This window comes from Chthonobacter albigriseus, assembly GCF_013839445.1.
Lineage (GTDB): Bacteria > Pseudomonadota > Alphaproteobacteria > Rhizobiales > Pleomorphomonadaceae > Chthonobacter > Chthonobacter albigriseus.
Genome location: NZ_JACDIT010000013.1, coordinates 56,550 through 98,974 on the forward strand (window position 1 = coordinate 56,550; position 42,425 = coordinate 98,974).

General features: G+C 65.9%; 41 protein-coding genes and 1 tRNA gene (1 of these 42 only partly in view). 33 read left to right on the plus strand and 9 right to left on the minus strand.

Going from position 1 to position 42,425, the window contains the following annotated elements:
* The 3 genes in view from HZ321_RS21130 to HZ321_RS21140 are tightly spaced (at most 1 nt apart) and all read left to right on the plus strand, a layout consistent with a single transcriptional unit that may run on beyond the window.
* A protein-coding gene (locus HZ321_RS21130) for a tetratricopeptide repeat protein (RefSeq protein WP_181704399.1) crosses the window boundary here: on the plus strand, positions 1 to 227 show its end. 937 nt of this gene lie to the left of the window's left edge; 227 of the gene's 1,164 nt are visible here — the last part of the coding sequence; the start codon falls outside the window, past its left edge; it ends in the stop codon at positions 225 to 227.
* Between the two features lies 1 nt (position 228).
* Positions 229 to 996 (plus strand): tetratricopeptide repeat protein, encoded by a 768-nt coding sequence (locus tag HZ321_RS21135; protein WP_181704400.1) that lies wholly within the window; start codon positions 229 to 231, stop codon positions 994 to 996.
* Entirely contained in the window at positions 986 to 1,312 is a 327-nt protein-coding gene (locus HZ321_RS21140; protein WP_181704401.1) for a hypothetical protein, read from the plus strand. The genes HZ321_RS21135 and HZ321_RS21140 overlap by 11 nt, the downstream gene beginning before the upstream one ends.
* 28 nt (positions 1,313 to 1,340) lie before the next feature.
* Here the strand turns inward: HZ321_RS21140 and HZ321_RS21145 are convergent.
* Positions 1,341 to 1,416, minus strand: a tRNA-Ile gene (locus tag HZ321_RS21145).
* Between the two features lie 188 nt (positions 1,417 to 1,604).
* Here HZ321_RS21145 and HZ321_RS21150 point away from each other — a divergent pair.
* The 9 genes from HZ321_RS21150 to carA all read left to right on the plus strand — a co-directional run bounded on the left by HZ321_RS21150 (position 1,605) and on the right by carA (position 11,200).
* On the plus strand, positions 1,605 to 2,339 hold the full coding sequence (locus HZ321_RS21150) for an SIMPL domain-containing protein (RefSeq protein WP_181704402.1): 735 nt from the start codon (positions 1,605 to 1,607) through the stop codon (positions 2,337 to 2,339).
* Positions 2,340 to 2,404: 65 nt separating this feature from the next.
* Complete coding sequence (gene dnaG / locus HZ321_RS21155) at positions 2,405 to 4,354, plus strand: DNA primase (protein WP_181704403.1); 1,950 nt, start codon at positions 2,405 to 2,407, stop codon at positions 4,352 to 4,354.
* Between the two features lie 446 nt (positions 4,355 to 4,800).
* Entirely contained in the window at positions 4,801 to 6,807 is a 2,007-nt protein-coding gene (gene rpoD / locus HZ321_RS21160) for an RNA polymerase sigma factor RpoD (RefSeq protein ID WP_181704404.1), read from the plus strand.
* A gap of 10 nt (positions 6,808 to 6,817) precedes the next feature.
* Positions 6,818 to 7,105 (plus strand): HlyU family transcriptional regulator, encoded by a 288-nt coding sequence (locus HZ321_RS21165; protein WP_181704405.1) that lies wholly within the window; start codon positions 6,818 to 6,820, stop codon positions 7,103 to 7,105.
* 130 nt (positions 7,106 to 7,235) lie between these two features.
* Positions 7,236 to 7,655, plus strand: a complete 420-nt coding sequence (yciA, locus tag HZ321_RS21170; protein ID WP_181704406.1) for an acyl-CoA thioester hydrolase YciA — start codon at positions 7,236 to 7,238, stop codon at positions 7,653 to 7,655.
* A 135-nt stretch (positions 7,656 to 7,790) separates the two neighbouring features.
* Positions 7,791 to 8,120: a hypothetical protein gene (locus HZ321_RS21175; RefSeq protein WP_181704407.1), complete on the plus strand. Its 330-nt coding sequence runs from the start codon at positions 7,791 to 7,793 to the stop codon at positions 8,118 to 8,120.
* Positions 8,121 to 8,250: 130 nt separating this feature from the next.
* Entirely contained in the window at positions 8,251 to 8,661 is a 411-nt protein-coding gene (locus HZ321_RS21180; protein ID WP_181704408.1) for a ketosteroid isomerase-related protein, read from the plus strand.
* A 96-nt stretch (positions 8,662 to 8,757) separates the two neighbouring features.
* Positions 8,758 to 9,666 (plus strand): carbon-nitrogen hydrolase family protein, encoded by a 909-nt coding sequence (locus HZ321_RS21185; protein WP_244636091.1) that lies wholly within the window; start codon positions 8,758 to 8,760, stop codon positions 9,664 to 9,666.
* 328 nt (positions 9,667 to 9,994) lie between these two features.
* The gene (carA, locus tag HZ321_RS21190; protein ID WP_181704409.1) at positions 9,995 to 11,200 is read left to right on the plus strand and encodes a glutamine-hydrolyzing carbamoyl-phosphate synthase small subunit; all 1,206 of its coding nucleotides are present in this window, start codon (positions 9,995 to 9,997) and stop codon (positions 11,198 to 11,200) included.
* A 53-nt stretch (positions 11,201 to 11,253) separates the two neighbouring features.
* Here the strand turns inward: carA and HZ321_RS21195 are convergent, their stop codons facing one another.
* The 3 genes from HZ321_RS21195 to ypfJ form a co-directional block, all read right to left on the minus strand.
* On the minus strand, positions 11,254 to 12,051 hold the full coding sequence (locus HZ321_RS21195) for a potassium channel family protein (RefSeq protein ID WP_181704410.1): 798 nt from the start codon (positions 12,049 to 12,051) through the stop codon (positions 11,254 to 11,256).
* A complete protein-coding gene (locus HZ321_RS21200; RefSeq protein ID WP_181704411.1) occupies positions 12,048 to 13,274 on the minus strand; it encodes a TCR/Tet family MFS transporter in 1,227 nt (408 codons plus the stop codon). The genes HZ321_RS21195 and HZ321_RS21200 overlap by 4 nt, the downstream gene beginning before the upstream one ends.
* A gap of 91 nt (positions 13,275 to 13,365) precedes the next feature.
* Positions 13,366 to 14,310 carry a KPN_02809 family neutral zinc metallopeptidase gene (gene ypfJ / locus HZ321_RS21205; RefSeq protein WP_181704412.1) on the minus strand — a complete coding sequence of 315 codons (945 nt, stop codon included), beginning with the start codon at positions 14,308 to 14,310 and terminating at the stop codon, positions 13,366 to 13,368.
* 364 nt (positions 14,311 to 14,674) lie between these two features.
* Here ypfJ and carB point away from each other — a divergent pair, with 364 nt between their 5' ends.
* From carB to HZ321_RS21270, 13 genes are all read left to right on the plus strand, one after another.
* The gene (gene carB, locus HZ321_RS21210; RefSeq protein WP_181704413.1) at positions 14,675 to 18,172 is read left to right on the plus strand and encodes a carbamoyl-phosphate synthase large subunit; all 3,498 of its coding nucleotides are present in this window, start codon (positions 14,675 to 14,677) and stop codon (positions 18,170 to 18,172) included.
* Between the two features lie 215 nt (positions 18,173 to 18,387).
* Positions 18,388 to 18,861, plus strand: a complete 474-nt coding sequence (gene greA / locus HZ321_RS21215; protein WP_181704414.1) for a transcription elongation factor GreA — start codon at positions 18,388 to 18,390, stop codon at positions 18,859 to 18,861.
* A gap of 114 nt (positions 18,862 to 18,975) precedes the next feature.
* Positions 18,976 to 20,421, plus strand: coding sequence for a bifunctional D-glycero-beta-D-manno-heptose-7-phosphate kinase/D-glycero-beta-D-manno-heptose 1-phosphate adenylyltransferase HldE (gene hldE, locus HZ321_RS21220; protein ID WP_206682821.1), 1,446 nt, complete (start codon positions 18,976 to 18,978; stop codon positions 20,419 to 20,421).
* Positions 20,418 to 21,368 carry an ADP-glyceromanno-heptose 6-epimerase gene (gene rfaD, locus HZ321_RS21225; RefSeq protein ID WP_181704415.1) on the plus strand — a complete coding sequence of 317 codons (951 nt, stop codon included), beginning with the start codon at positions 20,418 to 20,420 and terminating at the stop codon, positions 21,366 to 21,368. Before hldE ends, rfaD begins: the two co-directional genes overlap by 4 nt.
* A complete protein-coding gene (gene waaF, locus HZ321_RS21230; protein ID WP_181704416.1) occupies positions 21,341 to 22,348 on the plus strand; it encodes a lipopolysaccharide heptosyltransferase II in 1,008 nt (335 codons plus the stop codon). Before rfaD ends, waaF begins: the two co-directional genes overlap by 28 nt.
* Positions 22,345 to 23,349 (plus strand): lipopolysaccharide heptosyltransferase I, encoded by a 1,005-nt coding sequence (gene waaC, locus HZ321_RS21235; RefSeq protein WP_181704417.1) that lies wholly within the window; start codon positions 22,345 to 22,347, stop codon positions 23,347 to 23,349. Before waaF ends, waaC begins: the two co-directional genes overlap by 4 nt.
* Positions 23,346 to 24,095, plus strand: coding sequence for a glycosyltransferase family 2 protein (locus HZ321_RS21240; RefSeq protein ID WP_206682822.1), 750 nt, complete (start codon positions 23,346 to 23,348; stop codon positions 24,093 to 24,095). Before waaC ends, HZ321_RS21240 begins: the two co-directional genes overlap by 4 nt.
* Positions 24,096 to 24,098: 3 nt before the next feature.
* Entirely contained in the window at positions 24,099 to 25,208 is a 1,110-nt protein-coding gene (locus HZ321_RS21245) for a glycosyltransferase family 4 protein (RefSeq protein WP_181704418.1), read from the plus strand.
* Positions 25,205 to 26,284 carry a glycosyltransferase family 4 protein gene (locus HZ321_RS21250; protein WP_181704419.1) on the plus strand — a complete coding sequence of 360 codons (1,080 nt, stop codon included), beginning with the start codon at positions 25,205 to 25,207 and terminating at the stop codon, positions 26,282 to 26,284. The genes HZ321_RS21245 and HZ321_RS21250 overlap by 4 nt, the downstream gene beginning before the upstream one ends.
* 159 nt (positions 26,285 to 26,443) lie before the next feature.
* Entirely contained in the window at positions 26,444 to 27,193 is a 750-nt protein-coding gene (locus tag HZ321_RS21255) for a sulfotransferase domain-containing protein (protein WP_181704420.1), read from the plus strand.
* Between the two features lie 113 nt (positions 27,194 to 27,306).
* On the plus strand, positions 27,307 to 28,230 hold the full coding sequence (locus HZ321_RS21260; RefSeq protein WP_181704421.1) for a hypothetical protein: 924 nt from the start codon (positions 27,307 to 27,309) through the stop codon (positions 28,228 to 28,230).
* A 5-nt stretch (positions 28,231 to 28,235) separates the two neighbouring features.
* The gene (locus HZ321_RS21265) at positions 28,236 to 29,321 is read left to right on the plus strand and encodes a glycosyltransferase (protein ID WP_280514519.1); all 1,086 of its coding nucleotides are present in this window, start codon (positions 28,236 to 28,238) and stop codon (positions 29,319 to 29,321) included.
* Positions 29,318 to 30,376, plus strand: a complete 1,059-nt coding sequence (locus tag HZ321_RS21270; protein WP_181704423.1) for a glycosyltransferase family 4 protein — start codon at positions 29,318 to 29,320, stop codon at positions 30,374 to 30,376. The genes HZ321_RS21265 and HZ321_RS21270 overlap by 4 nt, the downstream gene beginning before the upstream one ends.
* On the opposite strand, the gene HZ321_RS21275 is transcribed toward HZ321_RS21270, so the two are convergent.
* Both HZ321_RS21275 and HZ321_RS21280 read right to left on the minus strand, forming a co-directional pair.
* On the minus strand, positions 30,357 to 31,016 hold the full coding sequence (locus tag HZ321_RS21275) for an FkbM family methyltransferase (protein ID WP_181704424.1): 660 nt from the start codon (positions 31,014 to 31,016) through the stop codon (positions 30,357 to 30,359). The genes HZ321_RS21270 and HZ321_RS21275 overlap by 20 nt on opposite strands.
* 40 nt (positions 31,017 to 31,056) lie before the next feature.
* Entirely contained in the window at positions 31,057 to 31,524 is a 468-nt protein-coding gene (locus HZ321_RS21280) for a winged helix-turn-helix transcriptional regulator (RefSeq protein WP_181704425.1), read from the minus strand.
* Between the two features lie 89 nt (positions 31,525 to 31,613).
* Here HZ321_RS21280 and HZ321_RS21285 point away from each other — a divergent pair, with 89 nt between their 5' ends.
* The 3 genes from HZ321_RS21285 (at position 31,614) to HZ321_RS21295 (ending at position 34,958) form a co-directional block, all read left to right on the plus strand.
* On the plus strand, positions 31,614 to 32,816 hold the full coding sequence (locus HZ321_RS21285; protein WP_181704426.1) for a glycosyltransferase family 9 protein: 1,203 nt from the start codon (positions 31,614 to 31,616) through the stop codon (positions 32,814 to 32,816).
* 156 nt (positions 32,817 to 32,972) lie between these two features.
* Positions 32,973 to 33,935 carry a thioredoxin-disulfide reductase gene (trxB, locus tag HZ321_RS21290; protein WP_181704427.1) on the plus strand — a complete coding sequence of 321 codons (963 nt, stop codon included), beginning with the start codon at positions 32,973 to 32,975 and terminating at the stop codon, positions 33,933 to 33,935.
* Positions 33,936 to 34,067: 132 nt separating this feature from the next.
* Entirely contained in the window at positions 34,068 to 34,958 is an 891-nt protein-coding gene (locus HZ321_RS21295) for a LysR family transcriptional regulator (protein ID WP_181704428.1), read from the plus strand.
* Positions 34,959 to 35,388: 430 nt separating this feature from the next.
* On the opposite strand, the gene msrP is transcribed toward HZ321_RS21295, so the two are convergent.
* A complete protein-coding gene (gene msrP / locus HZ321_RS21300) occupies positions 35,389 to 36,351 on the minus strand; it encodes a protein-methionine-sulfoxide reductase catalytic subunit MsrP (protein WP_181704429.1) in 963 nt (320 codons plus the stop codon).
* Between the two features lie 152 nt (positions 36,352 to 36,503).
* On the opposite strand from msrP, the gene HZ321_RS21305 reads away from it, so the two are divergent.
* The 5 genes from HZ321_RS21305 to HZ321_RS21325 all read left to right on the plus strand — a co-directional run bounded on the left by HZ321_RS21305 (position 36,504) and on the right by HZ321_RS21325 (position 41,507).
* Positions 36,504 to 37,298 carry a DeoR/GlpR family DNA-binding transcription regulator gene (locus HZ321_RS21305; RefSeq protein ID WP_181704430.1) on the plus strand — a complete coding sequence of 265 codons (795 nt, stop codon included), beginning with the start codon at positions 36,504 to 36,506 and terminating at the stop codon, positions 37,296 to 37,298.
* Positions 37,299 to 37,322: 24 nt separating this feature from the next.
* Positions 37,323 to 38,489: an MFS transporter gene (locus tag HZ321_RS21310; protein WP_181704431.1), complete on the plus strand. Its 1,167-nt coding sequence runs from the start codon at positions 37,323 to 37,325 to the stop codon at positions 38,487 to 38,489.
* Positions 38,490 to 38,603: 114 nt separating this feature from the next.
* Complete coding sequence (locus tag HZ321_RS21315) at positions 38,604 to 39,806, plus strand: pyridoxal phosphate-dependent aminotransferase (protein ID WP_181704432.1); 1,203 nt, start codon at positions 38,604 to 38,606, stop codon at positions 39,804 to 39,806.
* A gap of 536 nt (positions 39,807 to 40,342) precedes the next feature.
* Entirely contained in the window at positions 40,343 to 40,789 is a 447-nt protein-coding gene (locus HZ321_RS21320; protein ID WP_181704433.1) for a hypothetical protein, read from the plus strand.
* A gap of 205 nt (positions 40,790 to 40,994) precedes the next feature.
* The gene (locus HZ321_RS21325) at positions 40,995 to 41,507 is read left to right on the plus strand and encodes a DUF1499 domain-containing protein (protein ID WP_181704434.1); all 513 of its coding nucleotides are present in this window, start codon (positions 40,995 to 40,997) and stop codon (positions 41,505 to 41,507) included.
* Positions 41,508 to 41,564: 57 nt separating this feature from the next.
* On the opposite strand, the gene HZ321_RS21330 is transcribed toward HZ321_RS21325, so the two are convergent.
* Both HZ321_RS21330 and HZ321_RS21335 read right to left on the minus strand, forming a co-directional pair.
* Positions 41,565 to 41,792: a cold-shock protein gene (locus HZ321_RS21330; protein ID WP_181704435.1), complete on the minus strand. Its 228-nt coding sequence runs from the start codon at positions 41,790 to 41,792 to the stop codon at positions 41,565 to 41,567.
* An 86-nt stretch (positions 41,793 to 41,878) separates the two neighbouring features.
* On the minus strand, positions 41,879 to 42,244 hold the full coding sequence (locus HZ321_RS21335; protein WP_181704436.1) for a hypothetical protein: 366 nt from the start codon (positions 42,242 to 42,244) through the stop codon (positions 41,879 to 41,881).
* Positions 42,245 to 42,425: the final 181 nt, after the last annotated feature.

Genomic DNA, 42,425 nt, shown 5'->3' on the forward strand with positions numbered 1-42,425 from the left:
TACCGTTCGACTTCCATTGGAAGCGTGCGAAGACGCGAGCGCTGACCGGCGATCAGGTCGGAGCACTCGCCGACCTGGAAGCCGGCTTCGCGATGTCGCCGACGGAGATGAACCGGGCGATCTACTACATGACCGAGACCGGCTACCTCATGGAAATGCCGGGGGTTCCCTCGGAAACACTTTGGGCGAATGCCGTGTCGGCCTGCCTCCTCGATCGGGATTGCTGAAATGACCACGATCAAGATTCTGCGGGCGCTCGTCTTCACCGCCACCCTGTGCGCCATCCCCGCCAACGCTGCGCAAAAGCCCGCGCTTTGCGAAGCCCCGGAAGGTGCGACCGTGGAGGTTGTCGACCTGGTTGCCGCCCGATGTGCCGAGGCGCTTGACAAGGCGCCGAAGGGCGTCGAGCGGGCCGGCATCGCCATCGCGCTCTCGCGCCTCTACTTCCGCAACGGCCACGTCGACAAGACGGCGAGCGTGCTGCGCAACGCCGTCGTGAACGCACCCGACGACCCGGAGCTCCTGCGCGAGGCCGCCCTGTTCGAGAGTGGCAACGGCGACAAGAGAAAGGCCCGGCTCTGGTTCTCGCGCCTCATCGAGCTCCACCCGGACGACGCTGGGCTACTCGCCATGGCCGGCGACAACGAGTGGCGCCTCAACGCCTTGACGCAAGCCATGGGCTACTACGACAAGGCGCTCCGCATCGACCCCACCCACATGCCCGGCCTGCGGTCCCGCCAGCAGCTTGCCACCAAGCTCGGCCGCTATGACGCGGCGCTCGCCGATCTCGACACGCTGATCGCTCTCGACCCCGACAACGCCCTCCACCTCGTCGATCGCGCCGGCGTTCTTCTGGCCAAGGGCGATCCGGATGGTGCATTGGCTCAGATCGAGACCGCCCGCCAGCGCTTCCCGCAGGTCGAACCCTGGACCCTGCCGGTCCTCATCCGCATCCAGCTCGCGCGGGGCGACAGCGCCGCCGCCGTTGGCGGATGAATTCGCATCGCTGCTGGAGGGGGGCAACGGCGACAGAGCACCGGCGGCTGGGCGCTTCTTCGACGAAGTCTTCCGGATTGCCCGCAACATCCGCACTCGTAACGACATCCTCCGCCTGCAGGTTTTCCTGCGGAATCGCGGCTTCGAGTCTGTCGTGATCACCGGCCGCCTGGACGGTCCCACCCGGACCGCGACCGAGCGGTGCTCCACCGACGACCCCTGCGCGGCCGAGTTCATCACCTTCGTTCCCTGCCCTACCCAGTGCGAGACCCCGGTCGAGCGCAAACCTGTCGAATCGGTCGCGAGACGAAGCTGAACCGGGCGAGGATGTCACGGAAAGAAACTGGTGGGCCCACCAGGACTCGAACCTGGAACCAGACCGTTATGAGCGGTCGGCTCTAACCATTGAGCTATAGGCCCACGCGCCGTTCGAACCGGCGGACGAAGAGGTATATCCGACCGGTGTTCGGACGCAAGGTGGCGGAGCGGTGATCCCACACCTCTGCGGGCAAGCGTGCAACCGGTGCAGGCATCGCGTCATCGCGAAACGGCCCCAATCCGATGCGACCGAAGATGCGGGAAACCACCTCTCGCACGAGAACGCGCTCATGATCCGTCTGTCCACCATTGCCCTTGCCGCCGCGCTCATGGCAGCGCCGCTTCCCGCGCTCGCGAGCGAGGTCGCGGCACCGCCCTCCCTTTCGCTATCAGCGGACGGGATCGTCAGCGCTACGCCGGACACCGCCATCGTCACCACCGGCGTGGTCACGGAAGCGGAAACCGCCGGCGCGGCGCTCACAGGAAACAACGCTGCGATGCGCCAGTTGATCGACGCGGTGACGGGTGCCGGCGTGGAGAAGAAGGACGTCGCCACATCCGGCTTCTCGATCGAGCCCGTGATGGTCTACCCGCAGCCGAAGGCCGACGGCACCCAGGACCCGCCGCGCATCACCGGCTACCGGGTGGCCAACCAGGTCACCGTGAAGATCCGCAAGATCGAAGCTGCTGGCGACCTGCTCGACAAGGTGGTCCGGGCTGGTGCCAACCAGGTGCAGGGCGTTTCCTTCACCGTGGAGGACAGCGCCGCCCTGCTCGACCGGGCGCGCGCCGAGGCGATGCGGAAAGCGCGCGCCAAGGCCGAGGTCTACGCCGCCGCGGGCGGCTTCAAGCTGGGTCGCATCCTCTCGATCTCGGAAGCAACCGGCTTCATGCCGCCGCCCGCGCCCTACGCCCGGATGGCGATGGCGGAAGTAGCGCCGGCCGACAAGGTGCCGGTTGCGCTCGGCGAGCAGCAACTGCAGGTCACGGTCTCCGCCACCTGGGAAATCCAGGAGGCCCGCTGAACCGTCCCCGCTATCCTTTCCGGCTGCCGCTATCGCCGCGGCGGCCGGTCCGGTAACCTTGTACGATGCGTTTCCCCCCGTCCCTGCTCGACGACATCCGCAACCGCCTTCCGATCTCGCAGGTGGTGGCCCGTCGCGTGACCTGGGACCGCCGCAAGAGCCAACCCGCGCGGGGGGATTTCTGGGCCTGCTGCCCCTTCCATAAGGAGAAGTCGCCGTCCTTCCACTGCGACGACCGGCGCGGCATCTACCACTGCTTCGGCTGCGGCGCGTCCGGCGACCATTTCAAGTTCGTCACCGAGACGGAGGGCCTGTCGTTTCCCGAAGCCGTGGAGCGGCTGGCGGAGGAAGCCGGCGTCGCGCTGCCGACGCCCGACCCGCGCGAGCGGGAACGTCAGGCCGTCCGCGTCGACCTCGCCGGCGCCACCGAGATCGCCGCCGCCTTCTTCGAGCAGAGGCTGAGGGCGCCGGAAGGCAAGCGGGCAAGGGACTATCTCACCCGCCGCAGTTTCTCCCCGAAGACCGTGGCCGACTTCCGCATGGGCTGGGCCCCTGACGAGCGGGACGCCCTGAAGAAGCACCTGGCCCAGAACGCTGTGCCGGAGGACACGGCGATCGCCGCGGGCCTGCTGATCAAGCCGGAGGACGGCCGGCCCTCCTATGATCGGTTCCGCGGCCGGGTGATGATCCCGATCCAGGACAACCGCGGCCGTGTCGTCGCCTTCGGCGGCCGGACGCTGGACCCGGACGGCCAGCCCAAGTACCTCAACTCGCCGGAAACGCCGCTCTTCCACAAGGGCACGATGCTTTTCAACGTGCATCGGGCCAGAGAGGCGGCCCACAAGGCCGGCTCGATCATCGTCACCGAGGGCTATCTGGACGCCATCGCCGTTCATCAGGCGGGAATTCGGAATGTCGTGGCGACGCTCGGAACAGCCTTTACCGAAGACCAGATCGTCCGCCTCTGGCGTTTCGCCCCCGAACCCGTGATCTGCTTCGACGGCGACAAGGCCGGTGTCACCGCCGCCCACCGCGCCATCGATCGCATCCTGCCGGTCCTGAAATCCGGCCAGTCCTTCAATTTCTGCTTCCTTCCCGACGGCAAGGACCCCGACGAACTCGTCCGCTCCGGCGGCGCCGAGGCCTTTCTGGGCGAGATCGGCAAGGCCCGCCCACTCTCCGAGGTTCTCTGGGACCGAGAGGTGGCCGCCGCCCGCATCGACACGCCCGAACGCAAGGCCGCCCTGGAAGCGCGGATCGACGAGCTGATCCGCCAAATCCGGGACGACCGGGTCGCCCGGCGTTATCGCCTCGCGCTCCGGGTGAAGTTGTCCGAGCTCTTCTGGGCCCATGATCGGCAGGGCCGCGGCGACGGACGGGGCCCCTCCGCCACGGCGCCGGCGCTGGTCGACCTCCGTCCGGCGAACGATCCGGAACTGGCGACGATCGAGCGTGTCCTGCTCGGCCTTTGCGTGGAGTACCCCGACCTCTACGAGGCCCACATCGAGCGCCTCGCCACCACCGAATTCCGCGTCAAGGCGCTGGAGGACTTCAAGCGCGCGCTCTATCGCATCGCCGTCGACCTGGATGCCGCGTCCGTGTCGAGCTTCTACGACGGCCTGGACGGACGCTTCTACTTCGTCCTCAACGAAGTGCACGGCGACGAGGTGAAGAGCGACACCGGCCAGATCGTCCAGGTGCGCGGGCATCGTCTGCGCGAGCGGTTGCCGATCCTGCGCTTCCACCCCAGCCAGGCCTTCGTGGAGGTCTGCTTCGAACTGCTGCTGGAACGACTGTTCCTGCGCACCCTTGCGGCCGACATCGAACACGACATGGAAGCGGTCGGCGCGGAGACCGGCGAAGAAGCGATGGCCAGGATCTTCGAGCTATCGCGAGAGCTGAACCGGAGGCGCGAGGAGTTGGCCCGGCGCGAACAGGAACTCGCCGAGGAAGCCAAGGCGATCCGCAGCGCCACCGGCGGAGCGGCGGTCGCCGGTCCCGCCCTCTGGAAATAGCGGCAGCACCGCCCCATCTGAACCGAGTGGGATCGGGAACGAGGGACGAACCGTTGGACCGCTGGACGATCCCGCTGATTCGGCCCTTCTGTTGCGAATCACTCTTGCGCAATCCCGCGCGCCCGCTACATAGACGAGTTCCGACGCGGCAGTTTCTGCCGGAACGGCCGCAATCGCGCGCGCAAAGTTCCAGCGGCGCAAGACGGGTTCGAGGGTGTTTCTGAAGCTGGCGAACGCCCGGGGGGGCCGAACGCGACCCTTGCAGGGTTAAGCGCGGTTTAAGGGCTTGGCCGCTATCCAGGGATGACGGTTGGCGAGTTCCGACGTGACGTGATGCTCCCGGATGGAGCAGGTCTGGTCGGGCCTATCCGGTGTCCCGGCGGTACGACGGACGATTTTTCCCGCATCCGGCCAGAACGGCCGGTTGTCGGTTTGCGGAGACGGATATGGCGACGAAAGCGACAGAATCGGAAGAGGCGCAGGAAACCGGCACCGAGAGCCAGGACAGTCCGCTTCTCGACCTGTCCGATGCCGCCGTCAAGCGCATGATCAAGCTCGCCAAGAAGCGCGGCTATGTCACCTACGATCAGCTGAACGAGGTGCTTCCCTCCGAGGAGGTCACGTCGGAGCAGATCGAGGACACCATGGCGATGCTCTCCGACATGGGCATCAACGTGGTCGACAGCGAGGAGGCCGAGGAGGCCGGCGAAGGAAGCGAGGGCGGCGAGGAGGAAAGCAGCGAGCTGACCGAATCGACCGGCACCGCGGTCGCCCGGACCACCACCGCCCGCGAGCCCGCCGACCGCACCGACGACCCGGTCCGCATGTATCTGCGCGAGATGGGCTCGGTCGAACTTCTTTCCCGCGAGGGCGAGATCGCCATCGCCAAGCGCATCGAGGCCGGCCGCGAGGCCATGATCGCAGGCCTCTGCGAAAGCCCGCTGACCTTCCAGGCGATCATCGTCTGGCGTGACGAACTGAACGAGGGGAAGATCCTTCTCCGCGACATCATCGACCTGGAGGCCACCTACGCCGGTCCCGACGGACGCGGCGCGCCCGTCGTGCCGGGCCTGGGCGAAGCCGCCGAGGACGAATTGGCCGAGCGTCCCGCACCGCGTCCCGAAGGCGAGGAAGGCGAAGGCATCCCCGAGCCGGAACTGTCCGACGAGGACGACATGGAGAACAACATCTCCCTGTCGGCCATGGAGGCCGAGCTGAAGCCTAAGGTGCTGGAAACCTTCGACCGCATCGCCGAGAACTACAAGAAGCTCCGCCGCCTGCAGGACCAGCACGTCGAGAACCGGTTGAAGAACCAGAACCTCTCGCCGAGCCAGGAGCGCCGCTACAAGAAACTGGAGGAGGAGATCCAGGAGGACGTGAAGTCCCTCTCGCTCAACTCCGCCCGCATCGAAAGCCTCGTCGAGCAGCTCTACGACATCAACAAGAAGCTGATGAGCCTGGAAGGCAAGCTTCTGCGCCTCGCCGAATCCTACGGCGTCACGCGCGAGGACTTCCTGCGCCAGTACCAGGGCTCCGAGCTCGATCCGAACTGGATCCGCCGCGTCGCGTCCCTCGCCTCGCGCGGCTGGAAGGACTTCGTCGCCCGCGAGAAGGAGGAGATCCGCGAGCTCCGCCAGACCATCCAGAACCTCGCCACCGAGACCGGCCTGGAGATCACCGAGTTCCGCAAGATCGTCCATCTCGTCCAGAAGGGCGAGAAGGAGGCTCGCATCGCCAAGAAGGAGATGGTGGAGGCCAACCTGCGCCTCGTCATCTCCATCGCCAAGAAGTACACCAACCGCGGCTTGCAGTTCCTGGACCTGATCCAGGAGGGCAACATCGGCCTGATGAAGGCCGTCGACAAGTTCGAGTACCGGCGCGGCTACAAGTTCTCCACCTACGCCACGTGGTGGATCCGGCAGGCGATCACCCGCTCGATCGCCGACCAGGCCCGCACCATCCGCATCCCGGTGCACATGATCGAGACGATCAACAAGATCGTCCGCACATCGCGCCAGATGCTGCACGAGATCGGCCGCGAGCCGACGCCGGAGGAGCTGGCGGAGAAGCTGGCGATGCCGCTCGAAAAGGTGCGCAAGGTCCTCAAGATCGCCAAGGAGCCGATCTCCCTGGAAACGCCGATCGGCGACGAGGAGGACAGCCATCTCGGCGACTTCATCGAGGACAAGAACGCGATCCTCCCGATCGACGCGGCGATCCAGTCGAACCTGCGCGAGACCACGACGCGCGTGCTCGCCTCGCTCACCCCGCGCGAGGAGCGCGTGCTGCGCATGCGCTTCGGCATCGGCATGAACACCGACCACACCCTGGAAGAGGTCGGCCAGCAGTTCTCCGTCACGCGCGAGCGCATTCGCCAGATCGAGGCCAAGGCGCTCCGCAAGCTCAAGCACCCGAGCCGCAGCCGCAAGCTGCGCTCCTTCCTCGATAACTGAGGCGGGCGCGATGTCCTTCCTGAGAAAGCTGTTCGGCGGTGGAGGCGGCGGCGACAAGCCGGCCGCCGCCGCCGGCCCGACCCAGGACCACAAGGGCTTCGTCATTCGCGCCACTCCGGTCTCCGAAGGCGGCCAGTACCGCGTCTGCGGCGTGATCACCAGGGATGTCGACGGCGCGGCTCGCGAATACACCTTCCACCGCGCCGACAAGATGGCGTCCAAGGATGAGGCGATCGACCTCACCTTCCAGAAGGGCCGCCTCATCATCGACGAACAGGGCGATCGCATCTTCGGCTGAGCCGGGTCGCCTGTTCACCTTCATGTCGCACGCGCTCTCCGCGCGGCCGGCTTTCCGCCCGTCGCAACGCGATGCTATCGTCGCCAAAAAGGCGCCCCATGGTTGCGGCGCAGGGAGACAGCGCCGGGCCATGACGACGAGCGAAAACGAACAGCCGCGCGGGGAATTAACCGTCCGCACCATCGCCATGCCCGCCGACACCAACGCCAACGGCGACATCTTCGGTGGCTGGGTGATGAGCCAGATGGACCAGGCCGGCGGTATCGCGGGCGTCGAGCGCGCCCGCGGCCGGGTCGTCACCGTTGCCGTCGACGGCATGATCTTCCTGCGGCCGGTGAAGGTGGGTGACGTTCTCTGCGTCTACACCAAGGTGGAAAGCGTAGGCCGGACCTCCATGAAGATCCACATCGAGGCTTGGGCCCGTCGTTTCAGGTCGGATTTTCGGGAGAAGGTCACCGACGCCACCTTCACCTTCGTCGCTATCGACGACGATGGCCGGCCGAGGCCGGTGCCTCCCCTGGAAAGCCTCTCCGCCCACCTGCCCGACTGATGGGAAATCAGTGATCCGTTAAGTCTGCTTGCTGGAAACAGCGGATGGCTGTAAGCGCATCGACAATTGTTTGACCAATTCCGTGCAGAGTGAAGCGACGCGCAGACTGTCGCGTCTATCTCGCCGGAGTTTTTCATGGTCAGGTTCGCTATCCTTTCCGCTGCTTGCCTTTCTGCACTTGTCGTTGCCGGTCCGGCTCACGCCGAAGATCTTGTCTTCCTGCTGGACAACCAGACTTCTGGCGGTGTCCGCGAGTTCTACACGTCGCCCGTGGACGTCAACAACTGGGAAGCCGACGTCCTTGGTGTCGATGTCCTGGCGGCCGGCGAGTCCGTTCGCGTCACCATCGCGGACGGTCGTTCCCAGTGCGAGTACGACATGAAGTTCATCTATGAGGACGGCACCGAGCAGGTGCAGCCCGGCGTGAACCTCTGCGAGACCGGGTCCTATACCCTCACCGAGTGAGATCCCGAGACGAACGAACATCTGGAGCGCGCAGCCGGCATGAAGCCGCTGCGCGCTTCGTGTTTTTTCGCGCTCGACAGATCGGCCCGGGTGCAAGACGCTGTCTCCTCCGGTGGAGAGGAGCCGTCCCATGACCGTCGAAGCGACCAGATCCCTGATCGAACGCTATTTCCAGGCGTTCAACGACCGCTCCATCCAGGGCATGCTCGACTGCATGTCCGAGGATATGGTCCACGACGTCAACCAGGGCGGCCGCCGGATCGGCAAGGAGCAGTTCAAGACGTTTCTGATCCACATGGCCCGCTGCTACGACGAGGAACTCGCAGACATCGTCATCATGACGACGGACGACGCGAATCGGGCGGCAGCCGAGTTCACCGTCCACGGCACCTACCGGGAAACCGATGACGACCTGCCACCGGCACGCGGACAGAGCTACACGATCTCGGCCGGCACGTTCTTCGAGGTCGACGATGGCCTGATCACGAGGGTTACCACCTACTACAATCTCGAGGAATGGATTGCCAAAGTGAGCACCTGACCACCCGGTACAGCGGAACACCGCGACGGGTCGGCGGTTGCGTGTCGCGGAGATTCTGTCCGACGAGGTCCGGACGATCGCCGTCAGGGGATGAGCATGATGCGGCAGTTCAGGATCGCGACGGCACAGTATCCGATCGATGCGCTCGATGACCTCGACGCCTACGAAGCCAAGATCGCCGACTGGGTGGATCGTGCGGCGGGGCAAGGCGCAAAGCTCCTTGTCTTCCCCGAGTACGGCTCGATGGAACTTACCCACCTCTCCGGCGCCGGAGCACGCGACCTGCGCCGGTCGATCGAGGCGCTGGATCGCCTGATCCCGGAGATCGATTCGCTGCACCAGTCGCTCGCACGCCGGCACGACGTCCATATCCTGGCGGCGAGCGCGCCCGTCCAGGGCGGCGACGGCGTCTTCCGCAACGTGGCTCGCCTGTTCGCCCCCTGCGGGGCCGTGGGCCGCCAGGAGAAGATCGTGCCGACGCCCTTCGAGCGCGATCCGTGGGGCATCCTCGGCGGCGGTCCGATCACCGTGTTCCGGACCAGGATCGGAATGATCGGCATCTGTATCTGCTACGACGCCGAGTTTCCGCTCATCGCCCGCGCCCAGGCCGAAGCCGGGGCCGAGATCATCCTGGTCCCCTCCTGCACGGAAACGGTCCGCGGCTACTGGCGCGTCCGCAACGGCGCGGTCGCCCGCGCCCTGGAGAACCAGTGCTACGCGGTTCATTCTCCCACCATCGGCCGGGCACCCTGGTCGGCGGCCGTCGAGGAGAACCACGGCGCGGCCGGCGTCTACGGCCCGCCCGATCTCGGATTTCCGGAGAACGGGATCGTCGCCCTCGGCGTTATGGACGAACCCGGATGGGTGACGGCTGAGATCGATCTGGACCTGGTGGCGGCGGTCCGAACGCAAGGCGCGGTGCGGAACTTCCAGCACTGGCCGGAACAGGGCGTCGTCACGGCGCCGATGGCCGAAGTGGTGGATCTCACCGGCCGGGATGGCTGACCGGTTGGACGCGCGGGTGTGGACAAGACGGCCGCGAGACGCCACCAACAGCGCTAAGCCCATGTTTCGGCTTCACTTTAGCTCGACCCGCCACGCGGTTGACGCTGCCGGCCGCTTCCCCTAAGGTCGCGGCCCGCGACGAACCGCCGGTCCGCCGCGCGCGCTGCCGCACCCCTGCGGTCGGTTTGCGCTTCGCTGAAGGCCCGGCAGACGGCCGCGCCATTGTGTTGCTTCTGACTGCCTCCCGAACCGCACACCCCGCCGGAACGCCGGACCGGGGGTTCGCGCACGACGGCCCGGCAGCCGGAACCGGATCCCCGAGGACCCTATGACCGACGCTTCCGAAGCCTGGGCCGAACCAACCCCGACCGCCGTCCTGGTGCTCGCTGATGGCACCGTGATCGAAGGCTTTGGGATCGGCGCGCGAGGAAGCGCGGTCGGCGAGGTCTGCTTCAACACCGCGATGACCGGCTACGAGGAGATCCTGACCGACCCGTCCTACGCCGGACAGATCATCACCTTCACTTTCCCGCATATCGGCAATGTCGGCGTCAACGACGAGGACATCGAGACGGTCAATATGGCCGCCGCCTCCGGCGTGCGCGGCGTTGTGCTGAAGGCTGACGTGACCGACCCGTCGAACTGGCGCGCGACACGGCACTTCTCTGCTTGGCTGGCCGCACGGGGCATCGTCGGCATCTCCGGCATCGACACGCGCGCCCTCACAGCTCTCATCCGTGAGAAGGGCATGCCGAACGCCGTCATCGCGCACGACCCGGCCGGCGTCTTCGACCTTCCCGACCTCAAGCGCCAGGCTGCCGCCTGGGGCGGACTGGAGGGGCTGGACCTTGCCAAAGAGGTTTCCTCCACCCAGTCCTACGGCTGGGACGAGACCACCTGGGAATGGGGCGAGGGTTTCGGCCGCCTGACCGAGCCGAAGCACCACGTCGTTGCCATCGACTTCGGGGTGAAGCGCAACATCCTGCGCCTCCTCGCCGACCAGGGCTGCAAGGTGACGGTCCTGCCCGCCACCGCGACCGCGGAGGACGTTCTCGCCCTCGAACCGGACGGCGTGTTCCTCTCCAACGGCCCCGGCGATCCCGCAGCGACGGGGGAATACGCCGTGCCGACCATCCGCGCCGTGGTCGACAAGGGCATCCCCACCTTCGGCATCTGCCTCGGCCACCAGATGCTGGGCCTCGCCGTCGGCGCCCGCACCGTCAAGATGCACCAGGGACATCACGGTGCGAACCACCCGGTGATGGACCACACCACCGGCAAGGTCGAGATCACCTCGATGAACCACGGCTTCGCGGTCGACAGCAGCACGCTGCCGGACACGGTCGAGGAAACCCACGTTTCGCTCTTCGACGGTTCCAACTGCGGCATCCGCCTGAAATCCAAGCCGGCCTTCTCGGTCCAGTATCACCCGGAAGCCAGCCCCGGACCGCAGGACAGCCACTATCTCTTCCGTCGCTTCGTGAACCTCATCCGCGAACGGAAGGGCGAAGCGCCCGTTCCGGAGCGCACCTGAGGTTCGAACGACTCTGAACATCGAACCGGCCGGCGCAAGCCGGCCGGTTTCGTTCAATCGCCCTCGTCGGGGATGTTGAGGAGTGTCCCGCAGGCCTTGCAGTGGACCGCATCCGGTTCATGTCGCTGTAGCCCGCAAGTCGGGCATGGGAACCGAACCTTGGTCGGGCGCATCAGCACCTGCGCAAGTCTGAGGAACAACGTCACGCCGCAGATCATGATCACGACCGAGATCAATCGGCCGGAGGATCCCTCGAGCGTGATGTCGCCGAAGCCGGTCGTCGTCAGCGACGTCACCGTGAAGTAGAGCGCGTCGACGTAGTTGTTGATCTTGTCGTTCCGCAGGTGCTGGGTCTCGTAGACGATCGCCGTCATCACGAACAGGAAGACCAGCAGGTTCACCGTCGCAAGGATCGCTTCCTCGTTGCGGCGGAAGAACTTGCTGTCCTGCCGCAACCGTTGAAGGATCTGGTATGTCCGCAGCAGACGGAGCGTTCTGAGGATGCGCAGAAACGCCGCGCCTTCTCCGACGATCGGGCTGAGAAACGAAAGCACCGCTGCAAAGTCCGCCCAGGTCGCCGGGTGGGCGAAGCCACGAAGACGCTCCCGACTGATCGCAATGCGGACGGCGAAGTCGGCGGCGACGACCATCCCGATCACAACGTCGGCGACTTCCAGCCAGATCGTTCGCGTCAAGAACGACGAGACGACGATGAAGGCCACCGTCGCGAGGTCGAAGGCGAGCAACCCGTACCGGAAACGGTGCGCTTCCTGGCTGTCGCTCTCGTAGAGCTGCCGCGCGCGCGCCAGGAAGGACGTCTTGCGCGGAGGGCCGCTCGCCTCGCTGGTCATGCAGCACGTCCGGGCGCCAGTCGCAGCCGGTTGGCGAGGAACGCCGCACCTCCGATCAACAGGAGTGCGGCTGCAAGAAACGGTGCACCCGGGAAGTAAACCGGAGCATCGTCCGCGGTGAAGGCGCTGAACAGCCGTGTCATCACCAGCGGTGAGATCACCATGGTCAGGCTCTTCACGCTGGCGATGGCGCCTTGCAACTCGCCTTGCGCGTCGCTCGGCACCTGCCCCACCGCGATCGACCGGATTGACGGTTCGATCAGGCCGATGAACGCGAAGAGAGGGATGAATGCGAGCATCAACGGCCCGGTCGGCGCGAACGCGAACCCGGCAAAGCCGAGCGAGGAGAGCGTCAGCCCGAGCAGCGCCGCCTTGCGTTCGCCGAAACGCTTGACGACCGGCCCGATGACGCCGCCCATCACCAGGGCCATGGCGATGCCCACCAGCCCCAGCGAGAGGCCGATGTCGGCTTCGCTCCAGCCGAAGCGCAGCTTGGTCGAATACGTCCAGATCGCCGGATTGGCGTCATGGGCAAGCTGGTAGATCACGATGATGCCGATCAGGCCGAGCACGACCGGATAGACCCGCATCTGCTTCATGGCGCCGAAGGGATTGGCCCGCCGCCATTGGAACGCGCGACGCTTCTCCTCCGGCAGCGTCTCATCGAGGAAGAACCACCCGAAGATGAAGTTGGCGAACGACAGTGCCGCCGCCGCATAGAACGGCACCCGCGGGCCGATCTCTCCCATCAGGCCGCCGATCACCGGCCCGAACACGAACCCCACCCCGAACGCGATCCCGATGAAGCCGAAATTCCGGGCCCGGTTCTCCGGCGTCGAGAGATCGGCGATGTAGGCCCCGGCCGTCGTGTAGCTCCCTCCTGAGATGCCGGCGAGCAAACGCCCGACGAACAGCCAGCCGAGCGAAGGGGCCAACGCGCAGATCAGGTTGTCGATGCCGAAGGTCGCGACCGAGGCCAGCAGAACCGGCCTCCGGCCGAATCGATCGGAGAGGTTGCCGATCACCGGGGCGAACAGGAATTGCATCGCGGAGTAGACGAAGATCAGCCACCCCCCGTCGATGGCCGCTTCGCTCAGACCTGCCCCGGTGAGTTCCACCAGGAGCTGCGGCAGGATCGGGATCACCATGGCGATCGCGATCACATCCAGCGCTACCGTGACGTAGACGAAGAAGAGGCTCTTGGCGTTGGGCGCTTTCGACATCGATCGGTCCGGTTCGCGGGGGCGGTTCGCCGCCGGCCATCCATGCAGCCCCTTCGACCTACTGTCAAAGCCGGGACATCACAGATCCTGGTCAGAGCGACGTGGCGTCGAAGGTGTTGCAGGCATCGACCTGCCCCGACTCGAACCCTTTGCGGAACCAGCGCTTCCGCTGTTCCGACGTGCCGTGATTGAAGCTTTCCGGCACGACGTAGCCCTGGGTCCGCTTCTGGATCGCGTCGTCGCCGATCTGGGTCGCTGCGTTCATCGCCTCGTCCAGGTCTCCGATTTCCAGAAGTCCGCGGGCCTGTGCGTCATGCGCCCAGATGCCGGCGAAACAGTCAGCCTGGAGTTCGACCCGAACCGACATCTGGTTCGCCTGCCCCTCGCTCATAGTCCGGCGGAGGCGATTGAATTCGGGCAGCACGCCGATCAGGTTCTGGACATGATGGCCGACCTCGTGCGCCACCACGTAAGCCTGCGCGAAGTCGCCCGGCGCGTCGAACTTTTGCCGGAGTTCCCGATAGAAGCCGAGGTCGATGTAGACCTTCTGGTCGCCCGGGCAGTAGAACGGCCCCGACGCCGCGCTGGCAAAGCCGCAGGCCGTCTGGTCCTGTCCGCTGAACACGCGCAGCGTCGGCGCCTGATAGGTTTCGCCGCTGTCGCCGAAGCGCTGCGACCAGGTGTCCTCCGTCTCGGCGAGCACGGTGCGCACGAAGCCGACGAGGTCGTCGTCCTCCGCCGATTGTGCCGGGGGCCTCGCCTGGTCGAAGGACATGGTCGAGCCGCCGGTTGAGCCGTCGAGCCCGCCCCCGGTGAGAACCGTCAGCGGATTGATGCCGAGCAGCCAGAGCACGATCATCACGATCACGATCATGCCGATCGACGGAGCGCCAGCGCGCCGGACGCCGCCGCCCCCCAACCCGCCGGGCAGCCTGAAGCCGCCACCCGACCGGCCGAAACCGCCATCCGGCCCGCCGCCTCCGGTGCCGCGCGCATCCTCGAAATTGTCGCTCTGACGGCGGCCTCTCCAGCGCATTCCCAATTCCTCCCGAGACGTTGTTTCAACACTGAAGCCGATTGTGCGGTCCTGCAAGCCGCCTGCCAGGCTTGACCTTGCCGTCATCAACGGCCGACGGGGTCTGGAGGATCCCTCCCCGCCACCAGCCCGGACGAAGAAACCTCTGCAGGCGGGAAAACCATGCAGGCCCGGCTGGCCGAGGGTTCCCGCCGCGATCGTTTTCCTCTATAAGCCGCCCGGCTCTCATCAAAAGCCCAATTTCAAGCACCCGGACAATCAGTCCTCCGACGGGATGGACCGGCGATCCGGGTCGACGACCGACGAGAAGGCCCGTTGTTCGGCGCAGCCGGAGACGGCGGCCTCGATTGAACGCGAGCGAACGATGCCCAGACGCACCGACATCAACACCATCCTGATCATCGGTGCCGGCCCAATCGTGATTGGACAGGCCTGCGAGTTCGACTATTCCGGCACCCAGGCTTGCAAGGCCTTGAAAGCCGAGGGCTACCGGATCGTCCTGGTCAATTCGAACCCGGCGACGATCATGACCGACCCGGAACTGGCCGACGCTACCTACATCGAGCCGATCACGCCGGAGATCGTCGCCAAGATCATCGAAAAGGAGCGCGCCGAGCGCCCGAACGACAAGCTTGTGCTGCTGCCCACCATGGGCGGCCAGACGGCGCTCAACACCGCGCTTTCGCTGAAGAAGATGGGCGTGCTCGACGAGCATGGCGTCGAGATGATCGGGGCAGACGCCGAGGCGATCGACAAGGCCGAGGACCGCGAGCTGTTCCGCGAGGCGATGGCCAAGATCGGCCTCGCCACGCCCCGCGCCGCCTTCGTCAACACCTCCGATCTGAAAGCCAAGTTCCGGGCCGAGCACGCCCGGCGCGTGGCCGCGGTCAAGGAGAAGTTCCCGGCCGGCGACGAACGCCAGAAGGCCCTCGCGGCCTTCGAGAACGAGTGGATGCTCGGCGAGCGCGCCCGGCGCGAGGAGCAGGTTCTGACCGCCCAGCTCCAGGCGCTGGAGGCCCAGAAGGTCACCGGCCTGCCCGCCATCGTGCGCCCGTCCTTCACCTTGGGCGGCACCGGCGGTGGCATCGCCTACACGCTCGAGGAACTCTACGAACTCGTCCTTTCCGGCATCGACGCCTCGCCGACCTCCGAGGTCCTGGTCGAGGAGAGCGTGCTCGGCTGGAAGGAGTTCGAGATGGAGGTCGTCCGCGATCGCGACGACAACTGCATCATCGTCTGCTCCATCGAGAACCTCGACCCGATGGGCGTCCACACCGGCGACTCGATCACCGTCGCGCCGGCGCTGACGCTGACCGACAAGGAATACCAGATCATGCGCGACGCCTCGCTGGCGGTGCTGCGCGAGATCGGCGTCGAGACCGGCGGCTCCAACGTCCAGTTCGCCGTCAACCCGGCGGATGGCCGCCTCGTCGTCATCGAGATGAACCCGCGTGTGTCGCGCTCCTCCGCGCTCGCCTCGAAGGCGACCGGCTTCCCGATCGCCAAGGTCGCCGCGCGGCTGGCCGTCGGCTACACCCTCGACGAACTCGCCAACGACATCACCGGCGGCGCGACCCCGGCCGCCTTCGAGCCGACCATCGACTACGTCGTCACCAAGATCCCCCGCTTCGCCTTCGAGAAGTTCCCAGGCGCCGAGCCGACGCTCACCACCGCCATGAAGTCCGTCGGCGAGGTTATGGCGATCGGCAGGACCTTCCAGGAATCCATGCAGAAGGCGTTGCGCGGCCTCGAGACCGGGCTTACCGGCCTCAACGAGATCGAGGTGCCCGGCCTCGGCCAGGGCGACGACAAGAACGCCATCCGCGCGGCGCTCGGAACGCCCACGCCGGACCGTCTGCGCCATGTCGCCCAGGCCATGCGCCTTGGCTTCAGCGTTGCCGACGTCCACGCCCTCTCCAAGATCGACCCCTGGTTCCTCGAGCAGATCCATGGTGTCGTGGAGATGGAGGCCAAAATCCGTCGACACGGCCTGCCCCCCACCGTCGGCCAGTTCCGCCGGCTGAAGGCGATGGGCTTCTCCGATGCCCGCCTGGCCGAGCTCGCGGGCTTGTCCGAGGCCGAGGTTTCGGCACGGCGCGCCAAGCTCGACGTCCACCCGGTCTACAAGCGCATCGACACCTGCGCAGCCGAGTTCGCCTCGCCCACCGCCTACATGTACTCCACCTACGAAACGCCCTTCGTCGGCAAGCCGTCGGACGAGGCCTTCCCGTCCGACAAGAAGAAGGTCGTCATCCTCGGCGGCGGACCGAACCGGATCGGCCAGGGAATCGAGTTCGACTACTGCTGCTGCCACGCCTGCTTCGCCCTCAGCGACGCCGGCTACGAGACCATCATGGTCAACTGCAACCCGGAGACCGTGTCGACCGATTACGACACCTCCGATCGCCTCTACTTCGAGCCGCTGACCGCAGAGGACGTGCTGGAGATCCTGCGCGTGGAGCAGCAGAACGGCACGCTCCACGGCGTCATCGTCCAGTTCGGCGGCCAGACACCCTTGAAGCTCGCAGACGCATTGGAGAAGGCGGGAATCCCGATCCTCGGCACCTCCCCCGACGCCATCGACCTCGCCGAGGACCGCGACCGCTTCAAGCGCCTCCTCGACAAGCTCGGGCTGAAGCAGCCGAAGAACGGCATCGCCTATTCGATCGAGCAGAGCCGCATCGTCGCCGGCGAACTCGGCTTCCCGCTCGTCGTGCGCCCGTCCTACGTGCTCGGCGGCCGCGCCATGCAGATCATCCGCGACGAGGAAGGTTTCGACGCCTACCTTCTCGGCACGCTCCCGGCCCTCGTCCCTGCCGACGTGAAGGCGAAGTACCCGAACGACAAGACCGGGCAGATCAACATGGTGCTCGGCAAGAGCCCGCTGCTGTTCGACCGCTACCTTTCGGATGCCATCGAGGTGGACGTCGACGCCCTCTGCGACGGCAAGGACGTGTTCATCGCCGGCGTCATGGAGCACATCGAGGAAGCCGGCATCCACTCCGGCGACAGCGCCTGCACCTTGCCCACCTACTCGCTCTCCGACGAGATCGTCGCCGAGCTGAAGCGTCAGACGAAAGCCATGGCGCTCGCCCTAGAGGTCGGCGGCCTGATGAACGTCCAGTACGCCATCAAGGACGGAGAGATCTTCGTCCTCGAGGTGAACCCGCGCGCCTCCCGCACGGTCCCCTTCGTCGCCAAGACGATCGGCATGCCCATCGCCAAGATTGCCTCGCGCATCATGGCCGGCGAGTCCCTCGCCTCCTTCGCCCTGAAGGACAAGAAGCACCGGCACATCGCGGTGAAGGAAGCCGTCTTCCCCTTCGCTCGCTTCCCGGGCGTCGACACGCTGCTCGGCCCTGAGATGCGCTCAACCGGCGAGGTGATGGGCCTCGACTACAACTTCGCGGACGCTTTCGCCAAGTCGCAGCTCGGCTCCGGCACGCGCGTCCCGACTGGCGGCACCCTGTTCGTTTCGGTCAAGGACAGCGACAAGGTGCGCATCCTCGACGCCATCCGACGGCTCGTCGGCGTCGGCTTCAAGGTGCTCGCCACCTCCGGGACCCAGCGGTACCTGGAGGAGAACGGCATCCCGACAGGCAAGATCAACAAGGTTCTGGAAGGGCGGCCGCACATCGTCGATGCGATCAAGAACGGCGAAGTCCAGTTGGTCTTCAATACGACGGAGGGCGCCAAGGCCCATTCCGACAGCCGTTCCCTTCGTCGCGCTGCCCTCTTGCAGAAAGTCCCGTATTATACGACCCTTGCAGGCGCCGTTGCTGCGGCTCGCGGGATCGAGGCATGGTCCACGGGTGTGACCGAAGTCCGTCCCCTCCAAGCCTACTTCGAAGCGGCGGAATAAGCGGGGTCCGTGCGGGCGGCTGTTCAGCCTGCCGGCGCGGACGTCGCGTGTCGGTGGCCATGAAGCTGATAGGGATCCGGATGGCCGGAACCGATCGGGCATCTGGCTGCTTTCGGTGGGCCGATCGAAATCGACCGGCCGACAGGACAGAACAAGACGAGTGCCCGGCGCCGAACGCGTCGGGCGCCTTGATTTTAGGGAAGGTTGAACGACCGATGGAAAAGATCCCGATGACCGCCGGCGGCTACGCAGCCCTGGAGCGCGAGCTGCAGCGGCGCAAGTCAGAGGAACGGCCCCGCATCATTGCGGCCATTTCCGAGGCCCGGGCGCACGGCGACCTGTCGGAGAACGCGGAGTACCACGCCGCCAAGGAATCCCAGAGCCACAATGAGGGCCGCATCTCCGAGCTGGAGGACATGCTCTCGCGGGCCGAGGTGATCGACGTCTCCAAGCTCTCCGGTAAGACCATCAAGTTCGGCGCCACTGTGAAGCTCGTCGATGAGGACACCGAGGAGGAGAAGACCTACCAGATCGTTGGCGAAGCCGAGGCCGACGTGAAGGAAGGCCGCGTCTCCATCACCTCCCCGATCGCCCGCGCCCTGATCGGCAAGACCGTCGGCGACAACGTCGAGGTGAGCGCGCCCGGCGGCGCGCGCGCCTATGAGGTTCTGGACGTCGCCTTCCGTTGAGCCCGCCGGGCGGGTGGTGAAACCCGCCCGCTCCCGCCGGTGGACCTTGTCGCGGTCATGGTCTAGACAGTCGCGCGTAGGCTGACGCGCGGCCGACGCACCGAAGGCACCATCTTGATCCTGAACGAGACCGGACGAAGACGCATTCTCGTGGTGGGCGACGCCATGCTCGACCGCTACTACGAGGGCGTGACCGACCGCATCTCCCCCGAGGCCCCGGTTCCTGTCGTCCGCGTCAGGAGCAGCTTCGACCGGCCGGGCGGCGCGGCGAACGTCGCCCTCAATCTGGCCTCGCTCGGCGTTCAGGTGACCTTCCTCGCTTTCGTCGGCGCCGACCCGGATGCCGACGCCCTGCGTCACCGGCTGGAAGAAGCCGGCGTCGCCTGCCGCTTCATCGCTTCACCGACCGCGCGCACCATCGTCAAGCTCCGTGTCCTCTCATTGCGCCAGCAGGTGATCCGCCTCGACTTCGAGGACGGTTTCCACCGAGAGGACCATGCCGCGCTCGCCACTCTCTTCCGGGATCAGCTGGCCGACCACGACCTCGCCGTCCTGTCCGACTATGGCAAGGGAACCCTCACCGGCGTCTCCGAGCTGATCGCCGCCGCCCGCGTCGCTGCCGTCCCCGTGCTGGTCGACCCCAAGGGCGCCGACTTCACCCGCTACGCCGGCGCGGCCGTGATCACACCGAACGCTTCGGAATTCGCAACCGTCGCCGGCAGGGCCGCAGACGAAACCGATTTCGCATCCCGCGCCTTCGCTTTGCGCGACACCCTCCGCGTCGACCATCTCCTGGTCACCCGCGGCGAGCGCGGCATGAGCCTGTTCGGACCGGACGGCGCCGCGCTCAGCATCCCCGCCGAAGCGCGCGAGGTCTACGACGTCACCGGCGCTGGCGACACCGTGATCGCCACGCTCGCGGTCGGCATGGCCTGCGGCTTGTCCATCGTCGACGCCATGCGCCTCGCCAACGTCGCCGCGGGCATCGTCGTCTCGCGTAAGGGAACGGCTGCCGTCACGCTGGACGAGCTCTCGGCGGTCGCGGTGCCCCACGCCGCCTTCGCGGATCCCGCGGCAACTCTTCGTCAGATCCAGGAGGCCAAACGGCGCGGCGAGCGGATCGTCATGACCAACGGCTGCTTCGACATCCTTCACGCCGGCCACGTCGACTACCTGAGCCGCGCCAAGTCCCTCGGCCACAAGCTGGTCGTCGCCGTCAACACCGACGCCTCGGTGCGCCGCCTCAAGGGCGCCGGCCGACCGGTGAACCCACTGGAACAGCGGATGACCGTCCTTCACGCGCTGAAAGCGGTGGACTGGGTCCTCCCCTTCGACGGCTCAGTCGCCGCGGACGGCACCCATGACGACACACCCCTCGACATCATCAGCACGGTCATGCCGCACGTGCTGGTAAAGGGCGGCGACTACACCTTCGAAACCATCGTCGGAGCACGCGAAGTCGCTGCCGCAGGCGGCGAGGTGCTGGCCCTGCCCTTCGTCGACGGCCTGTCGACCACGAACATGATCAAGCGCCTGACCGCCCCGGAGACAAGCGCATGACCATCCTCGTCACCGGCGGCGCCGGCATGATCGGCAGCAACCTCGTCCATGCCCTCAACGATGACGGGATCAGCGACATTCTCGTCGTCGACGACCTCACCGACGGCACCAAGTTCCGCAACCTGGCCGACGCCCGCATCGCCGACTACACCGACAAGGACGACTTCCTCGTCCGGATCGAGCGGGACGACGACCTCGGCATCGAGGCGATCTTCCACCAGGGCGCCTGTTCGGCGACCACCGAGTGGGACGGCAAGTTCATGATGCGCGTGAACTTCGACTACTCCAAGTCGCTGTTCGCCTACGCGCAGCGCCGTCGCATTCCCTACGTCTACGCGTCTTCCGCGGCCGTCTATGGCGGCGGCTCCGTCTTCCGCGAGGAAGCGGCGCTCGAACAGCCGCTCAACGTTTACGGCTGGTCCAAGAAGCTCTTCGACGACTGGGTTCGTGCCCGCTCCGGCGCACTCGCCGCGCCCGTGGTCGGGCTGCGCTACTTCAACGTCTACGGCCCCCGCGAAGACCACAAGGGCGCCATGGCCTCAGTCGCCTTCCACCTGTTCAACCAGGTCTCGCGCGGCGAGAACCCGAAGCTCTTCGGCGCCTGGGACGGCTACGGCCCCGGCCAGCAGAGCCGAGACTTCGTCCACGTCGCCGACGTCGCGGCGGTCAACCTCTGGTGCTGGCACGCCGGCGTCTCGGGCATCTTCAACTGCGGCACCGGTCGCAGCCAGCCGTTCCGCGCGATCGCCGAGTCCGTCATCGCCGGCCTCGGCAAGGGCGAGATTGAATACGTCGACTTCCCCGACCACTTGAAGGGCCGCTACCAGAGTTTCACTGAGGCCGACATCAGCCGCCTTCGGGCGGCCGGCTACAACGGCGCGTTCCGCGACGTGGAGACGGGAGTCGGGGACTACGTCGCATGGCTGAAGAACGCGCGATCCTCGTGATCGGACCGTCCTGGGTCGGGGACATGGTGATGGCCCAGTGCCTGTTTCGCGCACTCAAGGACCGCGATCCCGACGCGGCGATCGACGTCGTGGCGCCTGCCTGGGCAGCGCCGCTGCTTGCCCGCATGCCCGAAGTCCGAGCCAGCCTCCCCGCCCCGGTCGGACGCGGCCGCTTCGGCCTCGTCGACCGGTTCCGCGCCGGGCGGGCGCTCCGCGGCCGCTACACCGACGCCTACGTCATGCCCGGCAGCTGGAAGTCGGCGCTGATGCCGTTCTTCGCCGGCATCAGCCAACGCGTCGGCTATCTCAAGGAATTCCGCTACGGCCTCCTCAACGACATCGTGCCGCTGCCGCCAGAGCTGAAGCGCAAGACAGCCCAAACCTATTTCCGTCTCGCCCGCGGCGGTCGGTTCGTCCCTCCGCGGCTCACAGTGGACGCCGCCAACCAGCAGACCCTCCTCGCACGCCACGGGCTCTCCGAGGGCGGCTATGTCGCGATCATGCCGGGCGCCGAGTACGGCCCGGCCAAGCGCTGGCCTGCGGACAAGTACGCCGCGCTCGCCCGCGCCATGGCGGATCGCGGCCTGGACACCGTCATCTTCGGCTCGGCCAACGACAAGCCGGTCAGCGCCGAAATCCTCGCGCTCGCTCCCGCTGCGATCGACCTCTGCGGCCAGACACGCCTGGAGGATGCGGTCGACCTGATCGCCGGCGCCCGCTTTGCCGTCTCCAACGATAGTGGCCTCATGCACGTCGCGGCCGCGGTGGGCCGGCCAGTCGTCGCGGTCTACGGCTCGACGTCGCCGCAGAACACGCCGCCGCTCGGCGAGCACGTCGAGGTCGTCACCCTCGCTCTCGCCTGTTCGCCCTGCCACGAAAAGATCTGTCCGCTCGGCCATCTGAACTGCCTCGTCCAGCTGGACGTGCCCCGCGTGGTTGCGGCCGCCGACCGGCTGCTGGCCGCCGGACCCGGCCCATGAAGATCCTCGTCGTCAAGACATCGTCCATGGGCGACGTCATCCATACCCTTCCCGCCGTGACGGACGCCCTTGCCGCCCGTCCGGACCTGGAGATCCACTGGGCCGTCGAGCCGGCCTTCGCCGACCTCGTCCGCCTCCATCCTGGCATCGCGAAGGTCTGGTCCGCCCCCATCCGGCGCTGGCGGAAGATGCTCCTGCGCAGAGGCACCCTCGACGAAGTCGTAGCCTTGAGATCGGCTCTACGCGCCGAAGCCTACGACCTCGTCATCGACGCACAAGGCCTGATCAAGAGCGCGCTCCTCGCCCGCCTCACCGGACGGCCGGTCCACGGCCTTGACCGCGCCAGCGCCCGCGAACCGCTTGCTACACTGGCCTATGCGGTGCGGCACCGGGTGCCCAAGGACCTCCATGCCGTCGATCGCACGCGCCTCCTCTTCGGCGCGGCGCTCGGCTACGCACCCGACCTCGAACACCTGCGGACCGGCATCGAACGCGCCGCGAACCAGGCCGGAACGAAGCGCGCTTTCTTGCTCCACGGCACCACCTGGTCGTCCAAGCGCTGGCCGGTCGACCAGTGGATCACGCTCGCGCGGAGCCTCGTTGCCCGCGGCTGGACCCCCGAGGTGACCTTCTCGGACCCCGACGAGGAGGCTGCCGCCCGCGCCATCGCCGCGGCTGTACCGGAAGCGGTTCTTCACCCGCGCCGGCCGCTCGGCGAGGTCGCCGAGACGCTCGCCGGCTGCGGCATCGCCGTGGGCGTCGACACCGGCCTCACCCATCTCGCCGCCGGCCTCGGACTGCCGACGATCGCCCTCTTCGCGAGCACTGTTCCCGGCCTTACCGGCCCCCGCGGAACCCGGGCGACCGCGCTCGCAGCCACCACCCCCTGCGCACCCTGTCGCAAGCGCGACTGCCCGCTCGTCGCCCCTGGCGAGACACCGCCCTGCCATGCCACCATCGGCCCCGACAGGGTTCTCGCCGAGATCGACCGCCTCCCATGACCATGCCGCGCCCGCGTCTGACGGCCATCCTGATCACGCGCGACGAGGCGCGGGACCTCGCCGCCTGCCTGGATTCGGTCTCCTTCTGCGACGAGATCGTCGTGGTCGACAACGGGTCCACCGACGCGACGGTCGAGATAGCAAGGGACCACGGCGCCAGGGTCGTCGTCACCGCGGACTGGCCCGGCTTCGGTCCGCAGAAGCAGCGCGCGCTCGATCTGGCGACCGGCGACTGGATCCTGTCCATCGATGCCGACGAGCGGATCCCCGCCGACCTCCGCCGAGACATCCTCGCCGCGCTCGACGCGTCGGCCGCCGGCTTCCGCATCAACCGTCGCACCGACTTCCTCGGTCGAACCCTGTCGCACGGCGGCTGGTACCCCGACCGCGTCCTCCGCCTCGCCCGACGCGACAAGGCGCGGTTCACGCCCGATGTCGTCCACGAGCAGCTCCTCGTGGACGGCCCTGTCGGCGATCTGCCTTCGGACATGCTGCACCACTCCTACCGCTCGATCGCCGACCTCCTGGAGAAGCAGCGGCGCTACGCCCTCGCCTCGGCCGCCCGCCGGCGCGGCGAGGGAAGATCCGGCGGCCTCGCCATCGCGATTGCCAGATCCGCCTGGACCTTCTTACGCCTCTACGGACTGAAGGCCGGCTTTCTCGACGGCGCACACGGCTTCGTCGCCGCAGCCGCCAAGGCGCAGGAGACCTTCTGGCGCTACCTCGCCGTGGGCTGGGAGCGCTGATCCATGCGCCTCGCGATCGTCAGGCGTCGCTTCAACCCGTTCGGCGGCGCCGAGCGCTTCATTGTCTCCGCCGTCCGGCCGCTGATCGAGCACGGCGTCTCCGTTTCCGTGGTCACCGAAGGCTGGGACGGCGGAGCCGTCGAAGGCCTCCAGCAGGTGATCGTCAAGCCGGGCGGCTGGCTCCGCCACCAGAGGGCGCGCCACTTTCAGAAGGCGGTGGCGGAGGCCGTCTCCGGCCGTTTCGACCTGGTGCAGAGCCACGAACGCCTGCTCACCGCCGACCTGTTCCGTGCCGGCGACGGTGTTCACGCCGCCTGGGTCGACCGCCTGAAGCGCGAACGGTCCGGGCTCTCCGCCGCATTCCTCTCGGTCGATCCCCTGCACCGCCTGACGATCGACACCGAACGCCGCATGGCCCGCGACACGGACATGGTCTTCGTCGCCAACAGCGGCCTCGTCGCCCGCGAGCTCCGCGACTGGCTCCGCCTCCCCGACGAGCGGCTCCGGATCATCGAGAACGGCATCGATGGCGATCGCTTCCTGCCGGCGACCGCCGAGCAACGTCGATCGGCGCGCCTATCCCTTGGCCTGCCGCCCGATGATCCCGTCGTCGCCTTCGTCGGCTCCGGCTTCGAGCGCAAGGGCGCCTTCCATCTCGTGCGGGCGATGGCGTTACATCCCCTCCAGGGCTTTCACCTGCTCGTCGCCGGCGCCGACCGGCGGCTGGCCGATCTGCGCGCCGAGACCCGCCGGCTGCACATCGAGGCCCGCGTCCACCTCCTTGGCGGCGTCGCCGACGTCGCGCCGGTGCTGGCCGCGGCCGACCTCATCGCCCTGCCCTCGCTCTACGACCCCATGCCCAATGCGGTCCTCGAAGGCCTCTTCTGCGGTCTCCCCGCCGTTGTGACCGACGACACCGGGATCGCCGATCCCGTCCGCGACAGCGGTGCCGGGGCGATCGCCACCCGCGACCCGGACTCCATTGCCGCGGCCGTCGCCATGGCGTATGCCGAGCGCCGAGCCATGTCTGCGGCCGCTCTGCGACTGCGCGACCGGTTCAGCCTCGATCGCGCCACCGCGCAATGGGCACGCCTCTACGCAGAGCTTTCATGACCGAGCAACCCCTCCGGATCCTCCACACAGAAGCGTCCCTCGGCTGGGGCGGCCAGGAGATCCGCATCCTCACCGAGGCCCAGGTCTTCATCAAGCACGGCCACACCGTCCACTTGCTGGCAAACGAGGAAAGCGAGATCCTGAAGGCTGCTCCGCGCTACGGGGTCCCCGCGTCGCCGGCCCCGCTGCGCAGGAAATCGCTCGCGGGCATCCGCGCCCTGCGCAGCTTTCTGCGCACCTGGCGGCCCGATGTCGTCAACCCGCATTCGTCCGTCGACAGCTGGATCGTCGCGCTCGCCCGCGTCGGCCTGAGGCCCCGCCCGAGGGTGGTGCGCACCCGCCATATCTCCGCGCCGATCCCCCGCAACGTCGCCTCCCGATGGCTCTACAACTACGGTTGCGACTTCATCATGACCACCGGAGAGGCGATCGTCGACCAGATGACCGCCGACGGCTTCGTCGCCCGGGACCGCATCGCCTCCGTCCCGACCGGCATCGACACCGACCGGTTCAGGCCCGGCGACAAGAGGGAAGCCCGCCGCGCCGTCGGCCTGCCGCAGGACGCCTTCATCTTCGGCATCGTGGCGACCCTGCGCTCCTGGAAAGGTCACGCCGACCTGCTCGAGGCATTCGCCCAGCTGTCCGGCTCGGGCCTGCACCTCGCCATCGTCGGCGACGGCCCCCAGGAGGCGAACATCAGGTCCGCGATCGACCGCCTCGGCATCGCCGACCGGGTCACCCTGGCCGGCCGCCAGTCCGACGTGGTTCCCTGGCTGCAGGCCTTCGACACCTTCGTCCTGCCCAGCTACGCGAACGAAGGCATCCCCCAGGCCATCCTCCAAGCCATGGCCGTCGGCCTCCCCATCATCTCCTGCCCCATCGGCGGCATCCCGGAAGCCACCAGAGCCGTATCCGGGGTCGTCCTCATACCACCCCGCAACGTTGCGGCATTGGGAGATGCCATGCTCGAATCAAGCAGGCGACCCGCGGCCAATCTCCAGGACCGGGGTGATTTAGCGGACAAGATCTCTCTTCAGTCGATGTACGAAGCAGTATCGAAGAAATACCAAACCTAACGGGCGCCAAAACTAAGCCTTCTGGGCTACACCAAACATAAATACCAACAAAATTGCAATCATGAATTGTTGAGACAAAATACCTTTCGCTGTATATGTCGCGAAATGTTAGGTACGCTTCTATCTTATCCGAAAAGTGGCCGCACTTGGCTTCGGGCCATGCTCGACCGACTTGATCTTGACCTCGAGTACACCCATGCGGACACTGGCACTCGGTTTCGCGAGTGGGGCAAACACTTCACACGCCTCAACATCGGGTTGAGCGCCATACCTGCGCGGCAGATCATCTTCCTAACCCGCGACCCGCGGGACGTTGCCGTTTCCATGTTCTATCAGATGACACACCGCCAACGGCCGCCGCTGCGCAAGCGGATCGAGTTCGCGCTCACAGGAAGGACACCGCCCCGCAACATCTCAGGTTTCGTGAGACATCCGGGCTTCGGTTTCGAAAAGGTCGTCAGATTTAACGTCGGCTGGGCGGAACTACTACGTTCCCGGCGAGATGTCCTGTTCGTGACCTACGAGGCGTTGCACGCCGACACTAAAAGCGAGTTGACCCGGGTCGTCGATTTCCTCGGTCAGTCCCGGACGGCTGATCAGATCGTCGGTGCAGTGACACATTGCAGCTTCGAGCGGATGCGGAAGCAGGAGCAGATTAACGCCTTGACTGGCCAAGGGCCCCGTTGGCTTCAACCCGGACACGTCGATGATCCCCTGAGCTACAAGACACGTCGCGGCAAAACCGGCGAATTCGTCGACGAAGTTGCCCCGGACGATCTGGCATATTTCGACAGGGTTCTTGAACGCTACGACTACCGACGTCGGATGACGGCGATCCTTGGACGTTCGCCATTGGCCGAGAAAAGATCTTCGGCCGCAACGGGGGCGAACGTGAACATCGACGGGTGAGAGTGCGGATCGCGCATCCATTGACTCTCGAGGACGGAGCATGGAAACAAGCACGACGAAGCTTGAAGTGAGTTGAGTCGAGCCGATCGGCTCCGATCAATGCGGGTCCACGTATGCCAATCGAATCGACCACCTCACTCTTTATCAATGGCGACCTGAAGCTCAATCCAATACAACGCGCGCGCTATTACTGGCATCACTATCGACGCAACATACGAGAGAACGGCCCCCCGCTTGCACGCGAGATCTACTGGCCGCCTACCTCGCAGGATTGTGAGCCAACTCTCGACAAGCTAACTTTCAACCGGACGCCGACGCGATTACTCTGCAATATTTTCTGGTCTCTGGTGGATTGGAAGCTTCTTGCTCAAGAGATGGGTCCACTTAGGATCCACGACATGGGGTGCGGGTCCGGAAGATACGGGCTGCTGATTCGTGAGGCGGCAACAGTGCCCGTATCATATCATGGCTTCGATATTGCAGCCTATGACTCCTGGGATGGCTATTCTGACGAAAACACAAAGATGTCCACCTTCGATGGACAAGACTTCGCATCGACTTTCTTCGAAAAGCCGAACCTATTTATTACGCAATCGGCGTTAGAACATATTCCAGGCGATCTGACATATTTCAAAGCGGCAGCGGAATATTGCTCTGGCCTGGACAAGGCCCTCCAGATCCATATGGTTCCACCCAGCAAGGGTCTTTGGCAATGGGGACCGCATGGCTGGCGCCAGTACAATCGTACCATGCTTCGCAAATTCGAGGCGGCGTTGCCGCCTGGCATGACGATGACTGTCTTCTGTCTCGGCGGGGGAGAACTGGTCAAGCTCCACCGCAAGTGGGCGCATCGGCGGTTCCTGGTCAAGAAGATCAAAAAGGACCCCGTCTATCAGCAGAAGTACAAGTCCGAATGGATCGACGCGATCGACCGATCGGCACCGGTCGGCGTCGATGAGGCCGCTTTCCTGGCGATCGTGGTCGAAAAAGGCTTCTCTCCTCCCATGTGGCAGCGCCTCCTCAAATCGAGGCGGTAGATGAAATGCATGTGGTCCTTGTTGCTCCGAATCTGAGGGTCGGAGGCGCGGAACGGTCGATGCTGAGGTACGCCGCGTGCCTTCAAAGGGCCGGGCACAGCGTTTCGCTGGTCCTTCTGGAGAACCGGATCGAGCTTCCTGTACCCGCAGATATCGCGGTTCATTCCTTGGCGACTCGAGGACCGCGCGGGACGACCGGAAAGATCGTGGCTGGCATTCGGCTGGCCCGCAAGCTTAAGGCGCTGTCTTCTGTCGAACCGATCGACCTTACAATATCTACGCTTCCGTTGGCGGACGAGGTTGCGCTCCGCGCCAGCGCGCCCAACCTCTGGCTACGTGTCGCCAATACTTTGAGCGCGGAAATAGCTTCTATTGGGTCGTCTAAGCACAAGCGGGAGCGCCGGCTGAAACGCTACATCAGAATGTACGGTGAGAACCGGTGCATCGCAGTATCTGAAAGTGTCAGAAGAGACCTGATCGATTTCTTTGGACTGGCACCAAACAAAGCTGTCACGATTTATAATCCCATTCCGATCGAAGAAATACAGGCCTTGTCCAAGATGATGGACAGCCGGATTCCTGAGCAACCGTTTGTTCTTCACGCCGCGCGCTTCGCCCCACAAAAGAGAATCGACGTTCTGCTCGATGCGATGAGGCGTGTCGATCCGGAAGTCCGGGTCGTCCTCCTTACTGACAATCCCGCCGCGGTTACGCGAATTGTTCTTGAGTACGCGCAACAGGACCGATCGCTGGTCCTCCCTCTACAGGACAATCCCTTCGTCTGGTTCCGCAGGGCCAAAGCGGTAGTCCTTTCATCCGACCGGGAAGGGATGCCGAATGTGTTGGCGGAAGCGCTCGCGGTCGGCACTCCCGTCGTCAGTACCGACTGTCCCTCAGGGCCACGCGAACTCCTGACGGGCGATCTCGCACGGTGGCTCTCCCCCTGCGGCGATGCCGCTGCTCTGGCGCGGAACGTGACTGCGGTGCTCGCCTCGCCTCCAGTAATCCCCACCGGTGTCCTCGACCGCTTCTCCGAGAAGTCGTTTATTGCTTCGATGATCACTCTTGCCATGCAACGCGACGCCCGATGACTCGCCCGCTGTCGATTGTGTTTGTAGTGCCGCGCTTCCACACGAACCTGTTTTTCGCGACGAAGGCACTCAAGGAAGCAGGCCACAACGTCACGCTGATCTGCCGCGACCAGGCTGGCACGGAGGACCACTCGATCCTCGAGCCCTTGATCGTCGGAGCGGCGCCGTCTGTGCGGGCTGTCTGGAGATTGTTGGCCGAATGCGATCCAGACCTGCTCTTCATCCGCGCAGTTCCGAACATCTCCTTCTGGGCTTCGCTTTTCGCCCGACTGCATCGTATTCCCGCATTTGCCTACGACCAGCGGCCTGTATCCAGCAGCCGCTCCACGCGGAAGATCGCGATGGACTGGCTACGCGGTCGACCGATCCGGAGAGTCACGCCCGTAAAGGGATTGGAAAGCCGCGGCCAATCGGACCGGTTTGCCACTTACATCCCATTCCCGGTCGAGATGTATCCACTGTTGGAGCCGGTTCGCCCTGCAGACGGTACGATCCGGATCCTCTGCGTCGGAAAGTTGACCCAAGCCCGCAAGAACCAACTCCTCCTCCTGGAAGTACTGACCGGACTGGCAAACCTGCCGTTCACGGTATCGCTGGTAGGGTCGACGAGCGTAGATGTCGGCGGAGGCTCTGCAGAGCACTTGGAGCAGCTTGAGCGCTTGGCTGCGAGCGGCCCACTTTCCGGGCGTGTTACAATTCTGCGCGACGTGCCGTTCGAACAGATGGGCGGCCTCTACGCCAGCCACCATCTATGCATCCTGCCCTCGTTTCGCGAACCGCTCGGGACCTCTCCGCTAGAGGCCATGGCGTATGGCTGCGTCCCTGTCATCTCGCGCGGTTGCGGCAGCGCTGGGTATATCCGTGATGGAGTTGACGGGTTCCTCATGGACGTAGGAAACCGCGATCGGGTAAGCCAAGTCCTTTATGGGATTTTGGCAAACCCGGACCGGATCACGGAAATCGCGACGGAGGCAAGGCGCGCCGCGGAATCAGAATACGCGCCGGCCCGATACGTCGAGAAGGTCGAGGCGCTGCTTAACGCCAGTCGAGATTGACGTTTGTCAGTCGCGCTGCCGCGAGTTTCTCCCGGACCCTCGCTGCCGCCGATTTGAGTTCCGGGATCTTATGGTCGTGGGTCTCTACGAAGATATGTTCGATGCGCCCAATCAGGCCACGGTCGATCAGGGCTTCCAAGAGTTCGAACTCGGCTCCCTCGATGTCTACCTTCATTAGTTTGACCGGACGATCCAGCTTCTCGACGAAGTCGGCGAAATCGATCTGGTCTATCTCGACGAAGTTTGACTGGTCGATGTTGGATTTGAACGGCAGAACTGAAGACGATTGGGTCAAAACGATTGGATCATCGTCCGACTTCATGGCCCGGTAGAGCATCACCTTCTTGTTCCCCACCCCGACCGCTTGCTCTTTGACTTCAACATTGGGGAGCGAGCCAACTCGCTCGTTCAGGAGTTTCAAAGCTGTCGGGTCCGGTTCGAACGCGAAAACCTTTGCTCCCCGGCCGGCCATCAAAGCAGTGTACTCACCGACGTTGGCGCCACAATCGATCGCGATGTCCGACCCGGTCAATGTCCGCGCGACGGATTCCAGCGCCCATTCAGCGTGTTTGGCGGGAGACGCCTTGTACTTCTTGGACGAGTGCCACCGCACCCAGCGCCACCAAAAAGGCTTCTTCAAAACGGTAACCTCGCTATGGTGAGACTCGTGGCATTCGTCCTCATGCCAGTGGCACGACAGCTTCGTTCTTGACCTGCCTGAGCGTCAGCGACGTTCGGACGCTGTCGACATTGGGTGCGGCCGTTAGATCCTCGATTACGAAGGCTTGGAATGTCTTGAGATCGGCCGCGACGCATTTCAGTAGAAAATCGACGTCGCCCGAAAGCATCCAGCATTCCCGAACGATGGGCCAGGACTTGACGCGCTGCTCGAATGCCAGAAGATCGCTCTCCGATTGGTTGGACAGCCCCACCATGGCGAACATGGTCACATCGTAACCGAGTAGCTTCTCGTCGAGCAACGCACGGTATCCGATAATCAGGCCGGCCTCTTCCAACGCTCTCACACGCCGCAGACATGGGGGCGCGGAGATACCGACGCGACGCGCTAGTTCCACGTTGGTCATGCGTCCGTCCGCCTGGAGCTCTTTGAGGATTCGCCGGTCGATGGAATCCAGTTGCGGCTTCACAGCTCGTTGCTCCCTCGTGTCTGTGCGCGTGTTGTACTCGCGCAGCCTCCCCGTTAAAAGGCGGGGATGCGGATTGTGCTCAGTTTCTGATGGGCACACCGTCGGGCCTAGCTGCCTCCGACGGCTATGATCTATTCGAGATACGCGAAAGTCTGACTTACATGACCGTGGAACAAACTGTCCAGGTTCAAGCCGGGCGGACCGGTGATGCGCCACCGAAACGTGCACTTTTTATTAAGTTCAAACATCTGGGCGACAGCGTCATCGCGACCGCGGCGATCGACGCGATGCCGCAGGGTTGGGAAATCGACGTCGTTTGCTTTTCCGCTAGCCAACAGATCTTTGAGATGCATCCCCGAGTGGCTCGGGTAGAAACAACTTCGAAAGGCAAACGCGGGGTCGCCCGCTTTCTGTCCGACTTGAGCCTGGTCTCCCGCCTGAAGGCACGGCGCTACGATTTTGTCGCCCAGTTCTCCGACGACTGGCGGGGAGCGATCCTCTCGCGGCTGATCTCCGCCGATATGAGCGTCGCACGCCGTAATTCCCGGCGCGGTCGATTGTGGCACTCGTCCTTCAAAAAAATAGCCAGGGTTCCCTCGCGCAACCCTCGTCACATGGCGGAACTCGATGTCGACCTCGTACGTATTGCCGGCCTTTATAGCGGCAGTTTCGCCCCGCCCCTGCGCATCGTCCCGGACGCGGACGCAGTCCTGGCAGCAGCGCGGGCGAGTGCCCAGGCGAACTTGATCGCCGACGACCGCCCGTTGGTCTTGATCCAGCCTGCGACCCGCTGGAGCTTCAAGGGCTTGCCGATAGCGACTTGGACAGAGGCGATCGACGAGATCACGGCGGCGGGCCAGCAGGTCGCCTTGCTCGGCGGCCCGGATGACAGGGATCTTCTCGACCGGATTGCCGCCGACGCCGGGTCTCGCATCCCGATCTTGATCGCCGACATCAAAACAACGGCGGCTTTGATGCTGAGAAGCTCGGTTGTTGTCAGTGTCGATTCCCTTGCGATGCATCTCGCAGCTGCGGTCGGTCGACCGACAGTGGCCGTCTTCGGCCCAACCGACGAGGGCTACTGGAAACCGTGGGGGGTACCCCATCGGCTTGTCGTCAATAACGAGTACTCGTGTCGGCCTTGCAACCTCGATGGATGTGCCGGTTCTAAAGTCAGCCACTGTCTGATTGCCCTTCCACCGAGCCGCATTCCGGCCGCCGTCTTCTCCCTTCTGATGTCGCTCGCGGCCGATGATTGCGGTGCGCGCGCGGAACGAAACAGGTCGGGATAGCGCAGGCTGTCTCGCAGCTGTCCCTTGAAAGCGTAAACCGGCCAAACTACTCTTTGAGCGGCAGCATTTGGGTCGACGAGGCCGGTCGATCTCGGCCTCATCGGATATGTCGAGCGCCGATTGCTCACAACGGTACAGGAAGGCGCAACCAAGCCCATGGCGCATCATCATTCCAAGACCCTGATCGTCGGATCCGGGCCGGCCGGCTACACGGCTGCGATCTATGCGGCGCGGGCCATGCTCGAACCGATCCTGGTGTCGGGCATCCAGCAGGGCGGCCAGCTCACCATCACCACCGACGTGGAGAACTACCCGGGCTTTGCCGACGTCATCCAGGGCCCCTGGCTGATGGAGCAGATGCGCCTGCAGGCCGAGCACATGGGCACCCGGATGATCGGCGATACGATCGTCAGTGCGGACTTCTCCCGCCGGCCCTTCCAGATGGTCGGCGACAGCGGCGACACCTATTCCGCCGACAGCGTCATCATCGCCACCGGCGCGCAGGCGCGCTGGCTGGGGCTGCCGTCGGAGGCGAAGTTCCAGGGCTTCGGCGTTTCCGCCTGCGCCACCTGCGACGGCTTCTTCTACCGCGGCAAGCATGTCCTGGTGATCGGCGGCGGCAACACCGCCGTGGAGGAGGCGCTCTACCTCACCCACCACGCCGCCAAGGTTACGGTCGTTCATCGCCGCGATCATTTCCGTGCGGAGCGCATCCTGCAGCAGCGCTTGTTCGACCACCCCAAGATCGAGGTGGTCTGGAACACGGTGCTCGACGAGGTGCTCGGCACCGAGGGCTTCCCGCCGTCCGTGACGGGCGCGCGGCTGAAGAACATCGTCACCGGGGAAACCGTCGACGTCGGGGTCGACGGCATCTTCGTCGCGATCGGCCACGCTCCCGCCGTGTCCGTGTTCAAGGATCAGGTCAGGATCAAGCCGTCCGGCTACATCTGGACGGAGCCGGGCTCCACCGCGACCTCCGTCGAGGGCATCTTCGCCGCCGGCGACGTGACGGACGAGACGTTCCGTCAGGCGGTCACCGCGGCCGGCATGGGCTGCATGGCGGCCCTGGAGGCGGAGCGCTACCTGTCCGCGTCCGCCTTCCGCCAGGCGGCGGAATAGAGGGCAGAGGGCATAGGACGACGCGCCGTAAACGGATGGCGACCGGAGGGGAAGAGGCAAGGGACCCGCCTCTCCGGACGCAGCAGGCGGGCCCGCGGCGTTTGACCCTGGACCGCCGGAGGGGGGCCGGAGATGGACTGGGACAAGCTGAGGATTTTTCACGCCGCTGCAAGGGCCGGCAGCTTCACGCATGCGGGCGACCAGCTGTCCATGAGCCAGTCGGCCGTCAGCCGACAGGTCAGCGCGCTGGAATCGGACCTGGGCGTGCCTCTCTTCCACCGGCATGCGCGTGGCCTGATCCTGACCGAGCAGGGCGAGCTGCTCTATCGCACCGCCCACGATGTGCTGATGAAGCTGGAGGACGTCCAAAGCAGGCTCACCGACAGCCGCGAGCGGCCGTCCGGGTCGCTCCGCGTCACCACCACCGTGGGCCTCGGCTCCACCTGGCTCACCTCTCGCCTGCACGAGTTCATCGACCTCTACCCCGAAGTCCAGCTGCAGCTGATCCTCGACGACGTGGAGCTCGACCTCGCCATGCGGCAGGCCGACGTCGCCATCCGCCTGCGCCAGCCCACCCAGCCCGACCTGATCCAGCGCAAGCTCTTCACCGTGCACTTCCATCTCTACGCCTCGCCGGTCTACGTGAAGCGCTTCGGCAGCCCGCGCACCATCGAGGACCTGGAGAGCCACCGCATCGTCACCTTCGGGGCCGCGGCCCCTGCCTACCTGCGCGACATGAACTGGCTGGAGAGCGCGGGACGTCCCTATGACAATCCTCGCATACCCGTGCTTCGCGTGAACAACATCGTCGCGATCAAGCGGGCGGTTCAGCGCGGGATCGGGATCGCCCTCTTGCCGGACTATCTGATCGAGACCGACAGCGGCCTCGTCCAGTTGATCCCCGAGGTCGATCTGCCCTCCTTCGACACCTATTTCGTCTATCCGGATGAACTCCGGAACTCGGCGAGGGTGCACGCCTTCCGCGACTTCCTGGTCTCCAAAGCCCAGCGCTGGGCCTTCTGACCGTCGCCGCAAGCCCCATTCGGACACATCCGCGTGAACCGTTTCATGCGGCGCTGCACCATTGCTTCGGGGCCCTGCTGAGGCCTGGACGCGAGGCTTGACCGCAAGCCCAAGCAGAATCACGCATTTTTCCTGGTTTGCTGCGGCGGAAGGCAGGACCTTGCGGTACCTGCCTACAGCCCAAGCAATGGCTCCTCAAGACTGCATAGCTGGCATGCACAGTGCCCGCTTGTTTTGCATCTGCGAGACCCGCATATAGCAAACAGCTGATGACTTCGTTCCACCGCTACTCCTCCCGGCGGTGTTGAATATTCAGCTGTTCCCCTCTGGAAGGTGCGCAGCGTCCCTGCGGTGCGCAACCGAAACTTCAAGAAGCCGGGCCTAGTGCCCGGCTCTTTTTTTGCTCGGTCGGCGGCGATGAAGCGTGGCTTCACATGTAGAGCGCCTCGTCCTCCAGGCCCTTGTAGAGCCCGGCGACCTGCTCCGCGTAGCCGTTGAACAGCAGCGTCGGAACGCGATCGCGGGTGCCGAGCACCTGCTCGGTCGCCTGGCTCCACCGGGGGTGCGGCACTTCCGGGTTCACGTTCGCCCAGAAGCCGTATTCCTGCGCCTGCAACTGCTCCCAGAACGACTTCGGGCGCTCGTCGGTGAAGGTCACCTTGACGATCGACTTGATGGACTTGAAGCCGTACTTCCAGGGCGTCGCGAGCCGGATCGGCGCACCGAACTGGCTGCGCAGAGGCTTGCCGTAGGCGCCGGTGACCACGAAGGAAAGGTCGTTCGCCGCCTCCGCCATCGTCAGCCCTTCCACATAGGGCCATGGATAGAAGAACTGCTGCTGCCCCGGCGCCATGTCCGGGTCCATGAAGGTCTCGAACCGCACATAGGTCGCCGACGACAGCGGCCGGGCATAGTCCAGCAACGCCTTCAGCGGGAACCCGGTCCACGGCACCGTCATCGACCACGCCTCCACGCAGCGGTGCCGATAGAGCCGCTCTTCGATGGCCATGGCGCGGATCAGGGTGTCGAAGTCGACGGTTTTCTCCTCCTCCACCATGCCGTCGAAGGTCACCGTCCACGGCCGCGTTTTCAGCATGCTCTCGGCCGCCTTGTAGATCTCCTTGTGCCCGCCGAACTCGTAGAAGTTGTTGTACTGTGCGTTCACGTCTTCCGGGGTGAGCGCCCGATCCAGCTTGAACGCCTCGTTGCGCTTGGCCGGATAGAGATCCGCTGTCGGGTCGCCCTCTGCACGAGCCTGCACGGTTCCGCCGGAAACCAGCAGGCCAGCACCCAAGCCCATGCCGGCGAGGATCTGTCGCCGGTTCATGTAGACGTCCTCTGGCGTGGTGAGCCGTTCAGGCAGGGCCCAGCTTGGTCGCGAGCGGATCAGCATCGTGAAACCTCCTCTTGGCCGCATGGCGCGGCGGATCTAGCCAGAAGGGTAGGAAATGGCCGCCAGCCTTCAACACACGTTCCTGTCATTCGCACGATGTCGCGTGAATTCGCACGATTGACTGCACGAACATGCACGATTAGAACGCACTGATGCAGACCGATCCTTCTCCGTTTCCCAACTCTCTCTCCCCATACGAGCGCCAGGAACAGATTGTTACGCTGCTCGGCGAAAAAGGCCGCCTGGCGGTCGCCTCCCTTGCGGACCGGTTCCGCACTTCCGACGACAGCATCCGCCGCGATCTTCGCACATTGGCGGCCGCCGGGCGTATCCGCCGCGTGCACGGGGCCGTGCTGCCCGCCGCCGCCTTGCCGCAACCCTTCTCCGATCGCCTGGCGACCGATCTCGATGCCAAGCGGGCGATCGGCCGGGCAGCAGCCGCGCTGGTCCGGCCCGGCTCGGTGGTCTTCCTCGACGGCGGCACGACGGTTCTTGCCGCCGCCGAGGCCCTCCCGCCCGACCTCGCCGCCGAGGTCGTCACCACAAGCCCTCCAGTCGCGCTCGCCCTTGCCGACCATCCGCGGATCACCGTGATCCTGATCGGCGGCATCCTCGACAAGCCGAGCCGGACAGTGGTCGGCTCCGCGGCCCTCGACGCGGTACGCGCGATCCGGGCCGACCTCTGCCTCATCGGCCTCTGCAGTCTCGACGCGGAGGCCGGTTTGATGGCCACCGGGCACGAGGAGGCCCGCGTGAAGCGCGCCATGCTCGAGGCGAGCGACAAGGTCGTGGCTCTCGCCACCGCCGAGAAGCTCGACACCCTCTCGCCCCACGCCATCGCCCCCACCGGGGCCATCGACATCCTCGTCACGGACGACCGTGTTTCCGCCGATCGCCTGGCCCCGTACCGGGCCGCCGCCCTGCATGTCGTCGTCGCCCCCACCTGAAATCGCGTCCGCAAGGTCCTTCCCATGTCCGTCTCGATCCACCGCGCCCGCTGGGCGATCGCCGCCGTCTTCTTCGTCAATGGAGGCCTGCTCGGGAGCTGGGCTCCGCAGGTCCCGCTGGTGAAGGAGCGCCTCGGCCTTTCGCCCGCCGATCTCGGCCTCGCCCTCCTCGTCCTGGCGATCGGCGCGGTGACCGCGATGCCCTTTTCCGGCATCCTGTCCGGGCGCTTCGGCAGCTCGGTCGTGACCCGCACCGCGATCCTTTTGCAGATGGTGCTGCTGCCCTTCGTCGCCGTCGTGCCTTCCTTCGCCATCCTCTGCCCGCTCCTTTTCGCTTTCGGCGCCGCCAACGGCGTCTGCGACGTCGCGATGAACGCCCACGGTGTGGAGGTCGAGCGCCGCTACGCCCGGCCGATCCTCTCCTCGCTGCACGGTATGTGGTCGGTCGGCGGCTTCGTCGCCGCCTCCGCCGCCGCCGGATTGCTGGCCCTGGTCACGCCTCTCTCGCATCTCCTCATCGTCATCGCGGCGGCTGCCGTCATCCTCCTCGTCGCGCTGACGAACCTCCTCCCCGCCGACGCCGACAAGGGCCCCGCGGAAGGCTCCTTCGTCTGGCCCAACCGCGTGGTCCTTGCGATCGGCGGCCTCACCGCCCTCGTCTTCCTGGCCGAAGGCGCCATGCTCGACTGGGCCGCCGTCTACCTGCGCGACGACCTGCTTTCCTCGCCGAGCTTCGCCGCCACAGGCTACGCGGCCTTTGCCGGCGGCATGGCGATCGGCCGCTTCGCCGGCGATGCCATCCGCCGCCGCGTCAGCGCCGTCCGGCTCGTCCGCTGGAGCGCCCTGGCGGCGGCGCTCTTCCTCGCCCTCGGCGTCGCCTCCGGGTCGCCGCTGGTGGTGGTGGCCGCCTTCGGCGCGACCGGGCTCGCCCTCGCCAACATGGCGCCCGTGCTGTTCGGCGCCGCCGGCCGTCTCCCGGGCCAGAGCTCCGCCGCGGGCGTTGCAGCCGCCGCCACCTGCGGCTACTTCGGCTTCCTCGCCGGCCCGCCCGTGATCGGCTTCGTGGCCGAAGCCTTCTCCCTCGGCGCCGGTTTCGTGCTCCTCTCGCTCGGCTGCCTCGTGGTCGCCGTCGCCGCCGTGGCCGCCCGCCCCGCGGATCTTGCGCCCGATCCCGACGGAACCGTCGGATAGACCCAACGGATGGGGGTTTTCCGCCGAATTCCGCTTGCAGACCGCAGTGCACCGCAATACGGTCCCGCCCGCTAGCGCCTGCCCATAGAAGAGGCGTCCGGAGCCCGACCCCCGATGAGTTTCCTTGCCCAATCGTTGTCCCGCGTGAAGCCGTCGGCGACCATCGCCGTCACCAACAAGGCCCGCGAATTGAAGGCCGCCGGCCGCGACGTGATCGGCCTCGGCGCCGGCGAGCCCGACTTCGACACGCCCGACAACATCAAGGAAGCCGCGATCCGCGCCATCCGCGAAGGCAAGACCAAGTACACCGCCGTCGATGGCATTCCGGAACTGAAGGCCGCCATCATCGACAAGTTCAATCGCGAGAACGGCCTCACCTACACGCAGAACCAGATCACCGTCGGCACCGGCGGCAAGCAGGTGCTCTACAACGCCCTGATGGCCACCATGAACCCGGGCGACGAGGTGCTGATCCCGACGCCCTACTGGGTCAGCTACCCCGACATGGTGCTCCTGGCCGGCGGCGAGCCCCGCTTCGTGGAAGCCTCCCTGGAAACCGGCTTCAAGGTGACCGCCGAAGCGCTCGACGCGGCCATCACGCCGAAGACCAAGTGGTTCATCTTCAACTCGCCGTCCAACCCCTCCGGCGCGGCCTACACCCGCGCCGAAGTCCGCGCGATCGCCGACGTCCTCCTGAAGCACCCCCACGTCTGGGTGATGACGGACGACATGTACGAGCACCTCGTCTACGACGACTTCGTCTTCACCACCCCGGCCCAGGTGGAGCCCGCTCTCTACGAGCGCACACTGACGGCCAACGGCGTCTCCAAGGCCTACTGCATGACCGGCTGGCGCATCGGCTACGCCGGCGGTCCTGCGCACCTGATCAAGGCCATGGCCATGATCCAGAGCCAGTCCACGTCCAACCCGAACACCATCGCCCAGTGGGCGGCGGTCGAGGCGCTGAACGGCCCGCAGGACTTCATCGCCCGCAACAACGTGGTCTTCAAGGAGCGCCGCGATCTGGTCGTCTCCATGCTGAACCAGGCCCGCGGCCTCACCTGCCCGACGCCGGAAGGCGCCTTCTACGTCTACCCCTCCTGCTCCGGCACGATCGGCCGCACGGCGCCCTCCGGCAAGGTGATCGGCACCGACGAGGACTTCGTCACCGAGCTGCTCGAGGCGGAAGGCGTGGCGGTCGTCCAGGGCTCCGCCTTCGGCCTCGGCCCGAATTTCCGCATCTCCTACGCCACGGCCACCTCCGACCTGGAGGAAGCCTGCGTCCGCATCCAGCGCTTCTGCGGCTCGCTGACCTGAGGCCGTCGCCTCCACTTTGGACCTAATCGCAAGGCCGAGCGTCTCCCGGGACCTCGGCCTTTTCCGCGTCGCCACCGGTCCCTCCGTCCGCCGATGCGCCTCGGCCGGTCCCGGCATTTCCCTGCCCTCAGCCCACCGCACCGGCACGGCCCCCTGGTCCGCCCCTCTGCCGCTTGATACCCGCTCCTGACATCGGCTGGTCCACTCCGTCGAGCGCACCGCCGCTCTTTCCCTTCGCCACCCCAACCGCTGCCGTCGCCCATCGTCTGCCCGTGCCGAGAATGCATCTCGTCCGGAGCGGGGGAACATCTTTTCTGCGACAGCACCCGCCGCAAGCGTTGGCTTCGGCGGAGCCGATCCTGCCCGTCCGCTGGCGGACAGTCCGTTAAGGCTTGATTCACCGCGGTGAATCCGCCTCCAAATCGCCTGAAACTATCCGGACCGCCACCATGATCTCGGCCTTCGCAAGCCGGAATCGGCAGGCCAAATCACCCCCGTCGAACCGAACGAATCGACCTGCGAACGAGGGGATGATCATGACCACACCGGGTGTCTTCAGCGACCACGAGAACCGCGCCGTCGCAACCAGCGTCCCGGATGTGATGGCGGTCGACGACGTGGCCGTCGGCGCCGGCGCTTCGATCGTGATCGCGGTCGCCGCGACCCTCGCCCTGACGATCAGCGTGATCGTCGCCGCCCTGTCGTCCGCCTCCACCGCCAAGGCCGGCGAGATCGCCCCGATCGCCGTGATGGCGGACGCCCCCGCCGCGCCGTCGGCGCCCCGCTCGGCGACCTTCCTGGCCGCAGAGCCGGCGACGGCGACGGCCGAGGATCGCAGCCTCGCCCCCGCCGTCAGCATCGGCTTCGTCGCCGCCATGCTTGCCGCCGGCATCGGAGCGGGCCGGGCGCTGGCACGCGCCGCCGCCGGATCGCCCACCCGGATCCGCCGACCGGCACCAGCCCAACCGCGCCGCGCCCGCTGATCCCGTCAGACCCCGGAAACGCCTGCCTCATTGCGGGGACTTGCGCCCGGACGGCGATCGCTCTATCTCCCGGCGACCCGCCGTCCGGCCGCGGACATCGACCCGCCCACCGTCGGCGGCGCCGGTGCCGACCCGGCCGCCTCTCCCCTCCAACGGCCGGACGCCCATGCCGCGGCTGTCGATTCCTCCGGCGCTGAGAGTCCCGATGCTGCTCGCCGCCGTTCTCGCCGCGCTCGCCCTCGTCGCCGTCGGCGGCGTGCTGGCGATCGGCCGCGAAACGGTGTGGGAGCGGGCCTTCGGGCCGCCGGATCTCGGCCCCTACGACTTCGGCAAGCTCACCCGCACCGGCAAGCTCAACGACGCTCTGGCCTGCCCGCTCGGCGCCTGCCTCGGCGCCGACCCGACCCTCTCCGTGCCGGTCTTCGCGGTGGAGCCGGCCGTGCTCTTCGCCGCGATCCGCACCGCCGTGACCGCCGACCCCGCCAACCGCCTCGTCGAGGACGACCCGGCCAGGGGCCGGCTGCGGGCCGTGATGCGCACCGCCGTGTTCCGGTTTCCCGACACCCTCTCGGTGGAGGTCGTGTCGCCGTCGCCCGGCACGGCCACCTTCGCCGCCTACTCGCGCAGCCAGATCGGCCACGCCGACCTCGGCGCCAACGCGGCGCGGCTGAGAAGCCTCGTCGAAGCCCTCCGCCGCGCGCTGCCCGACGCAGGCTGATCGCCCGGAGGACGGACCTGGCCGGCCGCCGCCGCCGGAGCCGCGGCGGCCTGGCCGTCAGTCGATCACCTTCAGATCCACGGCCTTCGGACCCTTGCCGCGCTTGTCCGGCTCGGTGGCGTAGGAGACGCGCTTGCCGTTCTCCAGGCCCGCCAATCCCGATCGCTGCACCGCGCTCACGTGGACGAAAACATCGTTTCCGCCGAGATCCGGTACGATGAACCCGTACCCCTTCGCTTCGTTGAAGAACTTGACCACACCGGTCTGACGCACCACGTCCTGCATCGATAAGCCACCCCATCCACGCGCGAGCCCCCACCCGCGCTTTATTGATATCCGGGCATCGCACTCCACGGCGCCCTTCACCGCTCTCATTGAAAGCGGAAATTGCACGACGGCCGCACCCCCATCCGGCCGTGTTCCCGACTTGTTGGAACACCGCCAATAATGGCTATTTTTAACAACGTTGAAAAGTCCTCTTCAGCCTTTCGACGAAGAATTTCCCAGTGCAGCTTCAAGTCGAAACAGACGATATTTCGTATTTGCATGATTTCGCCGACCGCCGTTGATGCATCTTTCTGACTGTCTTTTATCGTGTGAAATGACAGTGGCGCCTGACGGCGCGATCGCGGCACGACTTGGATCGATGGGAGGTTTGGCGCCTCCGCGGGCGCGTCCGGACGCACCGCCGCTTCACGTATCCGGTTCCCAGTGTGAAGTTCGGCGAAGTCCGGCATCCGGATCGCGCCGTCCCGGCCACCGATCCCGCAAGCGGTATCGCCTGGACCTGCTCGGGACGGTTGAAGCTTTCGGAACGCCCCGCACCCGCTGCCGACCGTTGTCCGGTCGCACCTCTTCGTTTCCGCGCGGAGTGCCGCCGGAGCATGGGATGCAAGGCTGCCCCGATGCGCGGGGCGT

What these genes read in the sequence shown, in the direction of transcription:
- HZ321_RS21135 (WP_181704400.1), top strand. Translation starts at nt 229, where the DNA reads ATGACCACGATCAAGATTCTGCGGGCGCTCGTCTTCACCGCCACCCTG.
- HZ321_RS21150 (WP_181704402.1), top strand. Translation starts at nt 1,605, where the DNA reads ATGATCCGTCTGTCCACCATTGCCCTTGCCGCCGCGCTCATGGCAGCG.
- dnaG (WP_181704403.1), top strand. Translation starts at nt 2,405, where the DNA reads ATGCGTTTCCCCCCGTCCCTGCTCGACGACATCCGCAACCGCCTTCCG.
- rpoD (WP_181704404.1), top strand. Translation starts at nt 4,801, where the DNA reads ATGGCGACGAAAGCGACAGAATCGGAAGAGGCGCAGGAAACCGGCACC.
- HZ321_RS21165 (WP_181704405.1), top strand. Translation starts at nt 6,818, where the DNA reads ATGTCCTTCCTGAGAAAGCTGTTCGGCGGTGGAGGCGGCGGCGACAAG.
- yciA (WP_181704406.1), top strand. Translation starts at nt 7,236, where the DNA reads ATGACGACGAGCGAAAACGAACAGCCGCGCGGGGAATTAACCGTCCGC.
- HZ321_RS21175 (WP_181704407.1), top strand. Translation starts at nt 7,791, where the DNA reads ATGGTCAGGTTCGCTATCCTTTCCGCTGCTTGCCTTTCTGCACTTGTC.
- HZ321_RS21180 (WP_181704408.1), top strand. Translation starts at nt 8,251, where the DNA reads ATGACCGTCGAAGCGACCAGATCCCTGATCGAACGCTATTTCCAGGCG.
- HZ321_RS21185 (WP_244636091.1), top strand. Translation starts at nt 8,758, where the DNA reads ATGATGCGGCAGTTCAGGATCGCGACGGCACAGTATCCGATCGATGCG.
- carA (WP_181704409.1), top strand. Translation starts at nt 9,995, where the DNA reads ATGACCGACGCTTCCGAAGCCTGGGCCGAACCAACCCCGACCGCCGTC.
- HZ321_RS21195 (WP_181704410.1), bottom strand. Translation starts at nt 12,051, where the DNA reads ATGACCAGCGAGGCGAGCGGCCCTCCGCGCAAGACGTCCTTCCTGGCG.
- HZ321_RS21200 (WP_181704411.1), bottom strand. Translation starts at nt 13,274, where the DNA reads ATGTCGAAAGCGCCCAACGCCAAGAGCCTCTTCTTCGTCTACGTCACG.
- ypfJ (WP_181704412.1), bottom strand. Translation starts at nt 14,310, where the DNA reads ATGCGCTGGAGAGGCCGCCGTCAGAGCGACAATTTCGAGGATGCGCGC.
- carB (WP_181704413.1), top strand. Translation starts at nt 14,675, where the DNA reads ATGCCCAGACGCACCGACATCAACACCATCCTGATCATCGGTGCCGGC.
- greA (WP_181704414.1), top strand. Translation starts at nt 18,388, where the DNA reads ATGGAAAAGATCCCGATGACCGCCGGCGGCTACGCAGCCCTGGAGCGC.
- rfaD (WP_181704415.1), top strand. Translation starts at nt 20,418, where the DNA reads ATGACCATCCTCGTCACCGGCGGCGCCGGCATGATCGGCAGCAACCTC.
- waaF (WP_181704416.1), top strand. Translation starts at nt 21,341, where the DNA reads ATGGCTGAAGAACGCGCGATCCTCGTGATCGGACCGTCCTGGGTCGGG.
- waaC (WP_181704417.1), top strand. Translation starts at nt 22,345, where the DNA reads ATGAAGATCCTCGTCGTCAAGACATCGTCCATGGGCGACGTCATCCAT.
- HZ321_RS21240 (WP_206682822.1), top strand. Translation starts at nt 23,346, where the DNA reads ATGACCATGCCGCGCCCGCGTCTGACGGCCATCCTGATCACGCGCGAC.
- HZ321_RS21245 (WP_181704418.1), top strand. Translation starts at nt 24,099, where the DNA reads ATGCGCCTCGCGATCGTCAGGCGTCGCTTCAACCCGTTCGGCGGCGCC.
- HZ321_RS21250 (WP_181704419.1), top strand. Translation starts at nt 25,205, where the DNA reads ATGACCGAGCAACCCCTCCGGATCCTCCACACAGAAGCGTCCCTCGGC.
- HZ321_RS21255 (WP_181704420.1), top strand. Translation starts at nt 26,444, where the DNA reads ATGCTCGACCGACTTGATCTTGACCTCGAGTACACCCATGCGGACACT.
- HZ321_RS21260 (WP_181704421.1), top strand. Translation starts at nt 27,307, where the DNA reads ATGCCAATCGAATCGACCACCTCACTCTTTATCAATGGCGACCTGAAG.
- HZ321_RS21265 (WP_280514519.1), top strand. Translation starts at nt 28,236, where the DNA reads ATGCATGTGGTCCTTGTTGCTCCGAATCTGAGGGTCGGAGGCGCGGAA.
- HZ321_RS21270 (WP_181704423.1), top strand. Translation starts at nt 29,318, where the DNA reads ATGACTCGCCCGCTGTCGATTGTGTTTGTAGTGCCGCGCTTCCACACG.
- HZ321_RS21285 (WP_181704426.1), top strand. Translation starts at nt 31,614, where the DNA reads ATGGGCACACCGTCGGGCCTAGCTGCCTCCGACGGCTATGATCTATTC.
- trxB (WP_181704427.1), top strand. Translation starts at nt 32,973, where the DNA reads ATGGCGCATCATCATTCCAAGACCCTGATCGTCGGATCCGGGCCGGCC.
- HZ321_RS21295 (WP_181704428.1), top strand. Translation starts at nt 34,068, where the DNA reads ATGGACTGGGACAAGCTGAGGATTTTTCACGCCGCTGCAAGGGCCGGC.
- msrP (WP_181704429.1), bottom strand. Translation starts at nt 36,351, where the DNA reads ATGCTGATCCGCTCGCGACCAAGCTGGGCCCTGCCTGAACGGCTCACC.
- HZ321_RS21305 (WP_181704430.1), top strand. Translation starts at nt 36,504, where the DNA reads ATGCAGACCGATCCTTCTCCGTTTCCCAACTCTCTCTCCCCATACGAG.
- HZ321_RS21310 (WP_181704431.1), top strand. Translation starts at nt 37,323, where the DNA reads ATGTCCGTCTCGATCCACCGCGCCCGCTGGGCGATCGCCGCCGTCTTC.
- HZ321_RS21315 (WP_181704432.1), top strand. Translation starts at nt 38,604, where the DNA reads ATGAGTTTCCTTGCCCAATCGTTGTCCCGCGTGAAGCCGTCGGCGACC.
- HZ321_RS21320 (WP_181704433.1), top strand. Translation starts at nt 40,343, where the DNA reads ATGACCACACCGGGTGTCTTCAGCGACCACGAGAACCGCGCCGTCGCA.
- HZ321_RS21325 (WP_181704434.1), top strand. Translation starts at nt 40,995, where the DNA reads ATGCTGCTCGCCGCCGTTCTCGCCGCGCTCGCCCTCGTCGCCGTCGGC.
- HZ321_RS21330 (WP_181704435.1), bottom strand. Translation starts at nt 41,792, where the DNA reads ATGCAGGACGTGGTGCGTCAGACCGGTGTGGTCAAGTTCTTCAACGAA.
- HZ321_RS21335 (WP_181704436.1), bottom strand. Translation starts at nt 42,244, where the DNA reads ATGCCGGACTTCGCCGAACTTCACACTGGGAACCGGATACGTGAAGCG.